The 57,671-nt window shown below is 60.8% G+C and carries 46 protein-coding genes (1 of these 46 running past the window's edge); 37 read left to right on the top strand and 9 right to left on the bottom strand.

The window, feature by feature from the left end; genetic code table 11:
* On the bottom strand, positions 1 to 123 hold the 5' portion of the coding sequence (locus tag ASF98_RS06000) for a conjugal transfer protein (protein ID WP_055798891.1). It extends 867 nt beyond the left edge of the window; only the first 123 of its 990 coding nucleotides appear in the window; the start codon lies at positions 121 to 123; its stop codon lies off the left edge, out of view.
* Between the two features lie 549 nt (positions 124 to 672).
* Here ASF98_RS06000 and ASF98_RS05995 point away from each other — a divergent pair.
* Both ASF98_RS05995 and ASF98_RS05990 read left to right on the top strand, forming a co-directional pair.
* Positions 673 to 1,440, top strand: coding sequence for a hypothetical protein (locus ASF98_RS05995; RefSeq protein ID WP_055798888.1), 768 nt, complete (start codon positions 673 to 675; stop codon positions 1,438 to 1,440).
* A gap of 517 nt (positions 1,441 to 1,957) precedes the next feature.
* Entirely contained in the window at positions 1,958 to 2,881 is a 924-nt protein-coding gene (locus tag ASF98_RS05990; RefSeq protein ID WP_055798886.1) for a replication protein RepA, read from the top strand.
* 58 nt (positions 2,882 to 2,939) lie between these two features.
* On the opposite strand, the gene ASF98_RS05985 is transcribed toward ASF98_RS05990, so the two are convergent.
* From ASF98_RS05985 to ASF98_RS05975, 3 genes are all read right to left on the bottom strand, one after another.
* Positions 2,940 to 3,503, bottom strand: coding sequence for a hypothetical protein (locus ASF98_RS05985; protein ID WP_156372301.1), 564 nt, complete (start codon positions 3,501 to 3,503; stop codon positions 2,940 to 2,942).
* Between the two features lie 5 nt (positions 3,504 to 3,508).
* Positions 3,509 to 4,450: a ParA family protein gene (locus ASF98_RS05980; RefSeq protein WP_055798880.1), complete on the bottom strand. Its 942-nt coding sequence runs from the start codon at positions 4,448 to 4,450 to the stop codon at positions 3,509 to 3,511.
* A 682-nt stretch (positions 4,451 to 5,132) separates the two neighbouring features.
* Positions 5,133 to 5,459 carry an ArsR/SmtB family transcription factor gene (locus ASF98_RS05975; protein WP_055798876.1) on the bottom strand — a complete coding sequence of 109 codons (327 nt, stop codon included), beginning with the start codon at positions 5,457 to 5,459 and terminating at the stop codon, positions 5,133 to 5,135.
* A 226-nt stretch (positions 5,460 to 5,685) separates the two neighbouring features.
* Here ASF98_RS05975 and ASF98_RS05970 point away from each other — a divergent pair, with 226 nt between their 5' ends.
* From ASF98_RS05970 to ASF98_RS05820, 31 genes are all read left to right on the top strand, one after another.
* Positions 5,686 to 6,252 (top strand): SAF domain-containing protein, encoded by a 567-nt coding sequence (locus ASF98_RS05970; RefSeq protein WP_055798873.1) that lies wholly within the window; start codon positions 5,686 to 5,688, stop codon positions 6,250 to 6,252.
* Between the two features lies 1 nt (position 6,253).
* On the top strand, positions 6,254 to 7,087 hold the full coding sequence (locus ASF98_RS05965) for a hypothetical protein (protein WP_055798870.1): 834 nt from the start codon (positions 6,254 to 6,256) through the stop codon (positions 7,085 to 7,087).
* Positions 7,084 to 8,655: a CpaF family protein gene (locus ASF98_RS05960; RefSeq protein ID WP_055798867.1), complete on the top strand. Its 1,572-nt coding sequence runs from the start codon at positions 7,084 to 7,086 to the stop codon at positions 8,653 to 8,655. Before ASF98_RS05965 ends, ASF98_RS05960 begins: the two co-directional genes overlap by 4 nt.
* A complete protein-coding gene (locus ASF98_RS05955) occupies positions 8,652 to 9,524 on the top strand; it encodes a type II secretion system F family protein (protein WP_055798865.1) in 873 nt (290 codons plus the stop codon). Before ASF98_RS05960 ends, ASF98_RS05955 begins: the two co-directional genes overlap by 4 nt.
* On the top strand, positions 9,524 to 10,390 hold the full coding sequence (locus tag ASF98_RS05950; protein ID WP_055798862.1) for a hypothetical protein: 867 nt from the start codon (positions 9,524 to 9,526) through the stop codon (positions 10,388 to 10,390). The genes ASF98_RS05955 and ASF98_RS05950 overlap by 1 nt, the downstream gene beginning before the upstream one ends.
* A 64-nt stretch (positions 10,391 to 10,454) precedes the next feature.
* The gene (locus ASF98_RS24400) at positions 10,455 to 10,652 is read left to right on the top strand and encodes a hypothetical protein (RefSeq protein WP_055798858.1); all 198 of its coding nucleotides are present in this window, start codon (positions 10,455 to 10,457) and stop codon (positions 10,650 to 10,652) included.
* Between the two features lie 71 nt (positions 10,653 to 10,723).
* Positions 10,724 to 11,068, top strand: coding sequence for a TadE family protein (locus ASF98_RS05940; protein ID WP_055798854.1), 345 nt, complete (start codon positions 10,724 to 10,726; stop codon positions 11,066 to 11,068).
* A 14-nt stretch (positions 11,069 to 11,082) separates the two neighbouring features.
* Complete coding sequence (locus tag ASF98_RS05935) at positions 11,083 to 11,505, top strand: TadE family protein (protein ID WP_235505621.1); 423 nt, start codon at positions 11,083 to 11,085, stop codon at positions 11,503 to 11,505.
* Between the two features lie 8 nt (positions 11,506 to 11,513).
* On the top strand, positions 11,514 to 11,936 hold the full coding sequence (locus ASF98_RS05930; protein WP_055799049.1) for a pilus assembly protein TadG-related protein: 423 nt from the start codon (positions 11,514 to 11,516) through the stop codon (positions 11,934 to 11,936).
* A 14-nt stretch (positions 11,937 to 11,950) separates the two neighbouring features.
* Complete coding sequence (locus ASF98_RS05925) at positions 11,951 to 12,574, top strand: hypothetical protein (RefSeq protein ID WP_055798848.1); 624 nt, start codon at positions 11,951 to 11,953, stop codon at positions 12,572 to 12,574.
* Between the two features lie 494 nt (positions 12,575 to 13,068).
* Entirely contained in the window at positions 13,069 to 13,536 is a 468-nt protein-coding gene (locus tag ASF98_RS05920) for an ATP/GTP-binding protein (RefSeq protein WP_156372300.1), read from the top strand.
* 594 nt (positions 13,537 to 14,130) lie between these two features.
* Positions 14,131 to 19,314 (top strand): DEAD/DEAH box helicase, encoded by a 5,184-nt coding sequence (locus ASF98_RS05915; protein ID WP_055798842.1) that lies wholly within the window; start codon positions 14,131 to 14,133, stop codon positions 19,312 to 19,314.
* Positions 19,311 to 22,190 (top strand): helicase-related protein, encoded by a 2,880-nt coding sequence (locus ASF98_RS05910; RefSeq protein ID WP_055798840.1) that lies wholly within the window; start codon positions 19,311 to 19,313, stop codon positions 22,188 to 22,190. Before ASF98_RS05915 ends, ASF98_RS05910 begins: the two co-directional genes overlap by 4 nt.
* A 260-nt stretch (positions 22,191 to 22,450) precedes the next feature.
* A complete protein-coding gene (locus tag ASF98_RS05905) occupies positions 22,451 to 26,233 on the top strand; it encodes an Eco57I restriction-modification methylase domain-containing protein (RefSeq protein ID WP_235505620.1) in 3,783 nt (1,260 codons plus the stop codon).
* Positions 26,230 to 29,220, top strand: coding sequence for an McrB family protein (locus ASF98_RS05900; RefSeq protein WP_055798834.1), 2,991 nt, complete (start codon positions 26,230 to 26,232; stop codon positions 29,218 to 29,220). The genes ASF98_RS05905 and ASF98_RS05900 overlap by 4 nt, the downstream gene beginning before the upstream one ends.
* A 6-nt stretch (positions 29,221 to 29,226) precedes the next feature.
* Positions 29,227 to 30,465, top strand: coding sequence for an McrC family protein (locus ASF98_RS05895; RefSeq protein WP_055798832.1), 1,239 nt, complete (start codon positions 29,227 to 29,229; stop codon positions 30,463 to 30,465).
* Between the two features lie 98 nt (positions 30,466 to 30,563).
* Positions 30,564 to 31,760 carry an ATP-binding protein gene (locus ASF98_RS05890; protein WP_156372299.1) on the top strand — a complete coding sequence of 399 codons (1,197 nt, stop codon included), beginning with the start codon at positions 30,564 to 30,566 and terminating at the stop codon, positions 31,758 to 31,760.
* A complete protein-coding gene (locus ASF98_RS05885) occupies positions 31,757 to 32,407 on the top strand; it encodes a prepilin peptidase (RefSeq protein WP_082506726.1) in 651 nt (216 codons plus the stop codon). Before ASF98_RS05890 ends, ASF98_RS05885 begins: the two co-directional genes overlap by 4 nt.
* 165 nt (positions 32,408 to 32,572) lie before the next feature.
* Positions 32,573 to 35,776 carry a LysM peptidoglycan-binding domain-containing protein gene (locus ASF98_RS05880; protein WP_055798823.1) on the top strand — a complete coding sequence of 1,068 codons (3,204 nt, stop codon included), beginning with the start codon at positions 32,573 to 32,575 and terminating at the stop codon, positions 35,774 to 35,776.
* Positions 35,777 to 36,161: 385 nt separating this feature from the next.
* On the top strand, positions 36,162 to 37,226 hold the full coding sequence (locus ASF98_RS05875) for a protein kinase domain-containing protein (protein ID WP_156372298.1): 1,065 nt from the start codon (positions 36,162 to 36,164) through the stop codon (positions 37,224 to 37,226).
* Between the two features lie 548 nt (positions 37,227 to 37,774).
* Positions 37,775 to 38,725, top strand: a complete 951-nt coding sequence (locus tag ASF98_RS05870) for a hypothetical protein (protein ID WP_156372297.1) — start codon at positions 37,775 to 37,777, stop codon at positions 38,723 to 38,725.
* A gap of 347 nt (positions 38,726 to 39,072) precedes the next feature.
* Complete coding sequence (locus ASF98_RS05865; RefSeq protein ID WP_055799046.1) at positions 39,073 to 39,399, top strand: hypothetical protein; 327 nt, start codon at positions 39,073 to 39,075, stop codon at positions 39,397 to 39,399.
* A 180-nt stretch (positions 39,400 to 39,579) separates the two neighbouring features.
* Positions 39,580 to 40,242, top strand: coding sequence for a hypothetical protein (locus ASF98_RS05860; protein ID WP_055798815.1), 663 nt, complete (start codon positions 39,580 to 39,582; stop codon positions 40,240 to 40,242).
* 109 nt (positions 40,243 to 40,351) lie between these two features.
* Positions 40,352 to 40,573, top strand: a complete 222-nt coding sequence (locus ASF98_RS05855; RefSeq protein WP_055798814.1) for a hypothetical protein — start codon at positions 40,352 to 40,354, stop codon at positions 40,571 to 40,573.
* A gap of 86 nt (positions 40,574 to 40,659) precedes the next feature.
* On the top strand, positions 40,660 to 41,928 hold the full coding sequence (locus ASF98_RS05850; RefSeq protein ID WP_235505619.1) for a hypothetical protein: 1,269 nt from the start codon (positions 40,660 to 40,662) through the stop codon (positions 41,926 to 41,928).
* Positions 41,929 to 42,181: 253 nt separating this feature from the next.
* A complete protein-coding gene (locus ASF98_RS05845; RefSeq protein WP_055798806.1) occupies positions 42,182 to 42,637 on the top strand; it encodes a DUF6884 domain-containing protein in 456 nt (151 codons plus the stop codon).
* Positions 42,638 to 42,689: 52 nt separating this feature from the next.
* Entirely contained in the window at positions 42,690 to 42,929 is a 240-nt protein-coding gene (locus tag ASF98_RS05840; RefSeq protein ID WP_055798804.1) for a glutaredoxin family protein, read from the top strand.
* Positions 42,930 to 42,971: 42 nt separating this feature from the next.
* Complete coding sequence (locus ASF98_RS05835) at positions 42,972 to 43,853, top strand: hypothetical protein (protein ID WP_156372296.1); 882 nt, start codon at positions 42,972 to 42,974, stop codon at positions 43,851 to 43,853.
* Between the two features lie 40 nt (positions 43,854 to 43,893).
* Positions 43,894 to 45,591, top strand: coding sequence for a hypothetical protein (locus tag ASF98_RS05830; RefSeq protein ID WP_055799042.1), 1,698 nt, complete (start codon positions 43,894 to 43,896; stop codon positions 45,589 to 45,591).
* Positions 45,592 to 45,594: 3 nt separating this feature from the next.
* The gene (locus ASF98_RS05825) at positions 45,595 to 46,371 is read left to right on the top strand and encodes a hypothetical protein (RefSeq protein WP_055798791.1); all 777 of its coding nucleotides are present in this window, start codon (positions 45,595 to 45,597) and stop codon (positions 46,369 to 46,371) included.
* Positions 46,372 to 46,374: 3 nt separating this feature from the next.
* The gene (locus tag ASF98_RS05820) at positions 46,375 to 46,752 is read left to right on the top strand and encodes a hypothetical protein (RefSeq protein WP_055798788.1); all 378 of its coding nucleotides are present in this window, start codon (positions 46,375 to 46,377) and stop codon (positions 46,750 to 46,752) included.
* Here the strand turns inward: ASF98_RS05820 and ASF98_RS05815 are convergent.
* A complete protein-coding gene (locus ASF98_RS05815; protein ID WP_055798784.1) occupies positions 46,734 to 47,213 on the bottom strand; it encodes a hypothetical protein in 480 nt (159 codons plus the stop codon). The genes ASF98_RS05820 and ASF98_RS05815 overlap by 19 nt on opposite strands.
* A gap of 2,204 nt (positions 47,214 to 49,417) precedes the next feature.
* Here ASF98_RS05815 and ASF98_RS05800 point away from each other — a divergent pair.
* Complete coding sequence (locus ASF98_RS05800; protein ID WP_156372295.1) at positions 49,418 to 51,046, top strand: hypothetical protein; 1,629 nt, start codon at positions 49,418 to 49,420, stop codon at positions 51,044 to 51,046.
* A gap of 245 nt (positions 51,047 to 51,291) precedes the next feature.
* Here ASF98_RS05800 and ASF98_RS05795 read toward each other — a convergent pair whose 3' ends face one another.
* From ASF98_RS05795 to ASF98_RS05785, 3 genes are all read right to left on the bottom strand, one after another.
* On the bottom strand, positions 51,292 to 51,843 hold the full coding sequence (locus ASF98_RS05795; RefSeq protein ID WP_055798774.1) for a hypothetical protein: 552 nt from the start codon (positions 51,841 to 51,843) through the stop codon (positions 51,292 to 51,294).
* 154 nt (positions 51,844 to 51,997) lie between these two features.
* Positions 51,998 to 52,309, bottom strand: coding sequence for a DNA cytosine methyltransferase (locus ASF98_RS05790; RefSeq protein ID WP_055798769.1), 312 nt, complete (start codon positions 52,307 to 52,309; stop codon positions 51,998 to 52,000).
* 395 nt (positions 52,310 to 52,704) lie between these two features.
* Complete coding sequence (locus ASF98_RS05785) at positions 52,705 to 53,007, bottom strand: hypothetical protein (RefSeq protein ID WP_055798766.1); 303 nt, start codon at positions 53,005 to 53,007, stop codon at positions 52,705 to 52,707.
* 638 nt (positions 53,008 to 53,645) lie between these two features.
* Between ASF98_RS05785 and ASF98_RS05780 the strand changes: the two genes are divergently transcribed.
* Complete coding sequence (locus tag ASF98_RS05780) at positions 53,646 to 53,969, top strand: hypothetical protein (RefSeq protein ID WP_055798764.1); 324 nt, start codon at positions 53,646 to 53,648, stop codon at positions 53,967 to 53,969.
* Positions 53,970 to 54,461: 492 nt separating this feature from the next.
* On the opposite strand, the gene ASF98_RS23625 is transcribed toward ASF98_RS05780, so the two are convergent.
* Entirely contained in the window at positions 54,462 to 54,638 is a 177-nt protein-coding gene (locus tag ASF98_RS23625; protein WP_156372294.1) for a helix-turn-helix domain-containing protein, read from the bottom strand.
* 212 nt (positions 54,639 to 54,850) lie between these two features.
* On the opposite strand from ASF98_RS23625, the gene ASF98_RS05775 reads away from it, so the two are divergent.
* Together ASF98_RS05775 and ASF98_RS05770 are read left to right on the top strand one after the other, a co-directional pair.
* On the top strand, positions 54,851 to 55,234 hold the full coding sequence (locus tag ASF98_RS05775) for a trypco2 family protein (protein WP_156372293.1): 384 nt from the start codon (positions 54,851 to 54,853) through the stop codon (positions 55,232 to 55,234).
* Positions 55,235 to 55,263: 29 nt separating this feature from the next.
* Positions 55,264 to 57,671: serine protease (locus ASF98_RS05770; protein ID WP_200939315.1), on the top strand; the 2,408-nt coding region annotated here is incomplete at its 3' end.

Genomic DNA, 57,671 nt, shown 5'->3' with positions numbered 1-57,671 from the left:
ACCAGTGACAAGAGCCTTTGAACTAAGTGAATGAACCTTGGTCATCGTGCCGGCAACACTTGCCGCCTCAACGGAATCCACGGGTTCGACATTCTCTTCGTCCTTCGTCCAAGGAGTCTTCATCGACTGCCTCCTGGGTCTGGGGCCGAGATCCGGGCGGCGGCCTGATTGGCAGCTGCCAATGCCGGTGACGTCAGAAGGTCCGCCAGCTGACTCTGCCGTGAGGCATCAAAGGGATGTTCAAGAAGGTCCGCGATTCCTTGGATCATCTTGTCTTCGGCACTGATGGCGGCAGCGGCATCACCAATGAACCCGGCGAGATGCTCATCGGAAACGGCCTCTGGCAGCGGGTGTGAACCCTGCATTTCAGCGCCCATTGAAGCTCCTCCTGGGTGGAAGTCAGATGGTTTCCCCTAAGCGGTAGGGGCGGTCACTGCATGTAGGTGGCTGGATCAACTGCTTTGCCAGAACTTTTCCCGGATTCTTTTATGGCCTCCGTTCCAGACCCCACAAAGGAGCCCCTGACCTGCGGAAACGCTGCAATATCCAGAAGCCCAGACGCGGTGCTTACGCCCCGTGGGTCACCGTTTGCTCAGAACTGATCCAGAAACTTGTCCAGAGCCGCTGAGGAGCGTGGTGGGTATCCACCCCCATCCCTCTTCAGGAGACGTCATGCACACCAGCGAAACGACAACACGAGCCCGGCGGACCATTGGCCTCATCGGACAAATGAACCACGAATGGGACACCGTCATCGCACCCTTCCGCAGCAACTACGGAAGCTTCGGACACTTGACCGGCGCTGAAGCTCTGTCGACCCTGCTTGAAGCCGGTAGCCAGGACCGTGACCGGATCTACTGGGGGATGCTCTCCGAAGTCCACTCAGGCAACAAAGCGGCCGAACGCGTACTGCTCCAGGCCATGCTGGCCAAAGCCGTAAACCTCAGCCGCAATTGCCGCGGCCTTCTCGTGCTGCCCGCCCCGGACGCCATGTGCGTAGCCGTAGGCGCCATGTGGGAGGCCATCAGGACATTCCCGATGCACCAGACACAGAAAGTTGTCGGCACGCTGGCGCTGAACGCCCTGCAGATCATCACCACCACCCACCCCGCCCCGGCCAATCTCCCCGAAGCCCGCGAAGACTCTGCCCTGGACCGGATCATCACAGCGGAGAAGGAAACCGACGAACACGTCATCCACTCCGCCACTCCCCTTGAAGAACTCCTCAAGGTCATCATCTGGGCCACCGAAACCGGAACGCTCACGGCGGAAGAAGCCAAGCTGCTCGGAAGGTTCACAGTCTCCACCCGCGAGGAGAAATATGCACTCGCCGAAGAGCTCGGCCTCGGACGCTACAGCCTGACGACCTATGCCGGCCTCATCAAGGCCAAACTCCGCGCCGCCCTGGCTGCAAACAACCTCGAACGCGGATGCCTGTGACTGCATCAAGCAAGGATCACACGGGAGGGTCCTGGTCGGCTTTGAGCACTAGGAACCACTGGGGCCCTGAAGCGATGCGCAGGGAGGGAATTGGGCCTTGAAAGGCTCGATTCTGCGAGTTTCCCCAAATCCACAGCCTTTGCCAGACCACTACATGGAGAGCTACATGTTTTTTAACTCTATATGGGGACCCCTCTACTTCCCTGTGCTGGCGCGGCAAGGCGGCTCATGCCCGTCACAAGATGCACGCGCCACACCGTCACAAGATGCACGCGGATAACTCTGGCTTTTGTTCATTGCAGAACAACAAACCGCCACAAGATGCACGTGGCCTGACCTGGGGAAACACCTAAAAACGACACTTTCGGGAAGCCCAGAAAATGCCCCGAGAGCCCCGTCACAAGATGCACGTGGATAACTTCCTCCATCCACGGCTTCCACTCAGGCACACGCCGCATGGCAATAAGCGACCGCAGCCCACCTGCCTACGAGGAATGACCGCATCAGAAAGGACCCCATGACAACCGCCGCGGAAGATCCCGCTCGGCTGATCAGCAGCAGGCAATTACAGCTGCTCAATGTCGGATCCGCACTTGAACTCTCCCCCGACGGCGCTGCCTCACTGAACTACTCCGCACGGCTGTGGGCTCAGTTGTCATTGCCGTACCGGGACCCAGGCAACGTTCCCGAATGGATCCGCCGAAACAACTCGATCACACTCAGCATCACTCCGGGAATGGCGACAGCCCGCGACGGATCTCGACGACCGGTCTATCCGTTCGGAGTGATCCCGCGATACCTCATGACCTGGATGACCACGGAGGCCGTGAGAACCCAAAGCCGGCATCTCCACCTCGGCCGATCCCTGGCTACGTTCCTCCGTGGATTGGGAATGAACTCCTCAGGCGCCTCATCTTCACGGGTTCTTGACCAGCTTCACCGACTGGCAGTGGCCAACATGAACATCGAAGACCTGCGCGATCGCGGCGATCGTTGGGGACTCGCCGGCGTGAACTTCAATGTGGCCAGCAGATACGAGCTGTGGTTCTCCAAGGACACCACCAAGGCCCCCGATGACATCCTTGGCTCCACCATCACCTTGTCGGAGGATTTCTACCGGTCAGTGCTTGAAGCCCCGGTCCCCCTCCGACCAGAGGCACTCAGAGCCCTCTCCGGCTCCCCCATGCGCCTTGACCTCTACGCATGGCTGGTCTATCGCCTCAAGTACCTGGAACGCCCCACAACCGTCTCCTGGGCCCAGCTGGCTGGCCAGTTCGGCGCTGACTACAAAGTCCGGAGGCAATTCAAAGCAGCTTTCGAGAAAAACTTCAGGGAAGTCCTGGTCCTCTACCCACAGGCCAAAACCCTTGTGCTTGGTTCCGGGCTGCGACTGATGCCCTCCCCCGCTCACATCCCGGACAGGAAACTGCGGGCCATCTAATGCAAAAAAGGGGAAGGACACACGATGGTGTGCTCCTTCCCCCCCTTTTTTCGTGGGTTTAGGAGGGACCGAGGAACAGCTCAAAGACGTAGCTGACGAACGCGCTTCGAGACGGAGCGCCAGTCTCCTTCGCTTTAGCATCGATCCAACGTTCCTGACCCTTGTCCAACCGCAGCTGGATCTGTATGCCAGCGGTTCCCCGCTTCCGCCTTACTCTCCGGTGGATACCGGATGAGCTGATGTTGAGCTCGGGCCGGAAATGCTTCGTGACGTCGTCAAAATCGATCGATTCGAAGGCATCGATCAGTAGGTCCGTGTAGGTCTTGTCTTCGTCATCCATCTTGTGAGCGTGGATTCGGCTTTTGACTAGCTTCAGCAGCCCGGGCGGAAGGTAGACGCCCTTGCTGTCAATGCGCCCCGAAACACTCTCCGAGATGGCAGCCGGCTCAACTGCAACAACTGCCGCTACCTCGAGTGACGGCGACGGCGCTGGATCCTCTGCCACACGAAGTGCCGGTCCAGTCTCGCGCCTGACACGCGGTTTCAGGAGCTGTGATTTGTCTGATGCTGGTGGCTTGGTGGGGCTAAAGACGTCCCCGAAGCCTTTGCGGGTTTCAGGCATGTCGGTTACTCTCCCTCTGCTTCGAGTTCGCTGATCCGGATGAGGATTTCCTGCGTCAAGTTCTCGTAATCCGCAGCCAGTCCGGAGGCATTGGAAGTGTGGAACTTAGGCTGGTGCTGGATCCCCCGTTTGAAATCGGCAAACCTCAGTTTGTTCGCCTGCTCCACTTCTCCATCGAGCTCATGGATCAAACGTCCGTGTTCCCGGGCATCGCGGGCAGCGCCCTCGGAATGCCTGATCCGGGTCGTGAACACCGGAGCCGCGGTCTCAAGGAGATCGGATAGCTCGTTCCGCAGATTGCGCTCGATCTTCCTGCTGGTGGATCCGACATCGAAAAGAACCGCTCCGGCCACAGCCAGACGTGGATTCCTCTCCCGTACCGCTTTGAAGCGATCAGCCACGCCCTCCACTGCATCAGTCGAGCCCCCATCGGACTTGGAAGGGATGACAACCGCAGAAGCCACCGTAAAGGCGCCCTGGACGATGGTCGCCTCACCGGGGGAAGTGTCGATGATGATGAGGTCATAGTCCTCAGCGATCGGTGCCAGGCCGGCATAAAGGAGATCAGCAAACTCGCCTGACTCTGGATTGGACATCTGTCGGACGAGCAGCATGCCTGAAATGTCCTGCATCGCAGCGCCGCCAGGGACGACATCGAGATTAGGGCGGACATTGGCGAGGATGGGCAGCGGCGTGAGCTGGACGAGTGCGTTGAAAAGGGCCGTGCCGTCCTGTTTCGGGTATCCAAGATCGCGGTGGAGGCTGCCCCTGGGATCCAGGTCGATGACGAGGACACGGAGGTCTCCGGCGGCCTTGCCTGCGACGTTTGCGGCAATGGACGTCTTACCGACGCCGCCCTTGGCGCTGGCCAGAACGAGCACCCGGTCGAGGTAGCTGGCCGAACCCCTGGACCCGGCCTTAACAGCCTTTGAAAGTGTGTTGGACATGGGAACTCCTACTGCTGGTTGTGCACGAAGCACTGCTGACAATCGTGTAGGCGATTCTACGAGCCATATTGCAATGATCCGCGCAGGCACGCCCATGGCCCGTCACATTGATGTTCATATAGGGCGTCTGGCGTGGCTTCCTGTTGCAAGGAAAGCGTGATGTCACATGGGAGTCACCATTGCTTATTCAATTCGCAATCCCACGTTGCACCAAATATGCGAACACGCGTGCCCTACAACACTGGAATCAATATGAATACCAGCAAGAAATCAAGTATGGCATCACGTCGGAAGGAATGTACGTCTTACAACTTGGCTTCACGTAGGAAATATGGCCTGAGTTCACGCCTTACCTTAGGCAGTTGCAAAATGCAGCGCCGCGCCACCTTCACTCAATAACGACACGAATTCGTGTCGGGTGCAAAAGGGGGGGGGCGGGGGCGGGGACAAGGATGGACCAATCAAGCGGAGGGTGGCGCTTACCGTGCCGGACCAGGAATTCATTCTCCGGAGTTGGCCTCGGATGTGGTGCCGATCATCTACACATCGTCCGACATCAGTTCGTCCATTCGAGTGTCAATATTGATAGGACGCAATGCCTTAGGGGTGGGGCTGCGTCGGGAACTCTTCTTGGGTTGATTGCGCTTATCCGGACCTGCCCCGCTAATTGGGGGAGGTGGTCCTAGGTGAAATCCAATGCGCCACGCAACGCGTTGAGCAGTTCCTCAATGCGAACTCTGTCAGCCCTATACATGACACGCTTCCCATGGCGCTGCTCTACAGGCGAATCCCCAATGATGGCACCAAGTTGCTCCAGGGCCACTACGGCTGCGGCAACGGTTGAGCGAGTCAAGGCGAGGTCGGTGGCTATGGTCCCGGTCTGTGCGGGCCCATCCTTGAGCAGATACCGGAGAATCCCCACCCGCGTCGTTGTTCCGAAGACAGCGATGGCAGCTTCTATGGGCTCACCGAGTCCCGCATTGACCACTTTAACCACGCCCTCCATCATGCCGTATCCAAACGCCCACACTGCCAACTCACTATTTGACTTGATGAGTTAGCGTGTGTTCAGATTACCCCATTGACTAGACATGAGCACGCCAAACAAGGGAGGCGCTCCCGTGAGCACCATCAGTACACGAGCAACCCGCAAGTCCAGCGGTGGCGCAAATGAACCTGCTGAGCCCAGGGGATTCAAAGCCCCATCCCGGCTAGCCCGTAGAAAGCCTGCCCTCGTGGCCCTCTGTATCGCCCTCGCCTTGGTGGGCGGGCTGATCACCTACTTCGGTATGTCCGGCAACGGCCAACAGACGGTGCTCATCGTCAAGGACGGCCTTCAACGTGGACAGGAGATCACACCAGGAGCCCTCACTACCATCAACATCGCCGCAGGCGCCGGCAACGGCGCTGTGCCTGCCGAGCAATCCTCGACCGTCATCGGCCAGAAAGCCATCGTCGACCTACCAAAAGGCTCGCTTATCACCACACACAACATCGGGTCGAACCTCGGAATCACCCAGGGCACCTCTGTTGTAGGAGTCGGACTGACCAGCGCACAGATCCCCTCACGTCCGCTGCAGGCCGGAGACAAGGTGAGGATCCTGCGAACTCCCACCCAGGGCGGCCAGCTCGATCAGAAGACAACACCCGTAGCCGGCGTGGTCGACTCGACGAAGTTCGACGACGTGAAGGGACTAACCATCGTCGACGTAATCGTCGCAACAGCAGACGCGCAGGACGTCGTGGCCTGGTCCGCGGCCGGTAATGCAGGCCTGATCCTTGATCCTCTGACGGAGAAGTAGCATGGCAACGATTTTTCTCTGCAGCGTTGCCGGATCCCCGGGAGTCACCACAACAGCCGTCGGTCTCGCCGAGGTCTGGCCTCGCCCCGTGATCGTCGTGGAAGCCGACTCCTCCAAACCGAGCAGCATCATCCCCGGATACATGCAGGGCCAGCTCGACAACAGCCGTGGCCTGCTGCAGCTCGCCGTACAGACCCAACGCCACGGACTGACCAACGAAGCGCTCTGGGACCAACTGGTGCCGTTAGCCGCTGATCTGCAGAAAGCAGACCCCGCCTCCGGTAAGTACCTGTTGTCCGCGATCTCCAATACCGTGGCAGCGCAGAACATGACCGGTTTGTGGTCCGATCTGGCCGTCGTGCTGTCCGCCCAAGCCGATAGCGGCGTCGACGTCATCATCGACGGCGGTCGCTACACGCCAGGGGACGGTCGAACACCGCTGCTTCAGATGGCGGACGCCGCACTGGTTCTGGCCCGTCCCGTATTGCCGGACCTCGCCGCCCTCGTTGCCCCGCTTGCATCGATCCGTGAAGTACTCTCCCGCGTTGGACATGAGGATTACCTCGGACTCGTGCTGATGAAGAGCGTCGCCGGCAACTACGGCGCCGGGGATATCGAGAAGAACCTGAATACTCCTGCCGTTGGCAGGATCGGCTGGGACCCAAGCAACGCAGCGGTCTTTTCGCAAGGTGAGCCGCGGCCGCGAACGTTCAAGCGCTCAGAGATCCTGTCAGGGCTGACTGCCCTCGCGGCCGCAGCTGATGCACAGATCCGTGAAAGGGCACAGCGACTGGGGAAGCGCCCCGTTCACATCCAGGAGGAATCGCGCCCATGAACAGCCACGACGACACCCAGGGTCACAGCTTCGACCCGGCAGCACTCCCGTTCTTCCGCTCAGACGACACGGACGAAGCAGTCGCGTCCCGAGGATCCTTTGCAGTACCGACGGCCGCCCGTGCCCATCTGGCCCGCAAGTCACCACAGGCACCGGCAAGCGAGATCCCCGTCGACGAAATCAACCGCCGTGTGGCGGCTTTCGAGGACGAGGTCCGCGACATCAGCACACCGTCGATCAGCGACGAAGACTTCTGGCTTGCGGTGGCAGACCTGCGACGGAAAGCAGTAGACCGGCAAGTCCAATCGCTCGAGGGTCGGCACGGGCTGTCCGACGCCGCTCGTGAGGAGATGGGCCGCCAGCACATCATCGACGTCGTCAACGAGCACGTTGCAGAGCAGATGCGCTCTGACGGGCAGCGGAACGTCTGGTCCGACGTCTACCGCCAGCAGATCAGCAAAGCCACCTTCGACCAGATGTTCCGCCTGGGCCGTTATCAGGAACTGATTGACGATGACGGTGTGGAAAATATCCACATCCATGGCCATGACCTGGTTTTCGCCGAATACAGCGACGGGACAATGGTGCAAAAACCGCCGGTCGCGTCGTCAGATGAACAGCTCATGGAGGATCTCCAGTTCTTCGCCAACCGCAACGGTGAGGAAGCCCGATCCTTTTCCTCGGCCCACCCGGATCTGGACATGGATCTTCTCGGATACGTTCGCCTCGCAGCCGTGGCCAAGCCGATCACGGAGAGGCCTTCAGCTGTTCTGCGCATCCACAGGTACATCAACATCACGCTCGAGCAGCTCGTTGAATTCGGCACTCTGACCGCGGACCAGGCGCACTTCCTCGAGACCGGCGTCAAAGCCAAGAAGACATTCGTCATCTGTGGCGAGGGCGGCGACGGGAAGACAACTCTTATGCGTGCCATGGCGGGGAAAATCGGGCCGATGGAGCAGATCGTCACCATTGAGAAAGAACGCGAGCTGCACCTGAAGAAGCTGCACGGACGAGTCGTCCCGCCCTTCGCGCTGCAATACCGCCCGGGCACCGGAGAACGGGATGCCTACGGTCACTCCCCGGGGGAGTACACGCTAGAAAAGTGCATGGAAAAAGCCCTACGTCTGAATTCACGGCGAATCATGGTCGGTGAGGTCCGCGGCCCGGAGATCGTGTCCATGATCCATGCGATGCAGACTGGCGCCGGAACCATGAGCACCACCCACGCGGACGGGCCAGATGACTGCATCGACCGTCTGGCCGGCCTTGGCATCGAACGTTACGGGAAGTCGTACATGATGGAGCAGCTGGGCCGGCACATTGACTTTGTCATCCAGATGGCCAAGGTCGAAGACCCTACAGGCAAGACCGTCCGGCGGGTGACGCACATTAGTGAAGTCATGCCGGCCGAAGGTGAACGAGGCGTGTCGACCCAGGATGTCTTCCGTTTTGAACAGGGCCAGCAGCAGGCGCGGTTCGTCCGGATGCCTTCCCGAGAGCGACTCCGCCAGGACCTGATCCGTGCCGGCCTTGATGAAAGCCGCTTCCAGGGAGGGGTTCAATGACACCGGCCATCCTGACATCACTCGGTGTTGTCCTCGCCCTGGGTGGGATATTCGCCGCTTTCCTAACCTTGGTTCCATCACCGGAAAACGCCGCGGCAAAGGCTCCCAACCGCTTCCAGGTCCGGCTACAGGCCATGCGCGCAGGATTTTCCTTCCGCACGCAGATCCTATTGGTCGCCGGAATTCTTGCCGGCCTCCTATTCTGGTCCGCGACCGGGTGGATGATCTTCATTGCTGCCATCCCCTTGGCGATGCTGGGCCTGCGGGCCATCTTCTCGGACCAGGGAGAAAAGTCGCAGACAGACAAGCTCTCAGCCATCGAGACCTGGACCAGGAGCCTGTCTGGTCTGATCGTCACCGGCACACCGCTGGAACGTGCCCTGACATCGTCCTTGTCGAATGCGCAACCGGAGATCTACCCGGAAGTGTCAAGGCTCGTCGCGCGCCTGGAAGCGCGCTGGCCCACTATGGACGCGCTGCAGGCCTTCGCCGACGACCTGAACGACCCCACCGGGGACCTGGTGGTCATGAACCTGATGCTGGCCACGAAGGAACGAGGACAGGGTCTCGTAAACGCGCTCAACGACCTCGCCCAAACCGTGTTTGAAGAGGTGAAAGTCCGCCGGCAGGTTACGTCCGATCGCGCCAAACCCCGGTGGAATGCACGGGTAGTCACCGGCTTGACCATCGGCCTCCTGCTGGCCGTCCCCTTGATGTCCTCTTTCTCCGAGCCCTACAAGTCCCCAATCGGGCAGCTCATTTTCGCTGGTTGGCTTGGCATTATCGCCCTGCTCCTCCTGGCCATGAAAAGGATCGTCGCGCCACCCGCCATACCTCGGATGCTCACAAACACAGGGAGGAGATCCTGATGACGATCTTCATCGGCGGCGCAGTGATCGGCCTTGCTTTTGCCTTGCTGGCCGCCCAGGCACTGCCCTCACGGCCGAAACTCGGCGCAGCGCTGGACCGTCTGGGAACCACAACCACAGTCAACGACGGGGGACACCGATCACTCGAAACGCGGGTTGCCTCCTGGGTGATTCAACGGATGCCGGCAATCCCAGGATTCAGCATCCCGGAACGAGACCTCGCCCTCGTCGGCATGACTACGCACAAGTTCATCTTCACAAAGGCAACGTACGCAGCCGGCGGATTCGCATCGATGCTCCTCATGGGCCTGTACTTCCAGATGCTCGGCATCCTACCATTCGCAATCCCAGCCGCGTTCGGTGTCCTTGCAGCGGCCGTGGGCTGGTTCCTCCCGGACCTCTTCCTCAAAGACAAGTCAGCAGCAGCCCGAAAAGAATTCGTTCGGAGCGTGGCCGTTTACCTCGAACTCGTAGCCGCCGAACGGCGCCGCGGATCGCCTCCGGCCATCGCCCTGGAAAACGCGGCCGCCATTGGCCGTTCGTGGCCATTCGTGCGCATCAACCAGGAACTCACACGAGCCCGTTACGACCACACCCAGCCGTGGGATGCACTGTTGGGCCTATCTGCGGAAATAGCAGTTCCCGAACTCGGGGAAGCAGCCAAAATTGTCAGGCTCTCCGGTTACGAAGGAGCGTCCGTCTATGAGGCACTTCGGTCCTCCGGCCAAGGCCTGCGGGTCAAACTCCTCAACGACGAACACACCCGGGCAAACAAGGCCTCCGAGCGGATCACCATCCTGATCACTTTCCTGGCCTACATTTTCGCCGGAGTCCTTATGACACCTCTGATCCTCAACATCATGTAACGCTGGGTTCCGGATCATCAGGGGCCTTCAACCGACAACACAACAACACATCAAGGAGCACACAGTGACCAAGATCTACCTCATCGCCCAGGCCTTCATTCTGGGGCTGGGCAACAGCGCCACATCCAAGCTGCGCCTTCGGTCAGAGGCCGGTGGCGGATCCGCCGAATGGGTGCTGATCCTCATCGGAATCATCGCCATCGCCGCCATCGTCGTGGGGGCCGTGACCGCCTACGTAAATACGCAGGTAGGGAAGCTCTAGTAGAACAGGTTCACCTTGTGATGAATGCACGAAACCAGCGGCCCGGAGGGAGAGAGCAGGGCAATGCCTCCGTGGATTTCATTCTCGTCTTTCCCGTGCTGCTCATGATCTTTTTCGGCATCATCCAAGGGTCCATGTGGTACCAGGCGCAGAATGTGGCACACGCTGCCGCCTCGGCCGCCTACAACAGTGCCCGAGTCGACAACGGCACCCCCGGAAGCGGGCAAGCCGCTGGTTACCAGGTCATCTCGAACCAGGGCAGCACGCTCGGCGGTGCCTCAGTGACGGTCAGCCGCGCCGTGAACCAGGTCAGTGTCACAGTCACAGGGAAGGCACCAACCCTCGTGCCCGGATGGGGCGGCCCGGAAGTCACACAGACCGTGTCAGGGCCAACGGAAAGGTGGGTGAACAGATGAACAGGATCCGTAAGTTGACCGGCAGGAGAGAGAACGGCAGCTCCTCCGTGTCCTTCGTCCTCATCGCACCCGCCCTCGTGCTCGTCATCGGTTTCCTGATCTTCGCCGGAAGGATCTCGATAGCCGGTAACGTCGTCGAGAGCTCGGCCGCGGCCGCGGCCCGCGATGCCTCCCTCGCCCGTACAGAAGCCGGGTCCATCGCCAACGCCTCAGAGGCTGCACGAAGGGTCATGGGCCAGCAGGGAGTTGACTGCTCCAGCCTCAACGTGGACATCGATACCTCCGGACTTCGAGTGCCCCTGGGACAGATCGGAACGGTACGCGCCACGGTAACCTGCCAGGCCGACCTCAGCGACATAGGCATCCCCGGAATCCCGGGATCCAAGACTCTGACCAGCACCGCCTCCTCACCCGTCGACGCCTACAGGCAGAAATAATGCCGGCCATGATCAACCGCCTCAAAGCCAAGCTCCTCCTCGCCAAGGAACGCGGAGACGCCGCAGTTGCCTTCGTACTGCTTGTGCCGGTCTTGATCCTTGTCGTCGGGCTCGTTGTTGACGGCGCAGGACAGATCCAGGCATCCGACCAGGCAACGACGATCGCCCAAGGCGCCGCCCGCGCAGGCGCCAACGGGGGAGTGAGCGCCAAGCTTCCGAGCAGCGGTGCGGCAAACATCTCCGCTGGCCAGGCCCTCAACGCGGCCAACAAGTACCTTGCAGCTTCCGGCATCACCGGCAATGTCGAGGTCAATGGGAGAACAGTCACAGTGACCGCCCACAAGGACTACAAGACGAAGTTCCTGTCAATGTTCGTCGGTACGCTGACAGGAAAAGGAACCGGTTCGGCGCAGTTGTTGAGCGGACCATGAGAGGAACACAACCTATGAACACGAAGAGCATGAACGCCCCCGCTATCGTCGCGGCTGCCCTTACGGTCGTCGGAGTTCTGCTCTCCGGCTGCACACAACCAACACCTGAGCCCACACCGGCACCGGCCACCACCTCATCTAAAGGAGTGCCGTCGCCAACGGCGAGCGCCGCGGAGACCATCGGTCCCCCCAAGGACTCGGCTGAGGCCATCGCTGCCGCTACAGCTGCCACCAAGAGCTATTGGGCGGTTACGGACCAGATCATGAACGATGGCGGGAAGCAGCCGGAGCGCATCGACGCCGTATCTATTGGCCAGGCCAGAACCTACATTCATGAATCGGCAGGGGAGGTCCAAAAGCAGGGAATCAGCATTGGAGGAAGCCGTTCAGTCACGGTCACTGAATCGTATGCGTCTGATGCGACTCCCCCTGGGCAGTCGGTGATCAAGAACGGATTCGTGGGTCTGACTGTCTGTAACGACGTCACTGGGAGTAAGCCGGTTAACGCCGATGGAACCCCAGGCGACAAGGGAAGCGCCCCTCGGCATATCCGAAACATCGAGGTCACTTACGACGCCTCAGCAGGTAAGTGGATGGTCAGCTCCATCATCAGACCAGGAGCCGTGATTGCATGCTGAAGAGAGCCGTAAGCGTTGCCTTGGCGCTGATCCTGGGAATGGCCACATCGTTGGTTTTAGCCAGTCCCTCTACTGCAGGCATGGCAGATTGTGACTTGGGCGGTGCTTGCTCTGTGGAGCCCCCGCCCACGGCTGGCAATCCCGGTAGTGGGAGTGCTGTCCCGGCTGATCCCGTCACCGGGTTTACCCCTGGCCCGTCTGATTGCTACCGGCAGGGTGAGGATAAGACGGAGGAGAACAAGATTCCTTGTTCGGATCCGGCGTTGGGTGCGTATCAGCCTGATCGTGGGTGCTACATGAGGTTGGCTGATCCTCAGCCGGCGCCGCCTGCTGGCAAAGCCGCTGAGGATGGTGCTTGGTACGAGTGTGCGCCTCCTCCTTGCCGGGCAGCTTCGGCGGCTGAACCTTGCATAACCACGGTGTCGGCTCCGCGGTGGTCGGCTACGCCGCCGCCTGGTTTGAATGTATTGACCCCGGGGCAGGCCGCTGCTGCCTTGATTAAGACGTTCCAGTTGAAGGGCGTTGAGATCGGCTCGACGACTGAGGAATCCGGGAAGGGTGCCGTGGGACTGCCGGTTTGGCTGTGGGTGAAGAACCAGGGCGACACTCTCGCCTGGGGCCCGTACGTAAAGACCGCGACCCTTGGGGGAGTGACCGTGACCGCCACCGCCCGGGTGGTGAACGTGGCTTACTCCATGGGGGATGGTCAGACCGTGGTTTGTTCGAATCCCGGCACGGTGTATCTCGAGGGCAACGGGAACACGGATAGCCCGACGTGCGGGTATCGGTACGCGACCATGTCGCCGTCCAACGGGGCGCAGCCCTACACGATCACGGCAACGTCGAACTGGGAAGTCGCCTGGACGGCGACAGGCGGTGCCGGCGGCGCGATCGGCACAACGACCCAGGGGCAGATGCAGGCACGAATAGGGGAGCTGCAGTCAGTCAACGTGGACCGCTGAGTTATGTGGCCCTGGCGCCCGCAGGGCCTTCCTTCTCATTCCTGGAACGGAGAATCGAATGATTACACGCTCCTGCTGATCGTCCTTGCTGCCCTGGCCACGGGGGCCTGTTCTTGGTGTTTTCAAGGGGAACCATCGTTGCGGGCGACGGGGACCGGGATCCTCGGCGCTGGAGTTCTCCTCAGCGTGGTCGTGGGGTTTGCGACTCCCCCCTTGCCCTGGCTGTTCCGCAGTTCCATCTTCGCCTTGGCGCGGAGGAGTACTGCTGACCGGGCCTGTCCGCGCTGCCTCCCAGGACGAGGCAAGGCGTACATTCACGCGGATCAGAATCGTTGCGGGCGAGCTGGCAGCCTTTGCAGGTCCCTACTCAGAGGAGAATCAGCGCCGGACGGCGGCCCGGTGGAGCGTGAGCTGAGGCCATCCCCAGCAAAGCGGGGTACACCAGTCAGATGCTCGTAGGCGCTTTGAGTCCTGTTTGAGCACGATCAGATGCCCCGTCGAGCCTGTGAGGCGGCATACCCTACTGATCGGGGCCATATGGGCCCGATATGGTTACGGGAGGAGATAGGTACTTGTAACCCCGGGGGATCAAAGATGGACGCATTCGGTATTCGTGACACCCTCATTGAGGGTTATAAGTCCTTCAGCGAAAGTTTCGTGGATATTCGAGATGATCGCATCCGGGATGCCGTCACGCGCGAAAGCAACGAAGGACGTCAGTGGCCAGATCCCTGGTTGTCACTCAACCCCTCGTTTGAAACCGGCGGACGGATTGATGAGTTGGTCCTGGAGGGACTCCTTCACCCCGAATGTGAACGGATCTTTCGAGTGAAGAAGTCGTTGGAGGACACGGGTGCCCGACCGTTAAGTCTCCACAAACATCAGTCCGACGCAGTCCGCACAGCAGCACGGAATGCTTCCTATGTACTGACTACCGGAACAGGTTCGGGCAAGTCTCTCGCCTATATCGTGCCCATCGTTAACAAGGTCCTTGAGCTCGGTTCCGGCCGGGGTATCAAGGCCATCGTTGTTTACCCCATGAATGCTTTGGCGAACAGCCAACGGGAGGAACTGCGCAAGTTTCTCAGTTTCGGATACGACGACAAACCTCCGGTTACCTTCAAGCGGTACACGGGGCAGGAGAGTCGTGAAGAGCGCGAAGCCATCCTGGCGGACCCACCGGACATCCTGCTCACCAACTACGTCATGTTGGAGCTCGTTCTGACCAGGCCCGATGAACGGGCCCGTCTGATCAAAGCCGCTCAGGGTCTCAGCTTTCTGGTTCTTGACGAGCTGCACACCTATCGAGGCAGGCAAGGCGCGGACGTTGCGATGCTGGTCCGTCGCGTGCGCGAGGCCTGCAACGCTGAATCGACCCTCCAGTGCATCGGGACGTCCGCGACGATGTCATCCGGTGGAACGGTGGCGGAGCAACAACAGGATGTCGCCGAGGTCGCTACCCGGATCTTTGGCACGACTGTTGAGCCACAGCACGTCATCACAGAATCTCTGGTCAGGGCAACAACGGTGCGGCAACCTAGCCCAGCGGCTCTTGCCGATGCCGTCGCGGAACGTGGCACAGCAGAGTTCAGCAGCCCCACTCTTGACGGTGGCTATGTGCCAATGCAGAACGACCCATTAGCCTCATGGATCGAGGATAAGTTCGGGCTGGCACAGGAACCGGAATCCAGGCGCCTAATCCGGACGAGGCCGACGACGGTTTCCCGGGCTGCCGAAGATCTGGCGGAAGCTACGACGACGAGCAGGCAGGCTGCGGAAACCGCCATCCGTGCGACGCTGTTGGCAGGTTCCCGAGCCAAGCACGAGCAAACAGGGCGCCCGCTGTTTGCTTTCCGTCTGCACCAATTCCTGTCCAAGGGCGGCTCTGTCTACACAACTGTGGAACCGTCTGAAACCCGACCGGTTGAAACCGACTTTCAGATTGTCCTGCCAGGGGAGACCGAGCGCCGACTGTACCCGTTGGCGTTCTGCCGCGAATGTGGCCAGGAGTATTTGATGGCCCGGCTCACCACCGACAACGGACAGTTCCGCTTTGTGGCCAGACACGAATTAAGGCTCGCAGAATCGGGTGGAGAGGACGAGGGCAAGGATGGTTATCTCTTTACGTCCCGGACACCAGAATGGCCGGCCGACCCGATCGCGGAGGACCGGCTGCCGGCGTCGTGGCGGACAGATTCAGAGACTGGCCACCCCATCATTGAATCCAAGCGCAACCGAATTCCCCAACGGTATCGGATCCGGCCCGATGGAGTCGCTGAGAAGGAATCTCCGACCAATGCCACGGATGGTCACCTGGCCGCATGGATCCCCGGTTCATTTGGTTTCTGCCTGCACTGCAACGTCACCTATGAAGCAAACTCGAGCAACGAGTTCTCAAAGCTCGTAACCCTGGACCGCGAAGGCCGAAGCAGCGCCATGACGGTCATTGCCTCGAAGCTGGTCGAACTCCTCAAAAGCCCGATTGCCAGTGACCTGAATCCGGAAGCCCGAAAGCTGTTGACTTTTGTAGACAACCGTCAGGACGCCTCCCTTCAGGCCGGCCACCTCAATGACTTTGTGCAGGTCGCTCAGCTTCGTTCTGCTCTCTACCACGCCCTCGTTTCAGCCGGTGAGGAAGGGGTGGATCCCGAGGATCTGGGTAAAGCTCTTCTTGACAGCCTCAAACTGGCACCCGCCGACTATGCCCAAGCACCGGCGGCTCTAGATCCAAAACCCGCTCAGCGGGCCCTCAACCATGTAGTCACCTACCGGGCCGTCAGGGACCTCCAACGAGGCTGGCGTATTACGTTGCCAAACCTGGAACAAACGGGTCTTATGCGGGTCACCTACCCCAATGCCAAACTCCTGGCTCAGCGGCAGGACCTGTGGGACAACGCCCACTATCTCTTGAAGCAGTCCGCACCTGGGCAACGTGAGGAAATCATCACCGTCCTTCTGGACGAATTCAGACGCCTACTGGCCATTGACGCTGCCGACTTGGACGTCGACGAGTTCGACAAGCTGAGGTACAGAAGCCGCGAATTCCTCAAGGGCATCTGGGCACTCTCGGATAAGGAGCCGGATCCCACGCCCGGCTTAGCAGTGACCGAATCCAAGAAGGCCGGATTCACCCGCAATGTGCTGACGGTGACGGGACGGGGGATGTTCGGGCGGTGGCTAGGCAAGAAGGAGCGTCTTGGTCACAAGCTCAAAATCGAGGAAACCAACGAGGTCATTGCGTCGCTGTTCGAGATGCTCGTCCAGCATGGGCTGATCACCGAGGTCTCCCAGAGATCAGTCAAGGGCTACCGTCTCAAATTGTCATCCATGCGGTTATACGCCGGTGCGGGCTTGGAAGGTGCTCCGGATCCGGTCCGTCGGCAATTCGATGCAAACAAGAAGCCTCGTGTGATCAGGTTCTTCCGTGACCTGTATAAAGAATCCAGCTCCCAGTTGGGTGGGCTTCGCGCCGCTGAACACACCGCTCAGGTCCGCCCCGAGGACCGGGAACGCCGAGAGGCGGAATTCCGTACAGGTGACCTCCCGCTCTTGTTCTGCTCCCCGACGATGGAACTTGGCGTTGACATCGCCTCGCTGAACGCTGTTGCGATGCGCAATGTCCCGCCGACGCCTGCTAACTATGCCCAGCGCAGCGGCCGCGCCGGCAGGTCAGGTCAGCCGGCGTTGGTGTTGACGTACTGTGCCACCGGCAACAGCCACGACACGTACTACTTCGCGAAGTCGGACTTGATGGTCGCGGGGCAAGTCCAGCCGCCCCGTCTGGATTTCGCTAACGAGGACCTGATTCGCTCCCACGTCCACGCACTCTGGATGGCGGAGGCGCTGAGTGCCACAAGCGGCGGGCTTGGCCAATCCATGTCCGGTCTGGTTCAGCTGGGGGCGCCAGGATATCCATTGAAGGACAGCTTCAACTCCATTTTCGGAGACAAGCAGGCGGCCGCGCGCGCCAAGAAGTCGGCCCGGGTCCTGCTTGATGGCCTTGCTACCGAGCTGGAACCGACGTCATGGTGGACTCCTGACTGGTCTGAAAAGGTAATCGACCAAGCGCCGCAGAGTTTCGACGCAGCCTGTAACCGGTGGCGGGAGTTATATCGGAATGCCGTCGCTGAGAGGGAAGCAGCCAACGCGGCGATCAGTGATGCGTCGGCGACCAGGAAGAAGCGCGACGACGCGAAGCGACGTTATGTTGAGTCTCAGCAGCGTGTCGAGATTTTGTTGAATGATAGTGATGCTGCCGGTCAGACTGATTTCTACACTTACCGTTACCTGGCATCCGAAGGGTTCCTGCCAGGCTACTCATTTCCGCGTCTCCCGCTGGCCGCGTTCATTCCGGGCACGCAGGGGAAGGACAGCAGCTGGCTCCAACGCGCGCGCTTTCTGGCCATCAGCGAATTCGGCCCGGGCTCCTTGATTTATCATGAGGGCGCCCGTTACCAGGTGAAGCGGGTCAGTCTCCCGCGCGGTGAATCGGCTGAAGGAAGCAGCGATGTCGTGCTGTCGGAGGCCCGCATCTGCGAGGCGTGCGGCTACTTCCATGACAGGAAGGCCGGTATCGACGTCTGCGAGTCCTGCGGGCAGCCGCTCGGTGGAACTTGGGACAACCTTATGCAGCTTCAGTCCGTCATTACCCGGCGCCGGGAGCGGATCAGCGCTGATGAGGAGGAACGGAACCGACAGGGCTTCCAGCTGGTCACGACGTTCAGGTTCATGTCTCACGGGAATAAGACCGGTCGGGCAGACGCCACGATTGACCTTGGAGACGAGCGCCTGGCCACGGTCATCTACGGGGACGGCGCAACGGTCCGGGTTACCAACCTCGGACGCAGCAACCGCAAGAACAAAAATGAGCGCGGATACTGGCTGGACATGGTTACCGGTGAGTGGCTCTCCGAGCGGAAGGCGAACGAGGAGCCCGCTCAGGACGACGATGAGGACGACGTCACCGTCGAGACGTCAAAAATCCGCAAGATGGTCACTCCTTATGTGGAAGACCGCCGGAACATTGCTGTCCTGCGCTGGACCGAACCGATGACGGAAGAAACGGCAACTACACTTCAAGTCGCCATCGAACGCGGCGTCGAGGCAGTATTCCAGCTCGAGGACTCTGAACTGGCCAGCGAACGGCTGAACGACAAAGAGTTCCGGGGCAGGTTGCTGCTGGTCGAGGCCGCAGAAGGTGGCGCCGGGGTGCTGCGTCGGCTGCAGTCCGAACCAGGCGCCATGGCAAAGGTTGCAACCAAGGCACTGGAAATCATTCACGTGGATCCGGAGACGGGTGAAGACACGGAAGACGCCTGCGTCCGCGGCTGTTACCGATGCCTGCTGTCATACGGTAATCAGAGGGTTCATGAATCAATTGATCGGCGGCTGATTCGAAACGAGTTGATGGCCATGGCCGGGGCAACGACCAATGCTGTCGCCCAGGCAACTGCATCCTCGGGCGGACCACAGCAACTTCCCGATGGCGTCGCAGACCTTGGCCACCGGGCGAGCAGCCTACTGCGGTTACTGGAAGCGCGAGGCCTGAAAATGCCCGCCAGGATCGCGCAGGTTGTACACAACCTGGTTGTGGATCTCGTTTACGAAGGTCCCAATGTGTCGGTGCCGACGGCCGTGATTGTGCAGGAAGGGACAGGGGAGCCGCGGGACGGCACCCATCTCGTCTTCACTGGATGGAATGTGATCAGCATTGGGTTGGATGAAGACTTGGCTGCCGCGGTGGCAGCGCATGCAGATGTTTTTGGAGTGGACGCTTGAGCACTGAGACAGAACAACTTCGGTACGCAGTCGGCTCGCTCGTCCGGGCCAGGGGACGCGAATGGGTGGTCCTACCCGATAGCGACAAGGAGCTGCTGGTTCTGAGGCCCCTTGGCGGGCGGAATGAGGAGATCGCGGGCGTTCTACCAGGGATTGAACAGGTCGAGCCGGCTTCCTTCGGCTGGCCCTCTGCCGACGACCTTGGCGATGACCGGAGCGCCCGACTGCTGCGTGATGCGCTGCGAATCGGTTTCCGCTCCAGCGGCGGCCCGTTCCGCTGCCTGGCCAGCCTCGGCGTCTCGCCCCGCCCGTACCAGCTTGTTCCCCTACTGCTGGCTCTGCGCCAGGAAACAGTGCGCCTGCTCATCGCGGACGACGTCGGCATCGGCAAGACCATCGAGGCGGGATTGGTCGCCGCAGAGCTGTTGGCGCAGGGCTCCGCGGAGCGCCTTGCCGTCCTCTGCCCGCCGAGCCTCGCCGAACAGTGGAGGTCCGAGCTTCAGGAAAAGTTTGGCATCGAAGCCGAGCTCGTGCTCCCTGGCACCATCCGGCGCCTTGAACGGGGTCTGGAATACGGGCAGTCAGTCTTCGAACGGCACAAGTTCACTATCGTGTCCACGGACTTCATCAAATCAGAATCCCGCCGCCACGAATTTCTGCGCTCGGCCCCTGACCTGGTCATCGTGGACGAGGCCCACGGGGTCGCCGCGGACGACGCCGGCAGGGGCGGGTCCGGACGCACCCAGCGCTACCGTCTTGTCCGTGAACTGGCCGGGGACGCCGCGCGGCACCTCATTTTGGTGACAGCGACGCCGCACAGCGGCAATGACGGCGCCTTCCGCAACCTGATCGGGCTACTGGACAAACGGCTAATTCATGCGGACCTCTCCACCGTGGTCGGACGACGGCTTCTCGCCGACTACATGGTCCAGCGCCGCCGCGCAGACATTCGCCGCTACCTGAACTCCGACACCAAATTCCCCAAGGACCGCCAAATCAGTGAGGAACCGTACAAGCTGGCGCCGGAGCACCGGGCGTTCTTCGACAGCGTTCTCGCATACGTCCGTGGTCGCGTCCAGGACAAGTCCGGAACCAAATTGGAACAGCGCATCCGCTGGTGGTCCGCGCTCTCACTGCTCCGCTCCATGGCATCATCTCCGGCAGCCGCGGCGGCAACGCTGAGCACCCGCTCCGTTTCCGACCAATCAGAAACCGACCAGGCCGCTGACGCGCGCGGCGCCGCCGAGGTCCTGGACCAGGTAGAGGATGACGGAACCGAAGGCATCGACCAGGCGCCCGGGGCCCTCCACGGCGAGCTGGATGTTCGGCAGAAGGAAAAATCACTGATCAACGGCTTCCGCAAAACCGCGGAAACACTGGCAGCGTCACCGGAAAACGACGCGAAACTTCAACTGCTCGCCAAAAAACTGAAGAAACTCATCGACGACGGCTTCGATCCCATTGTCTTCTGCCGATTCATTCCGACAGCTCATTACGTCAAGGATTATCTGCGGGAAAAGTTTAAGAAATTCGAAGTGGAAGTCGTCACGGGCGAACTTCCCTCCGAGGAACGTGCCGCGCGGATCGCTTCACTGGCGGACCGCGCCGAGGGAACGCACAAGATCCTGATCGCGACGGACTGCCTCTCCGAAGGCGTGAACCTCCAGGACAAATTTCAGGCCGTGGTCCACTATGACTTGGCCTGGAACCCCACACGCCACGAACAGCGCGAGGGCCGCGTGGACCGTTTCGGCCAGCCAGCCGAGGTCGTCCGTGCCCTGCTCATCTACGGTGAGGACAACGGCATCGACGGCATTGTCCTTGACGTTCTGCTGCGCAAGCACGACCGTATCCGACGTGACCTGGGCATCAGTGTGCCCGTGCCGCCGCAGAGTGACCAGGTTCTTGCCGCGCTCCTGGAAGGCTTGTTGATGCGTGGTCACGACGCGGACCAGCTTGAGCTTGACCTCGGACTCGAAACCGCTGCCACCGCTCTGGAAGAAGAGTGGCGCAGCAGCGCAGAGCATGAGAAGGAAAGCCGTGGCCGCTTTGCTCAGGCAGCCATCCATCCCGACGACGTGGAGAAGGCCGTCGCGGCCGCCCGACGCAGCCTGGGAGACCCGCAGGACGTCGCGTCCTTCGTCCGAACGGCGCTCGAGGAGTCCGGCGCCCAAGTCTACGGCGAACAGGACGGATTTGAAGCCCGGCTGATTTCTATCCCGGCGGCATTGAGGCAGGCCATATCCGGGGGCGCTGCGGTGAAGAAATTCGTCGTAGATTACCCGGCGCCACGGCACTCGGCCGTCTTGCTACGGTCGGACCGGTCAGTCTCCGGGGCCGCCAATTACGTCCTGAACTCGGCACTGGATTCCGGACTTCCCGATTCTGAACGACCAGCTCGCCGTGCCGGACTTATCGCGACGAACGACGTCGATTCACTCACCACAGCATTGTTGGTGCGGTTCCGGACGAAGTTGGTCTTGCCGGCACGTCTGGGGGACCGCACGGACATGGCAGAAGAAGCTCGGGTTATCGCTTTCACAGGACCGCCGTCCAACCCCACCTGGCTGGATGAAGAGGCGGTGGAGGCCCTCTTGGAAGCCAAACCGGTGGGCAATACACCGGTGGAGACCGCCAGGAACATGCTGTCCAATGTCCTGAACGCTTTGGGCGGCCTGTCCCCGCTGCTGGACGCAAAAGCAAGGGAAGTCGCCGATGAAGTCCGGCGTGCCCATGTGGAGGTCCGATTGGCCGCTCGTGGTGATAGGGCAGGCCAGCTGGGCGTCCGGGGTTTGACCGTCGAGCCTAATCTGCCCGTGGACATTCTCGGCGTGTACGTTTATCGACCGGCAAACATCGGTGGGGGACTGAAGTGAGTGCTGTATTCCAAGCCATCCGGGTCGTCGGCGGAGTGGTTCCACCTGCTCTTCTGGGCCGCATCCAGGCCAACGAAGTCGCAGATTCCAGCAGCCTAGCGCCGGTGTCCTACCACTTGGCCGGCAGCGAGACCGCAAGGGACGCAGCCTCCAGAAGCTGGAGTTACCTCCGGGCCGCCTGGGATTCATGGAGAGACTCTGACGACGCTCAAGGCAACAGGGGTGCAGGGACAGGAGCGGCCAGAGAAAAGTGGCTGCTGGTGCTGCTCAGGGAGCTTGGCTATGGCCAAGTGCCAACAACTGCGGGCGCCCTTACAACCGACGGCACCGAGTATCCGATTTCGCACATCTGGAATTACGTGCCCATCCACCTGCTTGGTCCACGCGTAGACCTCGACAAGAAGAATCCGGGAGTCACGGCCCGAGCGCCGCAGTCCATGTTCCAGGAATTCCTCAACAAGAACGAAGACTACCTCTGGGGCATCCTCAGCAACGGCCTGAAGCTACGGCTGCTCCGGGACTCTACGGCTCTGGCCGGCTCCGCGTATCTGGAATTTGATCTGGAAACCATCTTCAACTCGGAGCTATATCCGGAGTTCCAACTTCTCTGGCAGGTCTGCCACCAGTCGCGGCTGGAAAAGCGCGGCGGGCCGGAAGTTTCGCCCGCTGACTGCTGGCTGGAGTCATGGCGCGGCGAGGCCGTGACCGCCGGAGCCCGGGCGCTGGACAAGCTTCGTGACGGTGTCGAGGAAGCCATCGTTGCGCTGGGCGCTGGCTACCTGAAACACCCGGCCAACGCCTGGCTCGTTGAGGCCCTGCGCTCGGGGGAACTCCCGGACCGCGAATTCCACAAAGCGCTGCTGCGCACGGTGTACCGGCTGCTTTTCTGCTTCGTAGCCGAAGACCGCTCGGCCCTCCTGGACCCCAAAGCCACCGCCGCGGCTCACGAGCGGTACGCCAAATACTTCTCCACCCAGCGGGTCCGCCGCCTCTCCCGCCAAATCGCCGGAACCTCCCACCCGGACCTCTGGGAGACACAAAAGCTGGTTCTGGAAGCGCTCGGCGGACCGGGCATGGCAGCCATCGCAATCCCGGGTCTCGGCGGACTCTTCGACCCCGACCCCCGCGCGCGGATACTGAACGACCAACCACACGGCGATCTTCTGCTCGGAACCCAACTGGCAAACACGGACTTCCTGACAGCCATCCACGCGCTCGGATGGGTCCGGGCCAACAACGAGAGGAGCCAACCTGTCGACTACCGGCACCTAGGCGCGGAGGAGCTGGGGAGCGTCTACGAGTCACTGCTCGAACTCGTTCCCCGGGTCGACACCGCCAGACGCGAATTTACGCTGGAACGGCTGGCCGGCAACGAACGCAAGACAACTGGTTCTTACTACACTCCGCCGAAACTGGTTTCGGCGCTGCTTGATACAGCCTTGGATCCGCTGCTGGATGACGCCGTCAAAAACGCCGACGACGACGCCGACGCCGAACGCCGCCTGCTCGCCCTGACCGTCTGCGACCCTGCCAGCGGCTCTGGAGGATTCCTGGTCGCGGCCGCGCGGCGAATTGCCCGCCGTCTGGCGGGGGTGCGCACGGGCGAGGACGAACCGACACCGCAGGACATCCAGCACGCCCTCCACGATGTGGTTGGCCAATGTATCTATGGCGTGGACATGAACGATCTTGCAGCAGAGCTGGCCAAGGTTTCTCTCTGGCTGGAGGCTCTGGAGCCCGGTAAGCCCCTCGGCTTTCTTGATGCCCGCATCAAGATCGGCAACAGTCTTCTCGGCGTGACACCGGCGCTGCTGGCAGGCGGTGTCCCAGGTGATGCCTTCAAGGACATCGAAGGCGACGACAAAAAGTACGCCGCTGAGGTGCGCAAAAGAAATAACGCGGAGACACCCAAAAAGAAGAAGACCTTCCTTGGCGATCTGGGACAGGACGCTCTCAACTTCGGCGGCGGGGACGCCAGCGCCCAGAAACTGATCGACGCCCGCAACCGGATGCTCTCTCCCGTCGATACGGTGGAGGAGGCCCGTCTCAGGGCCCGTGAATTCGCGGAGTTCGACGAGTCAGAGGAGATGCGCCGTGAGCGGCTTCACGCAGACGCGTGGTGTGCGGCCTTCGTATGGCCCCTGAATTCGGATGCACCGTTGCCCCCGACGTCGTCCGTCGTCCGTCAGCTCGGCAATGCCGGCGAAGCCGCCGGCTATGCGCCCACGATCACCAAGATCCGCGAGCTGGCCCAGGACTACCGCTTCTTCCACTGGCACCTGGAATTCCCCGAAGTGTTCGGAGATCCCTCCGAGTCTGAAGTCGGTCCGGAAGGCTGGCCCGGTGGTTTTTCCTGCATACTCGGAAACCCGCCCTGGGAACGAGTGAAACTGCAGGAACAGGAATTTTTTGCCGCGCGTGACCCGGAGATTGCCAGGGCACCGAATGCTGCCGCCCGGCAGCGCCTAATCAAGTTGCTCGCGACGGAAGACCCCACTCTCTTCTCCGCATTCTTGGCGGAAAAGCGCCGGGCTGAAGGCCAGAGCGCCATGATGCGCACGTCGGGCCGCTACCCATTCAACGGCCGTGGCGACGTGAACACTTACTCCGTATTCGCGGAGCTATTCCGCAACTTAACGGGACCGAGGGGCCGGTCAGGCGTGATTGTCCCAACTGCCATTGCCACAGACGCTACGACGCAGTTCTTCTTCAAAGACCTGGTGGAATCGAATTCCATTGCCGCCCTCTACGACTTCGAAAACAGAGGGGTCGGGGGCGGCAAGACCTTTGAGGGGGTGGACTCGCGCCAAAAGTTCTGCCTCCTAACTATGGGCGGCCGGCTTGTACATGAAGATGCACCGTCGTTCGCATTCTTCCTGCACGACCCGGCCGACATCAGCATCTCCGAATTTTCCCTGACGCCGGAAGAGATCAAGCTGATCAATCCCAATACCGGCACATTGCCGATATTCCGGACACGGCGCGATGCTGAAATCACCCTCGGTATTTATCGCCGCGTCCCCGTCCTCATCAACGAAAACGACCCCGTCAGCGGAAACCCGTGGGGCGTGTCGTTCATGACCATGTTCCACATGTCCAACGACTCACATCTGTTCCACACACGGGAGCAGCTGGAACACGACGGCTGGAGTCTCAACGGCAATATCTTCGAACGCACAATCAGCGGTAAGCCTGAGAAGATGTTGCCGCTGTACGAGGCCAAAATGCTCACATATTTCGACCATCGAGCCGCTGATGTTGTTCGGAGCGCCACAGCCGTCCAGCGACAAAGTCAGCCCCGCTACCTCACAGATGCGGAGAAGACTGACCCAAACAGAGTCGTAGTTCCTATGTATTGGGTTGCGTCAACGGAAATGCCGGCAATGCCCGGTGCATGGTTGAGCGGGTTCGCAGACATCACGAGCGCAACGAACGAGCGGACCTTGATGTCCACTGCAATGCCGGTCACCGCCGTGGGGAACAAGTTCCCCTTGTACTTCGTTGCCACCGGCCAGAGGGAACTACTGATGGCGACGATGAACTCCTTCGTTCTGGATTACGTTGCGCGCCAAAAATTGCCATCCGTGACCATGAACTATTTTTATTTGAAGCAATTCGCAGTTCTGAATCCGTCAACGTTTGAGGATCTTACCGCGTGGGGAAACGGACACCTCGGCTCTTGGCTTTCAACGCGAATAAGGGAGCTTATCTATACAGCTTGGGACATGGAAGCCTTTGCTGATGAGGGGACACCGTTCGTCTGGGACGCCTCACGCCGCGCGGAGCTCAGAAGTGAAATCGACGCCGCGTTTTTCCACCTCTACGGTGTTTCCCGCCACGACGCAGCGCACATTTTGGATACATTCTCAATTGTCAAACGAAAAGATGAGGCCAAATTGGGCGAGTACCGTACAAAGCGCCTCATCCTGGAGGTCTTCGACGCGATGCAGGCGGCAATTGACTCCGGGACTGCCTACCAGACAATCCTGGACCCTCCTCCGGGCAAAGGACCCCGGCATCCTGCTAAGGAGCATTCCGTATGAGTAACTGGGATGAATTCTTCCGTTTTGCCAAACGGGTGGCTGACAATTTTGACCTCGACACCGAGGAGCGAAGGTACAAGCTTGCAGATTCGGCGCGGATTGCGGACACTCTGCAGCTCATCGAGGCTGACTCGCCGGAATGGCCTGAAGCGCTGAAGAAGAATATCTATGCAACTAATCTGCTGAACAGTTTTTTCGTTATGTCTTTCGTCGATGACTGCCGTGATCATTCCTCGCAGGTCAGGTCCGCCATCCTGGACCTGTTGGGGGCCGAAGACCCGGTGGCTGAGTTCGATAACTTCAGGCTGGCGCTGCGCCCTCTGAATCAACAGAAATACACGCCCGGGAACACCGCGTCCTTGGCTGCCTTGCTGCTCATGGCGACTGATCCGACCAGATATACGCCGTATTTGACCGAGACAGTACAGAAATTTTGGCAACTGGTCGGCTGGCCTGAAGTCAGAAGAAACGCCCCTCAGGCCGACCGATACAAGTCCTTTTTGGACTCTCTTGACGAGGTTCTGGTGCGGGCACCCCAGCACGGCCTGGAGTTAGGGGATCGTCTGGACGCTCAGGGATTGATCTGGGCGACACTGAAGTACCGGCCTCATGACTCCTGGCAGGAAGCTGAAAAGGACGAATTTCTTGGATGGCGTGGCGAAAAAACCGCCGTCACTGATGAACCCACAGAACGGGGATCCGGTGAATCAGCAGCGACGGAGGACGCGGCATGGTTTGTCATGAATCCGGGTCTCAACGGCGAACCCAGCGCCATTGATGGCCAGTCGCTCACCTGGACTGCCGAAGCTGCTCGGGACCTGCATGACCGCATCGTGGTGGCAAAGGCAGCCGACTACAAGAGTTTCGAGCAGTTGCTGGAGGCTCAGCTCCAAGGTGCATCAACGCCTGTCCGGCTCCTCGCCGTCGAACTCGTCTACCTGCACTGCCTGCCGCTCTCCAACTGGAAAACAGAAACAAAGCTGCGCCGGGTCACAAACGTCCTGTCCTGGGTACCGGGGAACTTTCAACTCCCCACCGAAATGCGCATAGGTCTGGAACAACCAGGCGTGTTCAACGGCGCCCAGGGATTCAACATCCTCGTCTGGCGACAGATCAGGTGGATGTGCCGGTTCATCGAAACCTGGGCTAAGGCCAGTGACTCCGCGCGTTCAACCGCACTCATGGATCCGTGGGCATTTCGGATCTTCGCGGCCTCGGTCCTCGAAGATGTCCCGTCCATTCGGTTCATTTTTGAGTACTTCTCGTGGCCGGGCTTCTTTGAACCCATCGCGCAGATGAAGGATAAGCGCCTTATCCGGGATGCCTTTGCAGATACGATCGGCGGGCCCACCGGCAGCGATGAGGAAGCCACCGACAAGGATCTGCACGCCATCCGAAAAATGCACACAGGGGCCGACGGCGAATGGTTCAGCTGGTACGACAGTCAATATGCTGTCATGTGGCGGGCCCAGAGCGACGCTGGCCGACGTGCATGGCTGATCCGCCAGAACCAGAACGGGATCGCTCACTTGCAGAATTGGCTCGATGAAGGTTTTGTTTCGGTAGCAGCCAAACATCTTGGCTCCCCTCTGCCGGGTTCATCGGCGGCGGAGATCCGGGAAGCCGTGGCAGCGGGCTACGGGCACATGGACTACTCCGCCCGCGTGCAAATTGCAGCGGAGTATTATGCGTTCCTCACGCAGATGAAGCCCGAGGACGTCATCATCACCTCCGCTGAAAACAACATCTTTGCCGGATACATTGCGGACGATGCCTACTATGCGGATGACCAGTCCTCTCGGGCCCGGCGCCCGGTGGCTTGGGGATCCGAGGGCATCCCGGCGTCAGACATCGACCCGACTATTCATGCCGTCATGGAGAAACCGGGAACGGTCGTGGATATCACAGCAGTCCTGACGGAGGCACAGCAACTGGTTGCCGACGTTGTCGTCGGACCAGGCGGGGGAGAAGAAACGGCGGCACCGTCGCCGCGTAAAGCATCCGAGCAGCCTGTTCTGCGAAAACCCAGCCAAGAATTCGCCGACGAGCTGCTGATGCCGTCCGATGACCTGGAGCAGATCGTTTCTCTGCTGCAGGCAAAGGGCCAGATAGTACTCTACGGGCCCCCTGGGACCGGTAAGACCTATCTGGCGGAGAAACTTGCCGAGTACTTGGCTGGCACAGGAAACCAAAGCCGAGTGAGGACCGTGCAGTTCCACCCGTCCTACTCCTATGAAGATTTCTTCGAGGGTTACCGGCCGACGGAAGGCGAGAACGGCCAGGTGTCCTTCGCGCTCCGGTCAGGACCGCTGAAGCAGCTGGTCACGGATGCCTTGACGGAAGGAAACCGGGACCAGCCTTTCTTCCTGGTCATTGATGAGATGAACCGTGGCAACCTGCCGAAGATCTTCGGTGAGTTGTACTTCCTGCTGGAATACCGGAACAAGAGCGTGCAGCTGCAATACAGCCCGGCCGAGGGATTCTTCCTGCCGAAGAATGTGTTCATTATCGGCACTATGAACTCAGCTGACCGTTCCATCGCCATGGTCGATGCGGCCATCCGGCGGCGCTTCGGGTTCGTGGAGCTTCACCCCTCCGTAGAACCGACGAAGAGCCTACTGCGCCGGTATTTGACCGCTGATGGCAGTGACCATACCCGTGCAGAGCTGCTGGACGCGCTCAATGCGGCCATTGGGACTAAGAACAGAGATCTGATGATCGGGCCGTCCTATCTCATGCAGCCGCACGCTGCTCATCCGGACGGGCTGCAGCAAATCTGGAAGTACGAGTTACTGCCCTTGCTGGAGGAGTATTTCTACGACCAGATGGACCGGGAGTCGATCCACCGGACGTACGGGCTGGCAACGCTTGAGTCGCGGCTGAGGAAAGAGCGCACCGATGAGGAGGAGCTGCCAGCATCCGGGGTCGCACGCGTCGCCGAGGGCCCCGCAGCCGCCGGCGGAGCCAGTCATTCTCAGTCGTCGTAATTTCAGATGTCCATCTACATCACGCTTTCGGAACTCGATGGCCCCAGCGAACCAACGGAAATGTCTGACGAAGTTGCCACGCTGCTCGCCGCTTCGGGACTGCTTGCCGTGGCCCCGGCAGGAAACGGCCATTGGCAGATCACCCCGACGGGCAAAGTGGGGTGTATCCAGACCGGGGATGTGCAAGTGGAAGTGCGTCCCAAAGACAAGGTCGGCCTCAGCCGGCTGCTGTTCCTGCTCGGCTATGCGAGGGACCCCGGATTCAGACCGGGGGATGTAGACGGCGTTGAAGACATGGAACTTCTGCCAGCCCTCGCAGAGTCACTCTGCCGGCACGTAAGACGTGCGCTTGGTCTGGGTCCGTTACAGGGCTATGTCACCTTGGAGGACTCCCTCTACACCGTGCGCGGCCGGATCCGAATCTCGGATCAACTGGCGAGCCGGCCCGGCATGCTGATGCCTCTGGAAGCCGCTTTCGACGAATACACCGTGGACATTGCGGAGAACCGGATTCTGCTGGCCGCACTGCGCCGCATGCTCGGTGTTCCGCGCCTGGGCGATGACGTGCGCGGCAGATTGCGTCATCTAGTAGCCAAGCTCGATGGAGTCAGCGCGCTGCGTCCGGGCGCCGCACTTCCAGTCTGGCAGTCGACCAGGCTCAATCGGCGGTATCACCCGGCGCTGCGGTTTGCCGAAATCGTCTTGCGGAACTGTTCCGCGGAAGCCGGCGAAGGTGATATCCGCGTTGCCTCCTTCATGGTCAACATGGCGACCGTGTTCGAGGATTTCGTGGCAACGGCATTGACAGAGGCGATGGCCGGGTTTCCGGGCATGTCCTCGGCTCAATACGAGACCTACATGGACGAGCTTGAACCCGACAGGCCCGGAAACCGGGTGCTGATGAAAGTAGACCTGGTTCACGCTGTGGACGCCGTGCCGGCCATGGTGTTCGACGCGAAGTACAAGGCGGCTACGCCATGGGGGCAGTATCCGAATGCGGACCACTATCAAATGCTGGCCTACTGCACGGCACTGAGGGTTAGGAGGGCCTGGCTGGTGTACGCCGGGCCGGGCGAGGTGGAAACGAGGCGTGTTCGCTTCACAGACAAGGAAATTGCGATATTTCCACTGGATCTTTCCCGATCGCCACAGGAACTGCTAGAGCGGGTGGGGGACCTGGCCGCTGATGCCTGGCGCCTATTCTGCGAGTCCGAACGAATCGCGGTGAAGGACGTCGCCCATTAGCGGTGGTCGCTGAGTCTGCAGCGGTGTTGGGCGGAGGTTCATGCCAAATAATCTGCAATTATCTTGATTTCACGATAATTGCGGATAGGGTTGGATTTATGATCCTGAACGCTCCTAACCCTTTCCGGCCAGGCGCTGGCCGTGTACCCCCTGAGTTAGCTGGTCGCTCTGCTGTTCTGGCCGATTTCATGGGGATGCTGGAAGCGGTGGCCACCGATGGCGAGGGGGAGCGGCCGTGGATCATTTCCGGGCTTAGGGGTGTTGGCAAGACTGTGCTGCTGAACCAATGCGCTCGAAATGCCGTTGCTGCAGGCTGGGTCGTCGTCAAACTTGAAGCATCAGGCAACCAGTCGCTGGCTGTTCAGCTGGCCAAAGAAATTTATGTCGCCCTACGCAAGGCGGCCACCGTCTCGGACAAGGTCAAACGCTCTTTCGGTGATGCCTTCGCCGTTTTCCGCTCCTTTCAGCTCAAAGTCGACCCAGCTGGCACATACGGTTTTGGTTTCGACATCCAGGCAGCGTCCGGGAAGGCTGACAGCGGTCAGCTCTCTACAGACCTCGCCGAAATGCTGGAATCCCTGGGGCTCGCCGCCCGTGCCGCCGGAACGGGGGTCCTATTGGCCGTGGATGAGCTGCAAGAAGCACCCAAGGAGGACCTGGAGGCGCTGAACGTCGCCTTGCACCAACTCGGTCAGGACCCGCGTCCCACACCGCTGATGTTCCTCGGCACCGGCCTTCCCTCTTTGCCTTCTGTCCTCGCCAAAGCCTCCACTTACGCCGAGCGCATGTACCTCTACCGAACCCTGGGGCTCCTCAGTGACGAGGACACCAAGGACGCCCTCGTGACACCGTCGCTGCGGGAGCGGGTGACGTGGAGTGAAGAGGCGTTGGATCTTGTGCTGGAGACGTCTCGCGGGTACCCATACTTCGTTCAGGCGTGCGGCAAGCACATCTGGGACGTCGCCGCTTCCCGGACAATCGACGCAGACGATGCCCACATCGGAATCGCCAGGGCCCGCGATGAGGTCGATGCCGGACTCTACAAGTCACGCTGGGAAAGAGCGACCACTGCCCAGCAGGAGTTCATGGCGGCTATGGCCCAGGACAACGATGCCCCTTCAACTGTCAGTGACATCGCTACACGACTGGGCCGGGCGCAGACGGCTGTCTCCGCAGCGCGGCAATCACTTATCCAGTCAGGTCTGATCTACACGCCGCGCCGTGGTTATCTCGCCTTCACCGTTCCCGGGATGGCTGACTACATCATCAGGCATGGGCACGAGGAGAGGTCATGAACAGCGCTTTCCTGGCTGGACACCGAAAAGGCCACCGCGATCTGCCCGCTAGGCCCACGTGGCTCGCTCGGGAGAAGGCGCGGATGCGGGCCAGCGACGGATTCAGCCCCTTTCCCGTGGCCATCATCTCCACTGTGGCAGTGGCGGCAGCCGTCTTGATGACGACTGCGGCAGGGGGCGATCCAACCCTCGCGGGGCAGACCGTACTGCTGGCCACTGTGGTGTTGTTTGGTACATGGACAGGCTGGATCGATTGCCGCTCGCACCGTATCCCGGACGCAGTGACAATACCCATGGTGGCTGCCGTCGGAGCCACCATCATCGGCTCCACGGCCTTGAACGGTGACTGGCCCTTGGCCGCACAAGCTGCCCTGGGTGGCGCTGCACTCGGCGGCTTCTATCTTGCTGCTGCCGTCTTTGGAGACCTCGGTCTTGGTGACGTAAAACTTGCAGCCATTCTCGGCCTCACGATGGCCTACAGCGGTTGGACGGCCTTGCTGTGGGGCGGCACCCTCGGCCTCGTTCTGGCACTGCCCCAAGCTGTGTGGATCCGGGGCAAAGGGAGGCGGATTCCACTGGCCCCCTACTTGGTCGCCGGTGCCGTCGCAGCCCTCATTCCGGAATTCGTCGAAATGCTGGGGCGCTAGGGCGCATGGAGGAAGAACCATGGATGTTGAGGAAATGGGGACATACTTTGGACTCGACCCTGCCCAGGCGAACCGAGACCTGATGATCCGAATTGCAAAAGGCCCGCAAAAACCACCTACGCACCGTAGTTGTGACAACCATGTCCAGCAGCGAAAGGGCTCACTGTGAAATACGTAAAGGGACTGGCCTCGCTGGCAGTCCTGCTGGTGCTCGTCATCGGCATCCCAACCGCGCTGATCCTCGTGGCCGGGAACCCACTACCGTCGGCCGAGACAGTATCGAGGCTTCTAACGACTCCCGACTACGGCGGACGCTTCCTGTTTGGCACCTTTCTGCCACTGGTCGCATGGATAGCCTGGCTGACCTTCACGGTCTCCGTGGCCCTGGAGATCCCGCCGGCAGTTAGCGGGATGCGCCCTCGCAGAATCAGAGGGCTAGGCGCCCAGCAGGCTCTGGCAGGAGCCCTCATCGGCACCATTGTCTTCATGTTCACAGCGGGATCCCTCGCCGGAGCCTCTACCGCCCAGGCAACCCCGGAACTGAAGGCACCAACGCAACTTTCCGCCCCTCGCGTCATTGAGACCCACGCGACGCCAGAAGCCGAACAAAAGGCAGAACCCGCGAGCGCATTACCGAAGCACACTGTTGCGGCGGGGGAGTCACTGTGGAAGCTGGCGGAACAGTATCTTGGTGACGGTTCCCGTTTCGGTGAGATCGCTGAGCTCAACTACGGGGTCATCCAAGCTGATGGCGGCGCGCTCTCGGACAGTCACTGGGTTGAGCCCGGGTGGGTGCTGACGCTTCCGGCGGGATCGGCCAGTGTGCAGGCCGCGCAATCCGTCACGCACGTTGTTGCGGCAGGGGAGTCTCTGTCTTCGATTGCGCAGCAGTACTACGGGGAGCCGGCTGCTTACGAGGCGATTTTCGAGGCTTCATCGTCCACCGTGCAGCTGGACGGACGGCAGCTGACAGATCCCAGCTTCATCGCGCCCGGCTGGGTGTTGACGGTGCCCTCGCAGGTCGAACAGACGGCGGCAGCCGCCGCGGCCCCGAAAATGAACAACACCTCGGTGCCCGCGGATACCGAGAACGCGGAGGAGGCTGAGATTCCACCAGCCGAATCTGGTCCACAGGTTGCGCTCCAAGCCCCAGCGCCACCTGAGCAGAAGCTGCCGGCCTCGCCTGAACTCGCCGCCAGGGAATCCGCTGTGGCGCCTTCACCCGTGCCGGGGGCGACGGTCTCCTCCTCACCCCTCTCTGAGTCCGCAGAAACGGCGGCCGGCGAAGGCGCCGATGAGTCCGCAGAAACGGCGGCCGGCGAAGGCGCCGATGAGTCCGTTGATGTGGAGTTCACCACCCGAACTATCGGCGGGATCGGTTCGATTCTTGCCGCCGGCATTCTCTCCATCCTCGGGCTCAAGCGGATCAGTCAGCGCCGTCAGCGCAAAGCTGGAGAGCGCGTTGCCGTTCCGTCCCGCGAGGAAGAAAACCTCGAGCTGCAGTTACGGGCCGTTGAAGACCCGATGACCATCGATGATCTGGACCATGCGCTGAAGTACCTTGCAGTGTGGGGTCAGAACGAGTCCAAAGCCTTACCGCAGATGTTCTGTGTTCGGGTGGCTTCGGACGAAATTGCACTCTATCTCGCGGCCCCTGCCGTGCTGCCAGCGCCGTTTATTCCCGCCGATGACAGCAACACCGTGTGGACCGTGGAGCCCAGAAACCTTGGCTCGCTGGAGCGAGTCCCGACGGCGCCATATCCGGCGCTGGTCACCATCGGACAGGACGCGCAGAACGCGAACCTGCTCGTTGACCTCGAATACGTCGGGGCGCTCGGGATCGCAGGGGAAGAGGAGCTCGTCTCCAACGCCTTGATCGCCCTGGCCGTCGAACTGGCCACGTCCAAGTGGGGCGAGCAACTGCAGATCACCATGGTCGGGGTCCCGGACGAACTTCCTGCCGCACTTTCCACGGGCAAAGTCCGGCACGTCGATGACCTGGACGCCTTGCTGGTCCTGCTGCGCGGGAAAGCCAAGGCCACTGGCGAGGCCTTCACCCGACTGGACGTAAGCGGTGTAGAAGAGGCGCGGACTCTCGGGAAAGATGCCGAAGGATGGATGCCTGAAATAGTCGTCCTGGGCCAGCAGCCAACGGAGGAACAGCGCGCCGAGCTGGAGAAGCTCGTCACGGCCATTCCTAGGCTCGGCATTGCTGCCGTCAGCGCCGGAAGAGTCGCCGGAGACTGGGAAATCCGCATCGAATCCAAAGACTCCGCAACTCTGGAACCGCTGGGCTTGGACATGGTTCCTCAGATCATCACGGCGGAAGAGAACTTGAAGATCATGCGGCTCATGGCGACAGCCTCGCAGGAACCGGTCCCCGGTCCGGAATGGGCAAGCACCGCCAGCCCGGAAGACATTTCCATCGACGACGTCCCCGTCGCATCTTCGCAAGACCGCCCGCTGTACGCGATCGTCCCTGACTCGCCAGAGGAAACCCCTACCGAAGTGGCTAAGCAGGAGGATCCTGTCCCCGCAGAGCTGGAGGAGGTTATCCGCCAGATCGACACGCAGGAGGACACCCAGGCGGCGCCAATCATCTCCATCCTCGGAAGCGTTTCGGTCCTAAACCCACAAGGCGAGGCGCCCAAGACCCCAGGATCCGGGGCAGTTTCAGCATCTGCCGTTGCCCGCTGCACCGCCCTGGCCGCGTTCCTTGCCCTCAACCCGGGCGCGTCATCCGAGGAATACCACGAAGCCTTCTGGCCAACCGCTGACCCCAACGGCCAAACAGCATCCTCCAACAGAAACAAACTCTCAAACCTGACGAGAAACTACCTCGGCCAAAGGCACAACGGCGAGATGTACTTCCCGCACGTAGACGCCGACGGCTACAAACTGCATCCCGAAATCAGAACGGACTGGCACGTCTTTCTGGAACTCATCGGGGAGAACCTGAGCCGCACGAGCACACCCCGCCTGGTTGCCGCGCTCCGTCTGGTCCGCGGCCAGCCATTCAGCGGAGTCAAGGACAAGCTCTACGGCTGGGCTGAACTCGCCCGGGGCGAAATGATCGCCGCCATCTGCGATGCAGCACATGAACTCGCCGGCCGATCACTCAAGACCGGAACCACCGCAAACGCCCGCCTAGCCGGATCGGTCGGCCGCATCGTGGATCCCGCCAATGAGCAAATGTGGCGAGACGCGCTCCTGGCCGAGCACGCCGCAGGCAACAGCGCCGGAGTAGAAGAACTAATAGCCAAGCTCCACGGATACCTCGATGACTTCGACGACGATTACGAGCCGGACGAAGAAACTCAGGACCTCATCCAAGAGCTACGCCGTCACGGCCACTCCATCGCCAGCTAATGCCGTTCGGCCACTTCGTCCGGATCTCGTTGTCGCGCGATCGTGGGACATGCTGATGAAGGGCTCCATCATTTCGGCCACAGAAGGGGACTCCTGGCGTCCAAGCGGGCGCAGCAGATGGCAGGCTGGCTCATCGAACACCGCCGTCCCTGAACACGCAGTTACCCAGTAAGGGCTGCCAGCCTGAACCGCTGGAAGGCGCGCAGGTTTGGTCGGCGGCATCTCGACGCCGGATGGGGGAGTTGTCTCAAGAGCGGCCCGCTGTAAAGGGAGCGGGGGATTAGATTCTTAGGCTCCCATCGGATATAGACTCACATTTGTCGAGAAGCCTCAGCCGAAACAAGTGTGTTGGAGGCTGGCCTTCTCCGCCTATGAAGGGGGAGCTTTGACTGTAAGTATTCCGGGCGCAGTGGGTTTGATTGGTCTCGACCTGGGGGAGGGATGGACTATCACTTCATCCGTCAACTCATCCGCAGCTTCGACGGGAGGAAATTTCTCCATGGGATACTTAGCCAGCCATACCAGCGGCAAAGAGGGCTTTGTCAAGGTCATCAACTATCAGGCAATCTTTTTCAGCCCAGACCCCACAGCGGCAATGCACGCAATCACCGAGGCATACAACTTTGAACGTGCGCTAGTTGAAAAGTGCTCGCAGAAGCGACTGTCCAGGGTGGTATCGGCCTACAGGCATGACTCGCTGCTTAGCGCAGGCCAGCCTTATCCCGTAAGTTTCATAATTTTCGAGCGCGCTCAGGATGATATCCGCGCGGTGTTAGATGCGGCATCCGACCTGGACCTGGCGGTGCGCCTTCGCATGGTCCACAATGCTGCGGCGGGCATCGCTCAGCTTCATTCCATTGGAGTGGCCCACCAAGATGTTAAGCCCAGTAATCTTCTCGTTTTCAGCACATCCGTCACCACGAAAGACTCAGCCAAAATTGGAGATCTCGGTCGGGCGACCGACCCTCAGCGCTCTGCCAGGCACGATGGGTATGTGATTGCCGGTGATCCCACGTACGCCCCACCAGAACAAAGATTCGGCGAGATCGCTGCTACGTTCGGCGCCCGAAGGCTAGCTTGCGACATTTATCAGCTTGGCAACCTTCTGACCTTCGTCCTGGGTGGCGTCACGATGAATATGTTGATGGACATGTACCTGGATCCCAGTCACACTCCGCGTAACTGGAAGGGTACCTATTCCGAAGTTTTGCCGTACATTCAGGCTGCCCACGCCGCAGGGCTGGCGACCCTCGATCACACACTGGACGACCACCCGCTGAAGGCTGACCTGCTCAATGTCGTGTCGGCCACGACCGACCCGGACGTAACGCGTAGAGGCCATGCCGCTAGCCACAGGGCCGGCCAGCCATACTCAATGAATCGCATCGTAACTGAGCTCGACCTATTGTCGCGCCGGGCAGAATCCCGCTATATGGAAGCGGCCTCATGACTGCGGCCCGAGGAGTTGAAGACCGAAATCTAATTCCTAGGTGGCGCCCCTTCAAGGTCGCCGCAGGGCTGGGCGAATTAGGCTCCCCGGGTCGTTCAACGTCGCAGGACACTTTCACCGTCCCCATCGAGGCGTTGGATAAATTTCGCGCCTCCCCGGGATTGCACACGGCGGCGGATGCCCTCGGGTTAGCTGCAACGCTTTCTAATCTGGACTTACTGATTCCAGTAATCGCTTATATTGACCGGACCGACGACGCCAACGGCATCCTTCGCGCAGCCGCGGAATCAGTTCGGCGAAAGCTTCAGGGTGAGCCGATAGATACGAGCCAGGACTGGACTGACCTTGCGGAAGCAAATTCTGCGATCCGTAGGCTCCGCGGGGAACTCCGTTCCTTCCCAAGAAACCCCACCAAATGGGTTGATTTAGCATTGGCGCAGACCTTGTTGGGAGAAGTCGCAAAGGCAGAAAGGTCCCTTCTGACAGCGTTGACCCTAGCTCCCTCTAACCGTTTCGTTCTCCGATCAGCTGTTAGATTCTTCCTCCATATGGATGATCCGGAAACGGCGGGCCAGGTTCTTCGACATGTACGCGCGTCAGAAGATCCTTGGATTTTGGCTGCCGAACTGGCGACAGACGAAGCTGCAGACCGGTCCCCTAGATCGATGAAGCAGGCACTTCATGCCTTGAGTTCTAGTAGCTTCAGTCCTTGGACCCTTAGCGAGCTCGCGTGCACAGTCGCTCACGCTGAGTTCAATGAGGGGCGCGACAAACGAGGTCGCAAGATTCTTGTGCAAGCAACCATTGAACCGACCGAAAATGCCGCTGCGCAGATCGAATTCGAATCACAGCGCGGAGGGTTCACGGCACCGAAAGCCGTTTTGCAGCCTCAAGGCAGCTTTGAAGCGGCGGCAATCGAGGCGCGTGGCCGTGAAGACTGGAACAACGCGATCGAGGCAGGCCAGAGCTGGCAGATGGATCAGCCTTTTGCCGTCGAACCGGCTATGTTCCTGTCATACGTGGCAGCCGTAGGGGCGGAAGACTACGCAGCCGCCGAGCGTGCTGCTCGAATTGGTCGTGTCGCCAATCCAAAGGATCCGATGCTGGCCAATAATCTCGTCTTTGCCCTAGCAAATCAAGACAAGAAGATTGACGTAGACGAGTTACTTTCGAGGTCAGCACCACCTAGGGATTCTCGCGAGGAGGCTGTGCATAATGCCACTCGGGGGCTCGTAGCCTTCCGGGCCGGCGACGTGCAACAGGGGCGAACCTATTATTCGCTTGCCACGAAGCAATCCCTAGATTTGAATTTTCCAGGTCAGGCGGCCCTCGCGGCCAGCTATTGGGCACGCGAAGAGATTAGGGCACGATCTGAGGAAGCCGCGGAAATATGGAAACTTGCGCGCACCCTTACGGAACACACTGCAGAACGAGACGCCGAAATGATACTTTCCCGCCTTCCGAAGGATTCCATTCGGAGCAGTCTACCGATGTACTAAGAACCGCCGCCTTGGGACCCGGCCACGAGGGTTTTGATTGTAAACCGACCCGGGAAGAAACTTACGGTTCCTGAGCAGCGACGGCACGCGGGTTGGTTATCGATGAGGCCTGGCAGGACGCCTTCGTGGCCGCAGGCGCAGATTCCGCGGGTGCGGCCGGCCAGGGACCGCCGCTGAAGACGGTGGCCGGTCGAAGTTGGGTGGCGGCCCGTCCAAGTTGGCGCCAGATGCCTGTTGCCTTTTCCATGAGTCAACGCGGCCTGTTGCGTGGGTCACGTTTGATGTTTAGGGTGGGCGGTGGCCGCAGCGTCGCGGTCCCCGTCCCCGCCCGCATAGGGAGAATCATCGTGACAGATAAGCTAAAAGTGTTGGTCCGCGTTGACCTTGACCGCGCACAGGCCCAAGTTGCCGCCCAGGGTCATGTGACGGTGGAAAGCGTCCGCGGCCTGTATGCGGTGATGAAACGGGCCAACACTCTCATGGCGGACCTGACATTAGAGATCGACATGACCGGCGCCCGTGTCGAGCCGGACGCGGTGGAGCAGCTTCGCGATTGTGCCCGCTCCCACCACTTGCCCGCCCACGTGGACCCGCTCCAGTCTGATTACAGGTTCAGCATCCTCGCCCCTCTCGAGGACCCGACCCGCGCGGAAGCGCCGGTGCTGGCGGCCTAGGGCCAGCTGCATCGCAACCAAACCCGGATAATCCGGCGCACCCCACTGCAGCGCGGCGATGCTGCCGGCGCCCAGAACGAAGGCGCCGGCGTCATCCTTCACGGGCTTGTACAGTGGCCGTTTCACTTGGCAGCGCAGAGACAAGTTTGTTAATCTACAATAAATAAATTAGGGGGATCGGTGACCACTACTAAGGCGAGGCTGACGGACGTGCCAGCCTTGGCGTGGACATCTGCCCTGGCATTCACCCGGATTGACGGTGTTGACCGCCCCTTCCGGGCCGCCCTGGAGTATTCGCTGCAACTTGGGGCGGCAATCGGGCTACTGACCGGCGGCAAGCTCTTTCATCAGAACCGCATCGTCATGGTCGGACTCGTGGACCCGCGGAAGTCGCAGATTCTGCCCGGCCTAGCTGGGTTCGTGCCCTTCGGCATACCTATTGTGCTGATTTCGGTCGTTCTTCCAATCGCCACCGGGTCGATGATCGCGACAGGTGTGGGGCTGTTGGTCCTGTTTGGGTCGTTGGCCCCGGCGTTGAAACGAATGCTGAGACCGGAAACCCGGCAGGCCGAACGCATCCTCAAAGAAGCGGTCGGCGCTTTGCCGAAGGACCAGCTGGTCTATACCTACAGCCTCCTGGTGCGCAGACTCGAGGCCACACCCGGATCCGGACAGCGACTCCTGAGCCGAGTGCTGGAAGAGAAGGTGCCAGGAGGGGCGCTGGTCGCCTGCATAGCAGCGGACCATCGACTGGTCCCTGTCTACGAGAAATTTGGGCTGCGCCCGCTGCGGGGCTCCCTGGCAATGCTCACACCAGAAACCAACGAAACCGGATCCATGTAAAAACGCCCGCCAACGTACCTACACCTGCTGACGATGCCTCCCACTGGCATCTACGGCAGTGCAGGTCCCACATAAAGACACACCTGCGATGCCACGAAAGGAGGACACCATGGCCACAAACGACAATACGGCCGACGCCGGGCAGTTCACCGCCCAGTTTGGCAAAGACCCCAAGGAAATGAGCAAGGACGAATTCGTCCAGCTCCTCAAGGACATCAAGGACGGGAAAGTCGCACAATCCGCCGAGCTCGACGAGATCGGGAAGCGCAGCGACCTCCAGCCTGGGGACGCGATCGCGTTCCTGCCTGCACCCGACAACGGGAATGCCTAACGATGTGCCGGCCGAAGAACCACCCTCGAGGCGGCTATCAGTGCAAGGATCCCAACAGCATCGCTGCGGCGGCCTCAGGCGAGCTGATGGCCTACATAGGGGCAACACCTTTCAGGCCTGAGAGCGCAGAGCTGCTCGCCCTGGATTCACGCCCGTCCTACTACGCCTCCGAAGAGTGGCGCGAGTACGACGACACGATCAGAAACGTCGGCCGTGCGCACCAGATCGAAATGCTGGATGACAAACCCGCTGACGGTCTATGGGAAGGCGAAACCGAACCCGCCGGAGCCTACACAGTCCGCGGAGACGGGGAATGCATCAGGGCCTGGGCAGGCGAACTCGCCGGCCGCTACAACCAGGACTCGGTCATGGTGGCGTTCGTCGACGAGGCCGGGCCAGATCGCATGTACACGTTCGGCAGCAGCACACCCATTGACGCAGAAGACGCCCTGGACGCACTCAGGATGGCCGGCATCCCCGGCGGACGCGTAGTGAATGGCACACTTCAGATCCTCCAGACCTCGGGGCATCCGGACCAGTTGGCCCTCTACGCCATCCAACGCCGCTACGGACAACCGGAATGGACACCGGTCAGGGCGGAGTTCGTCGAAAAGAACGTCGATCACTCACAGCACGCCCCGATCCGCGATATCCAGGCCCTTCGGCAGCGATACCGCGAGCGCAACGGGCTCTCCGGGCGTACGGCATTGCCGCACATGACGGAGTTGGACGACGTAGCGGCGGCGAAGGCCTATGCCGCCGCTCTCCACGATCCAAAGAATCCTGCTGTGCGCCGCTCGTACAGGGCTCTGCAGAGGCACATCCAGGCGCAGTACGTGGACTTCGTCGAGGCCGGCTACGCCTTCGAGCCCTGGCACTCAGAGAGCAGTGAGCAGCCCTATGCGGACTCAGCGGGCATGCTCAAGGATCTGAGGGACAACAAACACCTGTTCTACTTCCGGACGGAGGTTTCGGACTCGACCGAGGGTGCGCTGCCCACAGGGCACCCAATGGCCAGGACTGTCTCGGTGCCGGATGGGCAGGGAACGAGCCGCATCGTGCCCTTGAATGATGCATTTCGTGCCGTTCATGACGCTATTGCTCACGGGGACGGCTTGATGTTCGGGCCGGAGGGGGAGAAGCGGGCTTGGTGGACGCACAGGACTTGCCTGCCGAAGGAAGCCAGGATGGCGCTCTTCTGTGAGACCAGAGGCCAGAACACCTGGACAAACGCTGGGCCGCACATGCGCGACGGAGACAGTGTGCTCAAACGGGGCCAACAGGGCTGGCTTCCGCAGCCCATCCGCCCCTATGCGGAGCAGAAAGCCGCCCGACTTCCCAAAGGCCTCTGCTGACGTTCAGTGGCGTCTTCGCGTGGTGCCACGATCACCGCCGGGACCTGCCCGGCGACGGCTGCAGGTCGAGGTCGGCCTGGATCCACTGGGCGGGCGAGGTTCCGCAGGATTTCTTTGAATGATGTTACGGGGCACCACCATCGCGAGATAGGAGGCGTGGACACGGCGTCGGTGGCAAAACGGGAACGATGGCCACCTACCCAGAGTGACAACACCGGGTGCCCATGAGGGCTTGGCCGCGAGGAGATACGGCATGAACCAACCCCATTTTCCAGCCACGAGGAGCGGCCGCCACCTTGTAGGGCTCGTGGGCTGCTCGTGGTCCAAGCTCCAGAGGCCGGCGTCACCACGGGAGCTCTACACCTCTCAGCTCTTCCGAAAAGCTGCTGCCTACGCGGAGTGGAACTGCGACCGCTGGTACATCCTCAGCGCCAAGCATGGCTTGCTGCACCCTGACCAAGTCATTCCCCCGTACGACGTCAAGCTCGGAACAAATGTCCATCGCTGGGGCGATGAGGTCAGGGCGCAACTTGCTGTCGAACTTGCTGACGTCGCCGGCGTAGCCCTTGTGGCCCTCGCCGGGAAGCAGTACCAAACAGTCCTCAGGCCCTGCCAATGGCCCTTCCAAATTCCCATGAAGGGACTCGGAATCGGCCAGCAACTCGGATACCTCACCAACCACCTCAAGTCTTTGGAGCGTGCGTCATGACCCGCATTCGCACAGCCAGCGGCACAATCCTCCCGGACGGACAGGCGGCAAAATGATCGAGATCTACACACAGCCAGCCTGCGGCCCCTGCATCGGTGTGAAGGGCAAGGCCAAGAGTCTCGGGCTCGACCACAAAGTTTTCGATGTTACCCAAGATCCCGACGCCTACGAACGCCTGTTGGCTCTGGGATACACAGGTACACCGGTCACGATCAATACCGCCACCGGCGAGCACTGGAAGGGCTTTGACCCTGACCGAATGGCAGCACTGGCCCAAGACAAGGCCGCATAGATGGCGCGTCGGCAAAGGTCCGTGTGGCCCTTAGTCAAAGCGTTGCTGCTGTTTCTGACCTTCACCGTTGTGGCGGACACTGTCGGTTTACCGGTGGTTCGTGCCCTGGCATTGAGCACGCCGGAACAAGCATGGGAGGCCATCCGCTGCATCGCCACGGGCGTCCTTTTCCTCCTGATCTTTGCCCGGTTCATAGCCTTCCTGATCGGAGCGAGCGCTGAGACGGGAACGGCTGTCGGCGGTGGCCGTCTTGTGTCTGTTGGCAACGTGAAATCAATCAGGCTCAGCAGCTCTGCCCGGCAGGCAGCTAAGTCCTTATGCGGCGCCGACGCCGAAGAAGCCGAGATCCTGAAAAAGGCACGCGAAATCGAAGCCGGCTGGGCAATTGAGTTCCTCGGATACGAGGACAGCTGCAGACATGAAGCGGCACACGCACTCGTCGCCCACCATTTCGGCGCGACCGTCCTCGATGCTCACGTAAAGCCTGACGGATCTGGAATGGTCCAATGGGTCTTACCGTCACCACGGCCAACCAGTCAGGACGAAGCATGGATGAGAATTTGCATCGCCATGGCAGGAAATGTCCAAGATCATCTGGATGACAGGCACGATGCTGGGTCAGCCAAAGACCTGCAGCAGATCACGGAGAATGTCGCAGCTCTGCTCTCCATAGGCCACAGGCCACCCGGCGGCGGACCCCTATCGTTCGACAGCATTATTGGTGCGGCGCGGCAGCAGACTCGGGAGAGCTTCAGTGGTCGCACGAACGAAGTGAACCTCCTCGCCCAAGCCATAGCGGCGCACGGATATTTTCCAGGGCATAGGATCCACGCGGAACTGAGGACAAAACGCGAATCGGCCGAGACCTGGGTAGTGCGGTGTAAAGCTGCGGACGGACTGGACGCCCATACGACACGCAACTAGTATTTGTTAGAGTCAGATCAACAAATAGGCGGGAGTGGGCGTGAGCTCAGAAAAGTACCGGTACCGGCCACGGCCCTACAACTTCAAGGCAATCCCCACACTGTGGGCCGACTACACCACCGGCCGCGGAGTGCTCTCCAACGGCCAGGCGGTCCCTCCAAAGATTGGCCCACGTCGCAAGACCCCGAACCTTCAAGACATGCTGGACACGGCCGCTTCAGTCGGGGCAGAGCGAATAATGTTCACCGGAAACGTCCCGGCGAATGAGCGCGATGTGCGGCACTGGCTCATGGTCCAGACCCCTGGATGGAACGCAGGCTGGGTCGACAAAGACGGAGCCCCGCCCGTCGGTCACTGGCTGGGAACGCCTGTCACAGGGCGTTTCGAGAGAATTTCGGCGCCGCAGCGAATCGAAGTGAAGACAGCGGCCGAATGGTTCGGCAACACGCCGCTGAGCCCTGAGCAGGCCCGCCAGGCGTGGGACGCAACGGCCTTCATGATCGCCGAAGCGTTCGACGGGCAGCGCCTCGGAAAAACGCCTGCAAACTCCGGCACGAATCTCTGGGCGGCCTCGCTGCCCTTTGGGCTTGATCCCGAACCGGTTACTCCTGACATAGCAGAGGAGCTCCACCGCACCTCAGGACAGCACCATCTCGAGCACCTGGTTGCCGGCCCCGACTTCACGACACACGAGGACTGCATTCCGCTCGTCGACCCGACGAAAACGCCGCGCCTGGAGACCTTCGCATATGTCGACGGCAGGTTCATGTACGCCTCGTTGTGCCGCGAGCTGGGGATCGGCCCCGGGCTTCGACTGAACCGGGCCGACACGTTCGACATGCTGAACAACGACCCCTACGCCCGGGCACGTGTCCTCGTCCGATTCAAAGTCCCCGATAACTGGAACCACGTCGGGCTCCTGGGCGTCCAGCACAGGAAAGTCGAGGACGGCTGGTACTACCCCAACCGGCCCGGAGCCATCGCCGAAACCTGGGCAGACACCTCGGAGCTTCATGTCGCCCGGAAGGCAGGCTGGGCCATTGATCCCATCGAGTCTGTAGCGTTCGCCAAGAAGCGGATTAACAAGGACGGAAAGGATGTCGCAATCCGTCCTCTGGACACGTTCGCGAACCGCATCATCCGGATCCGTGAAGATGTCGACGCAGATCCGGAAATGCCCACAGTCATCAAGGCTGCAGTGAGCGCAGCTCTCCGCGCCATCATGATCCAGACTGTTGGGGCCTTTGCATCCAGGGGCCGGGCCTCGACGGTCATCGCCTGGAGCCCCCAGGACGTTCCGGCCCAGTATCTCTCGACCATGAAGCGGGAGGGAAAGGCCTTCGTCTACAAAGTTCCCACGGCGGAATCATCCCAAACCCGGCCCTACTACCGACCAGAACTCGCCGTTCAGGTATGGGCCCGAGGGCGGGCGAAGGTCCTGCTGGGCCCCAGCTCCTTGGGCGCCGATACCGCCGGGGCTCTGGCCGTGCCCTCCGGTAGCCTGCTGGGCATCAACGGCGACGCCATCTACACAACGCACATTCCGGAGTGGGCAAAGCCAGCCGATTACGGCGGCGGCGACGACAGCAAGGTCGGCCGCCTCCGCCTCCAGGGAGTGCTTGAGAACGTCAAGACACCGGTGACCAAGGACGAACGCAACAAACTGCGCGTCAAAGCCGTCAAGGCGGGCACGGACGCGGCATTCTTCGAAACCGAGTTTTCCACCCCCGAGGATTAGTCCATGCCGGCAAATGATCCCAATGAGATGACTCCCCAGGAGCTCGTCGTCCACCTCAAGGAGACCTATGGGTACACCTGGAAGGAGTTCGGCGAACGCATGGGGCGCTCGGAGAAGATGCTGCGGAAGGTGGCTACTGGACAGAGCCGCGGTGAGTCCTACCGTCAGTCTCTGACCGAACTGTACAACGCGGGTGAAGTTACCCATATGCCGTCTCGGCGCCGGGCGAAGGATGGGCATATTGTTCCGGTGCGTGCCAAGGCGGGAGCCGCGGGGAAGACTGTCGTGCCGGAGGAGACGGGCGGAACGTTCACGCATGTGCCGGCGCGTGGAGCGTTTCACAGCACTGTCACTGATTTCCCTGAAGGGGGCCGGCAGTACAGCGTAGAGATGCCCAAGACGGCCCGTGCGAAGGGCCGTCATGCCGGTATCGAGGAGCTGAGGCGGCGGCTGGTCACGATCTCGAAATCCCAGGCGCGCCAAGATAAGCGTGTGAAGCTGCAGGTTGTCTACCGCACTGACGGCAGAGGCCGGGTCATGGATATCGGGTCGAAATCCGGTTACCACGCCTCCGATATCCTCAACGATGTGAAGAATCTCCATGGTGGGGACATGACCGCCTGGATTGTCTCGCAGAGCCAGGAACGCTATGCCAATCTCGACGTCAAGAAATCACCCGTTGTCTCGGTCACCATGACCGTGTTCAACGCGGCAAGACCTAAGCCGGTGCGCAAAGACATGGATGCACGCGGAACCCGCAGAAGAAGTAGGAGGCGCTGATCGATGAACAAACGCAATGACGAGCTTGCGGCTGTAGTTGCGAAGCACTACGGCGTGGATGACCTGGAGTCATGCACGGACGCCGAGCTGGTCGAGAAGATCACGTCGTTGGTCGAGAAGATTCATGGCGCCGGGTTGGGCCCCTCGAGCATCAAGGGGTTGGTGAACGTCGAGGGTGTGCGTCAGATACTGAATTTGGGGAGCATTCCGGCCACTCGGGTGACGATGTCGCGGGATAAGAATTTTCCCGAACCGGTCGTCGAGGAAAAGCTGTGGAGCGCAACTGAGATCAAGAAGTACAGCTTGGCGCGGGAGGCTTCACGTATCGGAGCGCCTGGACGGCCGCCGATGTCCTCACGTCGTCATTCGGCAGGGGAGTAGCGCCGCGGTTTCACTCCGGCTTGGAGCCGGATCTTCCTTGTCCATTCCGGGCTGACACCGGCCAGCCGGGCAAGTTCGCTCACGGGTGTTTGCCCGTCGGCGGCCACTTGGGCGACGAGCCTTTGAAGGTCTGCCTGTGTCGTCGCCTTCTCACGTTCTGCTGAGGGCAGTTCGGTAACGAGGGACGTTAGGGATTTGAGCAGTTCTTCGCTGGTGATTTCCTGTGGCGCAGCTGAGGCTTCGAGCTGCTTGTTCCCTATGTCGCGGACAAGATAGAGCCTCTGGCGGGATAGCCCCGCATGGCCGGCCAGCTCGGTCGCCTGGATGCCAGCCTTGAAGCCCTGGGCGACAAGAACGGCGCGTCGGGATCGCAGCGTCTCCAGACGCTCAGTGGCCGTCTTGTGAGCGGTGCCGGCCCTGGCCAGTTCCTCATGGAGGGTTTGCGTGTCGGGCGTGGTCATTGTGTTCTCTCTCCTGATCATTAGCCTTTATGGGCGTGTGATGAATTTGTTGATCAGACGTAAACAACCGTAGGTTGCTTTTCCAATGAGTGTCAACAGTGTTGGTATGGTGACTGTGTCAACCTGAATGAGGCCCACCAGGACGGCTAGAACGGTACCCACCTGCGGGATTTGGCGGGTGCTGTTGGCGGGATGAGATGTTTGCGGACGCGCGTAGATTGCCCGGTACTCCTTTAGCTGACTCAAGGTGACAAGTAACTTGGGCTGGGGTTAAGGCGGGATCATTGAGGCGTACCTGCCGACGGCCTGCCCTCACCGCCGGTCGCAGTCGAGACAATCATCGCTGGCCCCCATCACCGGCAGCACTCAGGTGGAGTGAAGGGGTGGCCCCGGCAGTATCCCTCCGGGGCCACCCCTTGTGTTGGGATGCAGGGCATTGGTTGGGGCGTTGCGCTTCTCATTCGCTCCGGTGTCCAGCCACCGGTCTCTTCGATACCTGGAGTGGTGACCGTCGAATCCCCGCTCCCGTCAGAGCTCTGGCTTACTCTTTGTATGATCACTCCGGCCGCGATTAGAGCTACGAGAAATGCGGTCAGCACGATGGCGGTGGTTCTGCGCCGTTTGCCGGTGTCTAAGTGCATGAGACTCATGGCCTTGACCTCCTTGGCTCCGCTATTAATACATCAGGTTGTACATGCTCAGCACGTCGCTGGTGTTCGGGGTTGCGAGCAGAAGCGGCCTGCCGAAAAGTGTCTTGGGCGGCTTTACTCTCTGTGGCTCGAGGCCACGGGGGATGGCCAGGCCGGTGGTGAGGAAGGTTCCGGGGTGGACGTCCCATTGGACGGTGGGGACATACCGGGTCAGGGTGGGGATTTACCAAGCGTCGGCGCTGATTCTGGTGTGGGCTGGGGCGGCTTTGATGGGTTTGGCGGGTTCGGTTCGTTCGGCGGGTGAGCCCGGTCTGCCGGCGCCACCGTGAGGGGAGCGCCTGCAGACCGGTAGTCGGCTATTTCCCTGGCGGGTGGGTTGGCCCAGTTTGCGGCATGACGATGGCTTTGATGGATAGCAGTCGCTCTAGCTTGAGTACCTGTTGCAAGACGGAGGGCGGTTGGCTTGGCCGGCGCCGAGCAGAGCAAGCGCCGGCCGTGACCCATATTTCCGAAAGCTAATGTCGGCCTGCCCAACCGGGCTGGCGGACATTGTTGCCGGAGGAGGCGGTGGTTACTGGATGGCGGCCTTGAGTTCCTTGGCGTTTACCTAGGATCTGCTGCGCTGTCCATGGCGCTGCCCGGATGGCCGACGTCAGCGCCGGCGATCTGGACCACCTCGATCGTCCTTTTGAGTTCACGGAACAGTACCTGGCCGTCCTTCCCCCTTCAGCTGGTTGGCCACGACGAAAGACACCCCAGAAAAGGTACCCAAAGAACCCTTGGGAGGATCCCCCGGAATCCCTGGTACCTCATGATCTGATGACCGACGAAATGTGGCTCGTGGGACTGGCCGGCGGCTCACGAAAAATTGCCGTCCAACGTACGGCTGGTGGTGCTGACGTTGTGGAGAAGGGACGGAAACATCTGCCAGGTGTGTGGCCTTACGGTCGACATCGGACTACGTGGTGGCCATCCAGGAATGGCCACACAAGATCATCTAGTGCCACTCCGCCGCTACGAGCCGAAATACGAGAACGCCCACCTGAACGTCTGGGGCAACGTCGTCCTTGCTCACCTCTATTGCACTATGGCCCTCTCCGATTATCCGGCCACGCTCATTGCTGTCGCGGACTACCGCCGGATGCTGCAGGCCGCCGTCCAGGAGTTCGAATTTCACGGGCGCACGGGCATTCCCGAGACGTCTCGATGGGAAGGGCATCACCGTACGAAACCGAAGCCTGGAAGCGAGAGCAACAGGAAGGGCGGCCCGAAGGAGCATACGGAAAGGAAGGGATCGGCGCAGCTTTGTGACTTCCCAGATTCAGGGGCAGAGAAAAGGCGCCCCGTTAGGAAGACCACGATTGTCAGATCAACAGCCAAGAGCCAGGCGGGACGCCTTTGGAACAGTTTACGATACCCGCGTCTTATTGGAACGACACTAAGGGCGGGTTACGGCCGATATTTCTGGCCAGCCGGTGCGGCAGGGCTCGAGGCTCAAAGCGCAACTGCACGCTGGGCCCTGTTGCTTGCAGCTAGCGTGTGAGGATGGGGCTCATGACTGAAACGACCGGCTTCCCGTACCGTGCGCCGGCGCCCAAAAACCTCAAATGGCCTCGCTACTCCGTGCCACGCTCACTACGACGGCAATGGACGTCCGAGACTGCCATCGTCGCATTCTTTATTCCGCTGCCTGAGCCTTTGGACGTCCCACACCTGTTCGAGGTGCCGATAGAAGAAGTGCTCGACCCACGGGAAAATTCTCCCTCGATTGCACTCGGGAATCGTAGCGGTGTGGAATATGCATTCCGTATCGGCGTCCGGTTTCACCAGTCAGAGCAAGAGGTATCTGACCCCCGCGGAACGGCCGTCATGAGTGCCCTGGGGGATGTCCTAGGGCGGACGGCAGATGCCAGTGTGCCACCCATTCGCCGCCCCAAGGTTGTCACGGTAGCGGAGGTCTTTGGCCCGATGACTGTGTCGGCGAGCCGGGATGGCATTACGGACACCTTCGACGAGGCTCTGAAGGTGCTGCGTTCCATCCAGAGAGCGCACCATCTGGTCACCGAACGGCCTCTGCGGCTCGTGACCAGAAAGGGACTCCCGGCTGCACTCCCCTTCCTGCTGTCCTCAGGCGAAGTCTTCGCCAAACCCTCCGTACAAATCTTCATGGCAAATGTGGGCGAGAACGATGCAAATCATTTGCGCGGCCCTGATCTAAACCAGGATCAGCAAAGAGCACTGAGCAGAGCCTTCAACGACTACTCACCGAACATCTTCGCGGCATTTAGCGACATGCGGCGTGAGGCGAATCTCGCTTATAGACGAGGTGAAAACCTCAGCACAATCATTTTGGCTGGTGCAGCCGCAGAAGCGCTCCTGGTTGAAGTCATGCTCCTGATGATGTGGGAAGAGGACTTGAGCTGTGCTGACGTAGCAAGAGTCTTGGACACGAAGGACACCGTCACAAAAAAGGTGACATCCCAGTTCTCAGGTCGGCTCGGAGGCCAGTGGAATCTTGACAGGCCGGGGCCTGTGCGGGACTGGCGAATCAACTTGGCCGATCTGCGTAACGCTGCCGTACACGGTGGACAGACCCCGGATGACGAAGAAATACAAACAGCCTTCAAAGCACTGAGCGAGCTTGAGCGGCACCTTGGCGACCGGCTTGTAGCGAATATGCGACGTTACCCGGCGACCACTCAGATCTTCCTCGGTCCCAAGGGCCTCGGCCGCCGCGGAAAGGCGGATGCCTTCTGGGCTGCGGTCAAGGCTGACGAGACATACCTCCCTCCTGAACCCGGGCGCTATTTCCGACGCTGGAACCAAGAAGTTGACCGTATTAGAGCGAAGAGACTTATCGGAAATGCGGAGAACGCGGAGATTCTCGTCATCAGCTACCCCAACGGCGTTCATCGTTGGTTCGTCCAGGACAACGACAGCGGGCTGGCTGCACAGATCCCGGAACCAGCGCTGGAGCCGAGACTGGCGCAACAGGTGGCCAAGGTGAAGGCCCAACCGGCAATCATGCCCGTCTCCACGCTTGTTCGAGGTGCCACTTTGGCGTTAACCAGAACGCTGAACTGGCTTCCCATAGGAGAGGTAAACCCTGCGCACCCATACAGGCGCTGGCAGGTCTGCTTAATCCCGCCCCTACCGATCGAAGCCGAGGATGAGGATGCGTAGCGGCGAGACGGAGCCCTTGTATTGCGAAATCGCCTCGTCAGGAGCGTTTTGAACCGGAGTCGAGCTGGAGCAGAGGGGACGATCCCTGTCTCAAGTGCATTTGCAACTGACTGCTCTGATTCTTGGTAGACCGTGAGGCCACTGCTTCAAGCTTGGCTTTGACGACCAGTGCCAGGGCGCGCGTAGTTTGGCCCTTTCGCAGCAGGGCGGTCCCGCGAGAATCGAGTGGTCTGGGTGGTCGAGCTTTAGGCACCGCCATCCTGTTCCTGGTGTGGCCGGCCAAAGATGTTGTCCTGGAGCTGCTTCCAGCGCCCGCTTGGGAGGGTGTGGTCGTTTTCAAGGCGAAGGGAAAGGTGCGCCAGGAGGGCGGAGAGGCTGATACGAGGAAGGACCGTGGCGTACTCCAGTTTGTGGAGCGTAGTGCAGAAGGCACGGAAATAGAGGCCTGCCCAGACGGTTCCTCCGTCGCTGAGAAGAAGCTGGGCGGTGGGATCACCAAGACCTTGCCTGAGGGTTTGGTCGATGTCGGCTTCGGCGCATTGTGCTTCGGCGACCTTCGAAGCAGCCGCTTCGGCCGCCGCGGCGATTAGGGTGGCCAGCAGATCCGGAGCCACCTGGACAGACCCTGTTGCTGAGCTCGACTCGGCTGATGCGCGGACCAGGCGGACTTCCGGGTGGCTGGAGCCGATGAGTACATCGTGGCCGGCCTTTGCTGAGCGGATGTAGCCGGCGAGGTTTCTCTTCAAGGATTTGAGGGGTACGACACCCGGATTCTTTAGTGCTGGGATGGTGCCCATGGTCTTGGTCCTTTCAGTTGATCTGGCGGGTCTTCATTGGCGGTGCCTATCGTGAATTCCAAAACGGGTTGGTGAGCGATGATGTTGTTGGGACCAGCTCGGCAATCCGTGGTGCCATTCGGGTCCTTCCGCCGCAGTACGGAAATGGGGGGATTCATGCTGCCAGCCCCAGCGACTCGGCCATACACTCGACAAGGTCACGGGAGGTCGGGGGAGTGACGGCGTTGCCCGCCATCTTGACCTGCTCGCGCTTGTTGCCGAGCATGATGTATTCCTTCGGGAAAGCCATGCCGGCCTTGATCTCGTGATGCTGCAGCATCCGGCACTCGCAGTCGTCCACCTCGGGCACGGACCACTCTGTAAGGCCGTGGTGATTACCGTTCGCCGCGAAGGTGTCCAGGGGCTGGCCGACGTCCTTGGGTGCGTTGGCCCCGCTGAGTGTGGTGATCACCGCAAACCGGTCCACTGGGGTGATGGTCCGGCGGTTCCCGGTTTGAAGGTGACATCGTTGTCCAAGGATGTCGTTTCTCGTATCGCACCCGTCGTGCCCCATCGGCGCATCAGTTGCGTCCGTCCAGGTCGGCCCGTGGAGCTGGGTGCGTGTGTCGGAGGAATATCCGGTGTCAGGCGCTTTGCCTTTGACTGGCATGGTCCAGAGCTGTTGGAGGACTGATTCGGCCTCTACCGATTCCGCCGTCGATGGAGCGTCTACAGGACCCGCCATATCGAGCTGTGCGCAGCCGGATAAAACCAGAGCAAGCGCCGGAAGGAATGCGGCGAATGTGATGTGTCGTAGCAAGGAGATCGACCATCCTTCAGTGGTGTTAGCGGATGTAGGTGCCGGCTGGTGGGGGATTGCAATCAGCTCGCCGGCGGCTTCGTGTGCCTGGGGCTGACCTTCGCGGTCTTCTGGATTGCGCTGAGGATCCGTGACGGTGGTGGCGTGTGGTTGGGCGCTGACCCTTCCGCCACCACTGCCTGCCACAGGGTCTTGTCTGTGGTGATGAGGATTGTCCTGGCTGCAAGCCAATCAGTGTCATCGGCTGTTTCGATGGCCTGCCAAATGAGTGCTCTGCGTTTCGTCGACAGCGGCCCGGTGACGCCGCGGCAGGCGTCGAGTGCTTCCATGACTTCGAAGAGGTTCACGGGCTGGTTGTTAACCATCAAAGGCTCCTTAGTTTATTAATTTGATATTAACAAATAATAGGGAAGTTTGAAGTCTTGTCAATACAATTGCGAAACGTGGATAGACTGCAGAAGAGCATTGGTGCGTCGTGCAAGAAGTCGTGGTGGTCTGCTTTGGCGAGTTCTACTGTGAGCTGTGGGCCTCGCTATAGGCTTGCCCCTAGGGGCAGCCAGTCTGCGGCGGTTTAATTCGGGGAACAGGTCCGGATGGCATTATTTGTCTACGACTTCGCCCAAGGCACCCTCGTCGCAAAACCTCGGCGGCCCAACAGGCCCTCGTCAGGGGGCTGCCAAGCTTGTCGCCACAAGTGCGGCCAGGTTAGGCCTCCCCCACCAGGTGGGGCTTTGAGAAGGGTTCCTCGGCGATGAAGCGCGGCCTTCAAACGAGACCCTTGTAACGATGGTTGGAAACCGCCCAGCTTTGAGCTGAACGGAAAGGTGGGTCCACTTGCCCCAGTGCGCACAACCCGTTCGAGGTACGGGCTTCCTGCCGCGCGGTGGCGGCGGCTACTAGCCTAGGGCAACGAATAGCGGGCGCTGGCGGGGATTCCGCCCTTAACGGGCGTGTCATTGTCCAGCCTCAAGCTGGATCAGTGACGGTTGGATAGCCTCAGTTCATGACTACCTGCGATGTAATGCGATGCCAGAAAACCGGCAGCGACAGACTGACTTCAGATTCAAACTCAGCCTTTGAGCGCTTCATCTGCGCCGAACACAAGGCGGCAATCAACGGCGGTGCGCACTGGATCACCGATCCAGATACCCATGCGGTGCAAATGGGCGTAGACCTTCCCCCCAAGTTCAAAAGCTTGAGGCGACGGCGGAACGAAGGAACAGGCCAGGTTTTCGTGATTGAGACTGACCGCGGATCTCAGGACCCGATGGAGATCTTGTTGACGAACGAAGATAGGGCAACACTTGCCAAGTTGTTCCAGTCCTAGGACGCTGGGGCTGACCGTTGGATAGCCTAAAGAATATGGCATCGTGCTCTGTTCTTCGTTGTTCGCGCCCGCAGGCGGGGGCCTATTTGATTCGAGGTTCCGACATGGAGCCTCCGGTATGTGCTGAGCATCTGACAGCGCTGGAGAATGGGGCCCGCTGGAGACTCACCGTTGGTGGGGGACTACCAGACGAGCACGGCAGACAATCACTCCAGCTAACCCTCCTTATGGAGAAGGATCTCCCTCCCGAGCTTTTGGCGTGGGACGGAAGTTGGAGCATCGGCGACCAGCCGGGGATGGACGTAACCCTCCAAATTGGTAACCAAGAAGTCTCCTTCTGGGCCTCGGAGCTGGCCGTCAAACGGCTTAGTTCGTTCCTGGCCGCCCCTCGGTCATGAAACCCCCGCTGACACCCTTAGCCCGGTTCTCCTACAGCCGTCCTGAGCCGCCAAGTTGGATCGGTTCCTGAAGTGGTCGCTGAGGATGGCGTCGTCACGTGCCACCCATGCTCAGATACCGGTAGACGGTGGCGCGGCTGGTCCCGATGATCTCTCCGATGTCGGCAGGCTTGAGTCCCTGGGCCTTCAGCTCGTGGGCGCGTTTGACCTTGTGGTCGGCGGTTACCTCGCGTCGTCCTGCCTGGCAGCCGTTGACGGCGGCTACTGCCATTGCTGAGACGGGCGGGGGAGTGCGAAAAATCCCGGGATTCCTTTATTGAGAGCGTAGGAAGGGCTGCTGGTGAACAGCGGAGGCCCATGACTTCCCGGGCTTGATAAAGAATCCCTCAACAGACACTTTCGCTAGGTCTCTTGACCGGAGCGGAAGTCCGGAAGACCATGAAGGCGGGCCGATCAGCCCTTGCGGATGGTGAAGGGACGAAGATGCCTGCTGAAGCTGATGAAAAAGGTTTGCCCGGAGGGGTGAGGCTGGTCGACGCGATCGAGGCACTGCGGGCAGAACTGGCCCAGGCCATGGCCAGCGCGCCGGTCGCGGGGGTGCGGTTCCGGCCGGGCCCCGTAGAACTGACCGTCGAGGCGGCCCTGACCAAAAACTATGGCGGGAAGGCCGGGATCAAGTGGTGGCTGATCGAGGCTGGCGGCGAGGCCTCCCGCGAATCAGTGGTGACCCAGACCCTGAAGGTCACCCTGCAGCCAGTCCTGTTCAGCGCCCGGGGGGAGGCCGTTGACCTGGTCATCTCAGACGAGGATGACTCGCCCACGGGCAACCCCGGGAGCACGGATCTGCCTGCCGGGGCCGCCGAATAACAGGTCTCAGGGCAACGGGAAGAGGGGCGGTGGAGACCGGACGCGCGGTATTGATCCGCTACCGGGACGGCCAGGGTGTGCGCCGGGCCGGGTCCGGGCTGCGGATCGGAGGCAACCGGGTCCTGACCGCCGCCCACGTGGCAGCCGGCACCGGACATACGGTCATACTGGGCTCTTCGGAGCCGGACGCAACGGTCCTGGTCCGCTCCACCGACCCGGAGATCGATCTGGCCGTCCTGGAAATCAGCATCCCGGATGCCGAGAGGCTGCCGCCTCTGGGATATGCGCGGGTGGACCGGGACACGGTCGCCACCATCGAAGGATGCGTCGCGCTCGGGTTCCCGGCCTTCAAGAAGGACCAGGACGGGTATCGCCGCAGCGTCCAAGTGAACGGGTTCATACCCACGGCGGAGGGGTTTACCGCTCATCCCGGTACCGGAACCACCGCCGGGTACCTGTCGCTGAAGGCCGCCGGACCGGCCATCCGGGACCGGCCTCCCCTGCCGGGCGGGGACGTCGAGGGAACCCCTTGGGCGGGCATGTCCGGAGCCGCCGCGTTCGACAGAAATGACCGGATCCTCGGGGTGGTGCGCCACCACAACCCCGCCGAAGGCCCCGGAACACTGGCCATGACCCCGATCGAGGCCATCAACTCGCTGCCCGCACTCGACAGAGAGACCTTCTGGGCCGCCCTGGGCGTCGCCAAACCCGACCGGCTGCCCCGCCTTCCTCGCAGGGAAACGCTGTTAAGGGACGGTTTCCGGCCGCTGCTACAGGATCCGGACTACGCCGTGTTCGCTGGCCGGAGTGATCACGTAAAAACCGTGGGGGAATTTATGGCCGGGCCTGGCGGAATCCTGGCGATCACCGCGCCGGCGGGCCTGGGCAAGACCGCGCTGCTGGCGAGTCTGGTCCGCCAAGACCCGGACCGGTTCGCCTACCACTTCTTCACGCCCCGCTACAGTCCAGATTGGCTCAATGAATCCTTCTTCCTGCAAAACATGATCGAGCAGCTCGATTCCACCGGGGCCGCCGGGCCCCAGAGCCTTGACCTGCCCGCGCTGCGGGCCCGCTTCCACCACCACTTGGACGGAACCTCGGGCTCCCCCGTGTCCGGGCCGGTTCTGCTGCTGGACGGGCTCGATGAGGTAGTCGGCTGGCCGCTGGCCCCTTACCTCTTGGGACCGCTGCCCTCCGGAGTCCATCTGATTGTCACCATCCGCGACACCGGCCAGGACTGGCGCAAAGACTACGGCATCCAGACCGCACAACAGCTTCCTCTGGACGGTTTCGACCGGGACGCCGTCGCAGCTGTCTTCACCGCCACCGGCGAACTGGCCGCGAACCTGATCCGCAGACCCGGCGCCTTCGAAATCATCGAGGCCAAAGCCACTTACACTAACCCCGTCAGTTCCCTGCCGGACGGCGGGCCAGAAATCCACGGTGCGGACCCCCTCTATATCAGATTCCTAGCCCGAGACGCCAACAACCCAAGGTACGGGATGGACGATCTGAGGCGCCTGCCTGACGGATTCACCTCATACTTGGACCGGTGGTGGCAGGAGCTTAGGGCAGCTGCCGGAGACCAGCCGGTCAGGGATCTGTTTGCAGTCTTGGCTGCCGCTTTGGGTCCCCTGGCCCGTACCGACCTAGCGGCCCTTGTTCCCACCGTCTTCGAGGATCCCGGCACGTTTGCGGCCGATCACTTCGACAGCGAGGTCCTGCCTAGGATCCGGCGGATGATCACCGGCAACGATACGGCAGGCTACGCGCTAACCCACCCCCGGCTCAATGAATATCTGGGCACCAGAATCATGTCCACTGCCTTGAGCAATGCCCGAAACGCCCTGCTGGACTACTGTTCGCGGTGGGCCAAAGGCAGCTTGTATGCACTGTCCTTTTACCCCTCCCATCTGGCAGAAACCGATCCGTCCGCCCTGTCGGGGCTATACCGGGACGCGGTCTATCTTGAACGGGCCATCGGGATCATGGGCATCGACCGGGTCACCGGCACCCTGCGGACCATCGTCTCCACAGATCTGCCGATTGACCTGAACCAGGATCTCCGGGGATGCCTGCGGCTGATTGAGCGCGAGACCCGCTACCTTCGGCCACCTTTCCCAGTCGGGCAGCGTGGATATGTATGCCGGCAATTGGGGCTACAGGCACTCAGCAGCGGAGACCTTCTTCTGGCCGTTAATGCCCGCGAAGCCCTGCTCACTGTGACCCCCGGGCAGCTCGTCCCGGAATGGACCAGCCACCACAGCGCCTCGGCACTCATGGGGATATTGACCGACCACGGCTACTCCGTTTTGTCACTGGCCGTCACTCCGGACAGTACCCGTGTCGTCACCGCAGGGGCAGACGGCACTGCCCGGATCTGGGATCTGGCCAGCGGCACCGAACTCCACGCTCTCACTGGCCACGAAGGTGGAGT

Source organism: Arthrobacter sp. Leaf337 (genome assembly GCF_001423745.1).
In the GTDB taxonomy this organism is placed as follows: Bacteria; Actinomycetota; Actinomycetes; order Actinomycetales; family Micrococcaceae; genus Arthrobacter.
This window is presented reverse-complemented; position numbering and strand designations above follow the sequence as displayed.

Bases quoted from the DNA above. Each gene is read 5' to 3' on its own strand.
- ASF98_RS05840 (WP_055798804.1), top strand. From the start codon at position 42,690: ATGATCGAGATCTACACACAGCCAGCCTGCGGCCCCTGCATCGGTGTG.
- ASF98_RS05915 (WP_055798842.1), top strand. From the start codon at position 14,131: ATGGACGCATTCGGTATTCGTGACACCCTCATTGAGGGTTATAAGTCC.
- ASF98_RS05870 (WP_156372297.1), top strand. From the start codon at position 37,775: ATGGATGATCCGGAAACGGCGGGCCAGGTTCTTCGACATGTACGCGCG.
- ASF98_RS05975 (WP_055798876.1), bottom strand. From the start codon at position 5,459: ATGATGGAGGGCGTGGTTAAAGTGGTCAATGCGGGACTCGGTGAGCCC.
- ASF98_RS05925 (WP_055798848.1), top strand. From the start codon at position 11,951: ATGAACACGAAGAGCATGAACGCCCCCGCTATCGTCGCGGCTGCCCTT.
- ASF98_RS05845 (WP_055798806.1), top strand. From the start codon at position 42,182: ATGAACCAACCCCATTTTCCAGCCACGAGGAGCGGCCGCCACCTTGTA.
- ASF98_RS05995 (WP_055798888.1), top strand. From the start codon at position 673: ATGCACACCAGCGAAACGACAACACGAGCCCGGCGGACCATTGGCCTC.
- ASF98_RS05985 (WP_156372301.1), bottom strand. From the start codon at position 3,503: ATGCCTGAAACCCGCAAAGGCTTCGGGGACGTCTTTAGCCCCACCAAG.
- ASF98_RS05800 (WP_156372295.1), top strand. From the start codon at position 49,418: ATGACTGAAACGACCGGCTTCCCGTACCGTGCGCCGGCGCCCAAAAAC.
- ASF98_RS05795 (WP_055798774.1), bottom strand. From the start codon at position 51,843: ATGGGCACCATCCCAGCACTAAAGAATCCGGGTGTCGTACCCCTCAAA.
- ASF98_RS05850 (WP_235505619.1), top strand. From the start codon at position 40,660: ATGGCCTACATAGGGGCAACACCTTTCAGGCCTGAGAGCGCAGAGCTG.
- ASF98_RS05775 (WP_156372293.1), top strand. From the start codon at position 54,851: ATGCCTGCTGAAGCTGATGAAAAAGGTTTGCCCGGAGGGGTGAGGCTG.
- ASF98_RS23625 (WP_156372294.1), bottom strand. From the start codon at position 54,638: ATGGCAGTAGCCGCCGTCAACGGCTGCCAGGCAGGACGACGCGAGGTA.
- ASF98_RS05955 (WP_055798865.1), top strand. From the start codon at position 8,652: ATGACACCGGCCATCCTGACATCACTCGGTGTTGTCCTCGCCCTGGGT.
- ASF98_RS05855 (WP_055798814.1), top strand. From the start codon at position 40,352: ATGGCCACAAACGACAATACGGCCGACGCCGGGCAGTTCACCGCCCAG.
- ASF98_RS05825 (WP_055798791.1), top strand. From the start codon at position 45,595: ATGCCGGCAAATGATCCCAATGAGATGACTCCCCAGGAGCTCGTCGTC.
- ASF98_RS05780 (WP_055798764.1), top strand. From the start codon at position 53,646: ATGACTACCTGCGATGTAATGCGATGCCAGAAAACCGGCAGCGACAGA.
- ASF98_RS05890 (WP_156372299.1), top strand. From the start codon at position 30,564: ATGATCCTGAACGCTCCTAACCCTTTCCGGCCAGGCGCTGGCCGTGTA.
- ASF98_RS05785 (WP_055798766.1), bottom strand. From the start codon at position 53,007: ATGGTTAACAACCAGCCCGTGAACCTCTTCGAAGTCATGGAAGCACTC.
- ASF98_RS05820 (WP_055798788.1), top strand. From the start codon at position 46,375: ATGAACAAACGCAATGACGAGCTTGCGGCTGTAGTTGCGAAGCACTAC.
- ASF98_RS05895 (WP_055798832.1), top strand. From the start codon at position 29,227: ATGTCCATCTACATCACGCTTTCGGAACTCGATGGCCCCAGCGAACCA.
- ASF98_RS05990 (WP_055798886.1), top strand. From the start codon at position 1,958: ATGACAACCGCCGCGGAAGATCCCGCTCGGCTGATCAGCAGCAGGCAA.
- ASF98_RS05930 (WP_055799049.1), top strand. From the start codon at position 11,514: ATGATCAACCGCCTCAAAGCCAAGCTCCTCCTCGCCAAGGAACGCGGA.
- ASF98_RS05950 (WP_055798862.1), top strand. From the start codon at position 9,524: ATGACGATCTTCATCGGCGGCGCAGTGATCGGCCTTGCTTTTGCCTTG.
- ASF98_RS05885 (WP_082506726.1), top strand. From the start codon at position 31,757: ATGAACAGCGCTTTCCTGGCTGGACACCGAAAAGGCCACCGCGATCTG.
- ASF98_RS05815 (WP_055798784.1), bottom strand. From the start codon at position 47,213: ATGACCACGCCCGACACGCAAACCCTCCATGAGGAACTGGCCAGGGCC.
- ASF98_RS05900 (WP_055798834.1), top strand. From the start codon at position 26,230: ATGAGTAACTGGGATGAATTCTTCCGTTTTGCCAAACGGGTGGCTGAC.
- ASF98_RS05980 (WP_055798880.1), bottom strand. From the start codon at position 4,450: ATGTCCAACACACTTTCAAAGGCTGTTAAGGCCGGGTCCAGGGGTTCG.
- ASF98_RS05965 (WP_055798870.1), top strand. From the start codon at position 6,254: ATGGCAACGATTTTTCTCTGCAGCGTTGCCGGATCCCCGGGAGTCACC.
- ASF98_RS05960 (WP_055798867.1), top strand. From the start codon at position 7,084: ATGAACAGCCACGACGACACCCAGGGTCACAGCTTCGACCCGGCAGCA.